Source organism: Stutzerimonas stutzeri (genome assembly GCF_024448935.1).
Taxonomy (GTDB): Bacteria; Pseudomonadota; Gammaproteobacteria; order Pseudomonadales; family Pseudomonadaceae; genus Stutzerimonas; species Stutzerimonas stutzeri_AO.
This window is the reverse complement of record NZ_JAMOIE010000001.1, coordinates 57,672-114,504: the sequence shown is the minus strand read 5'-3', so window position 1 is coordinate 114,504 and position 56,833 is coordinate 57,672. Positions and strand designations below refer to the sequence as shown.

Genomic DNA, 56,833 nt, shown 5'->3' with positions numbered 1-56,833 from the left:
TTTGATGGCCTTCGGCTCGCTGTCGGCTCGGACTCCCAGCAACCGCAATGCCTGCTCGTAGGCCCCACCGGGGTTGCTCGGCGCGCCCTGGCGGCGCCCCCCTTGCTGGTCCAGCGCCGCCACGGCCACCGAATCCCAGCCCATCCACTTGCCCCAGAGCATGATCAACTCATGCTCACGCGCATCGATCTGCCCCTGTGCCCTGGCCATACGCCAGCAGGCTTGCAGGAGCGCCTTCGCTTCATCCTGCCGCCCCCTTAATCTTTGCAAGGGCTCGCGTAGCCCGTCGCCACTGGATTTGCCGCGGTAAAAGGCATCGATCGCCATGCGTTGTTGAGGAGCGGTCAACTGGAGCCGGCGCATCTCACTGCGGGCGGCCTGGATGTGTGCCTCGCTGATACGCCCGCCGCTTTTCGCCAAGCGTCCGAGCAGGAAAAACAGCAAGTCATTGCCCTGCGTCAGCGGTTTGGCCCTTGCTAGCAGTTGCCGAACACTCGCCCAGGAGTCGAGCCCGAAGCGACGATCCAGCACCTGCCCGATCAGTGCACCCAACAGGGCGCCCGGAATGCTCGCCAGCAGCCAGCCTGCGAGTGCGCCTAGAAACGTGATTGGCCAGAACATTCAGCGCTGAGCCTCGAGGATGCGCTCGACTTCAGCCAGACGTTCATGCGTCCCAACGTCAATCCAGCGCCCGCGATAATGCTCACCGCTCAGCTTGCCCACAGCCATCGCCTGGCGCAGCAGAGGCGCAAGTTTGAACGCACCGGCACGGCACCCGGCAAACAATTGCGGGCTGAGTACGGCGATGCCGCTGTAGGTCAGCGTCGCGGTGTCTGCGTCGCCAATGCAGCCGTCGATCAAGCTGAAATCGCCTTTGAGGTTATGCGCCGGATTGTCCACCAGCACCAGATGCGCCAATCCTTTGAGTGGCCGCTTCAGCGCACCAAAGTCATAATCGGTCCAGATATCGCCATTGACCACGATAAAAGGCTCCGCCCCCAGCAGCGGCAAGGCACGATGAATCCCCCCGCCGGTCTCCAGTGGCTCGCCCTCGGCTGAGTACTGGATGCGAACGCCCAAACGCCGACCGTCACCGAGGTACGCCTCGATCTGTTCACCCAGCCAGGCATGATTGATCACCAGCTCGTCGATACCGGCCTCGGCCAGCGCCCGGATGTGGTACTCGATCAGCGGCACGCCGCGCGCGCGGACCAGCGGTTTGGGTGTGTGCAAGGTCAGGGGCCGGAGGCGCTCGCCCTTGCCCGCCGCCAGGATCATCGCCCTCATGATGCAACGGGCCCCTGCGGCAACCCTTGCAGCAGTCGCTTGAGATCGGCCAGTTCAGGGCGGCGCTCCAGCACGGTGTCGAGATAAGCGAAAAAGCGCGGCACGTCGCCCAGGTAGCGTGGCTTGCCGTCACGGTGACAGATTCGCGCAAAGATACCGATGACCTTGAGGTGGCGCTGCAGGCCCAGCAGATCGCTGGCGCGATGGAACTCGGCGAAGCTCTCCTGCACCGGCACCCCCCGCGCGCGCGCGCAATCCCAGTAACCCTGCAGCCAGCCAAGCACCCGCTCTTCCGGCCAACTGAGAAAGGCATCCTTGAACAGCGAGGTGATGTCATAGGTGACCGGGCCGATCACGGCGTCCTGAAAATCCAGTACGCCGGGGTTCGGCTCGCTGAGCATCAGATTGCGTGGCATATAGTCGCGATGCACCAGCACTGTTGGCTGGGCCAGCGCCGAGTCGATCAGCACACGGCAGGCTTGATCCCACAGCTGCTGCTCATCCGCCGTAAAGCTGTGGCCCAGATGCCGTTGCACATACCACTCAGGAAACAGCTGCAGCTCGCGGCGCAGCAGGGCTTCGTCATAGGAAGGCAGCGCTGCTTGGCTGGCGTTGGCCTGGAACCTCAGCAGCGTCGAAATGGCGTCAGCGAAGAGCGCATCAGCATTATCGCCGTCGATCACGTCCAGGTAGGTCTGCCGACCGAGATCGCTGAGCAGCAAGAAGCCCCGCTCGAGGTCGGCCGCGAGGATTTCCGGCACATGCACGCCAGCCTCGGCCAGTATTGCCGCAATGTTCACGAACGGCTGGCAGTTCTCCTGGGGCGGTGGCGCGTCCATCAGGATAAAGCTGTGCTGCCCTGCCTCCCACCGAAAGTAACGACGGAAGCTGGCGTCACTGCTGGCAGCAACCAGCGACACCTCGGGCACGTCGCCCCAGCCGCGACGAGCGAAAAGCGCGTGCAGATGAGGCTCCAGCCAGGCGTTGAGGTCCAGCAGACGTTGATCATGTTGCGGCATATCAGGGGCTCTCCACGGCGCTAGCCGATAGGCAGGTCATGCTTTATTATCCAGCATCTTTTTCAGCCCATCGAGAGGCGTGCGGCCCAGCCAGGCCGATGGCTCGCCGCAAGCACGGACCAAAAAACAAGATGGCAGTCAAAAATCCCGCTCTTCGTAACACATTCCCTCTATTGGTAACCGGCGGTTTGCTCGCACTGCAACCTGTAGCGACGCCCATGGTTATCGCAGCCGAACAGTTTGCCTGCCAACCAGGCGCCGACGGGGGTTGGAATTGCGCAGCGGATGCCGCCAGCCCGGCCCTGCCACCGCGTCCGACTCATCGTGGCACGTCTACTGGCGAGACCACTAGCGCCAAGCCCAGCGCCAGCAAGGCCGAGCGCCAGGCGGCCACTACCAAACTGGTCACCGAAAGCAAGGGCCGCGCACTGGCCTCGCGCAGTGCCGATTACAGCCATCTGGACTGGGTGCCGCGCGATCGGCTGACCAATGCACAGCTGGCCGAGACAGGTCCGTACTGTGCCGGTAGCTATGTTGAACCAAACCGCCCCGGTCAGTTCGACGACACGCCGATGAGCGAGGCACCGACCTACGTATCGGCCAAAGCGACCCGTTACGAGCAACAGCAGGAAATCGCCACACTGGCCGGCGACGTGGTACTTCGCCGGGGCAGCATCCAGGCCGAAGCAGACGAGGCGAGCCTGTACCAGCTGGAGAACCGCGGCGAGCTGAAAGGCAATGTCCGGCTGCGCGACGGCGGCGCACTGATGGTCGGTGACCGCGCTGAACTGCTCCTCGACACAGGTGAAGCGCAGATCGAAAACGCCGAATATGTGGTTCATGAAGGTAAGGTCCGCGGCAGTGCGCTGTATGCCAAGCGTGCCGAGGACGCGATCATCCGCCTCAAGGACGGGACCTATACCCGTTGCGAGCCGGGCGATAACGACTGGTACCTGCAAGGCAACAACGTCACCCTCAACCCGGCCACCGGCTTTGGCTCGGCAACCAACGTCACGCTTCGGGTCGAGGGCGTGCCGGTGTTTTACACGCCCTATATCTCCTTCCCGATCGATGATCGTCGCCAGTCCGGCTTCCTCACGCCCAGCATCAGCAGCTCCAGCGATACCGGGCTGTCATTGGTCACCCCGTATTATTTCAACCTGGCGCCGAATTTCGACGCCACGCTCTACCCGAACTACATGACCGATCGCGGCCTGCTGATGGAAGGTGAGTTCCGTTACCTGACCCGCCGCAGCGAAGGCCAGTTCGGCGCCGCCTACCTGGATGACAGCAGCGACGACCGCAAGCTGCAGTCCGAGTATGAGGATCAGCGCTGGATGTACAGCTGGCAACACCGTACCGGCCTGGACACACGATGGCTGGCGGAAGTCGACTACACCGACATCAGCGATCCCTATTATTTCCAGGACCTGGACACCCAGCTGGACATCGATCAGCCGGATCATCTGGACCAGCGGGGCACCCTGACTTACCGCGCACCGTCCTACACGGCCCAGTTGAACGTACAGGCTTACGAGCGCGCAACCGTTGCCGATATCACACCCTACGAGCGCCTGCCGCAGCTGACATTGAACGGCGCATTACCGTTTCAGCCGGGTGGATTGCGGTTCGCTTACGACACCGAGTTCGTCAGCTTCCAGCGCAGCCTGCGCAGCGGCAACTTTATCAACGAAGATGGCAATCCTGAACGTTGGTATGACGATCGCTTGAGTGGCCTGACGCGCGCGGAAGGCGAGCGTCTCCACCTTGAGCCGGGCGTCAGCCTGCCGCTCGATTGGAGCTGGGGCTTCGTCCGGCCGTCGATTAAATACGCGTACACCAAGTACGACCTGACGCTGGACAATACCGGCCGCCGCCAGGTGAGCGACTTCAGCGACTCGCCTGACCGCAGCGTACCGATCTTGAGCGTCGACAGCGGCCTGTACTTCGACCGCGATACCCAGTGGTTCGGCAAGAGCTACCGTCAGACCCTCGAACCGCGGATGTTCTACCTGTACGTACCGGAAGAAGACCAGGATGACATTCCGGTGTTCGATACCGGTGAAAACACCTTCGGCTACTCCTCGCTGTGGCGTGACAACCGCTTCTCCGGCAGGGACCGTATAGGCGATGCCAACCAGCTCTCGCTGGGCGTGACCAGTCGCTGGATCGATCCGAGCGGGCTGGAGCGTCAGCGCTTGAGCGTTGGTCAGATCATCTACTTCCGCGACCGCGAAGTGCAGTTGCCGGGCCTCGAAAATCGCCCAGGCACAACCTCCGGCGTATCGCCATATGCCCTTGAGTACCTGTATCACTACAACCGCGACTGGCGCTTCACCTCGACGTTCAATTGGGACCCGGATCAGGGCCAAACGCAGTCAGGCAGCGCCATGTTCCACTATCAGCCAGCTGACAATCCGCGGAAGATCGTCAACTTCGGCTATCGCTATCGCAACGACACCGTGCGGTTCGACCAGGCCACCGGGCAGTGGACCTATGGCGGCGACTACGGCACGCCGGGTTCGCCTGAGTACATCGAGGATTACTACAAGATCAACCAGCACGACATCTCCACCATCTGGCCAATCCTGCCGCAGTGGAGCGTGATCGCACGCTGGCAGCACGACTACAGTCGCAATCGGACACTGGAGGCCTTTGGTGGCTTCGAGTACGACAGTTGCTGCTGGAAGCTGCGCCTGATCAATCGCTACTGGATCGACTACGACGAAACCAGTCTCAACCCATCGCAGAACGACGAGCCGGACAACGGCATCTTTCTGCAAATCGTCCTCAAGGGACTCGGCGGCGTCTTCGGCAGCTCGACCGAGACATTCCTCGACGAAGGCATACAAGGTTACCGTGAACGTGAAGATCAAGCTTTCTGATTGCCTGCGCCCCCTGCTGGCGGGCGCCCTATTGCTGGGCAGCGCGACTGCTGCCCTGTCCGCGGCGGCCGAGGTTCGACAGCTCGACCGTATCGTCGCGATCGTGGACAATGACGTGATCATGCAAAGCCAGCTGGACCAACGGGCCCGCGAAGTACAGCAGACCATCGAGAAACGCGGCGCGGAAATGCCGCCCGCGGACGTCATGCAACAACAGGTGCTGGAACGGCTGATCAGCGAAAATCTGCAGTTGCAGATCGGCGAACGTTCGGGCATCCGTATTTCCGATGAAGAGCTGAACCAGGCGATGAGCACCATCGCCCAGCGCAACAACATGACCCTGGACCAGTTCCGCGCGGCCCTTGAGCGCGACGGCCTGAGCCTCGACACCGCTCGTGAGCAGATTCGCCGCGAAATGGTCATCAGCCGGGTGCGCCAGCGCCGGATTGCAGAGCGTATTCAGGTATCGAACCAAGAGGTGGAAAACTTCCTGGCTTCAGACCTCGGCAAGTTGCAGCTATCCGAAGAATACCGGCTGGCCAATATCCTGATCCCGGTGCCGGAGTCGGCTGATTCGGCGACGATCCAGGCCGCTGAAAAAGCCGCGATGGACATCTATCAGCAACTTCAGCAAGGCGCCGACTTCGCAAAAATGGCCGTCTCACGCTCGGCCAGTGAAAACGCACTGGAAGGCGGCGATATGGGCTGGCGCAAGGCCGCCCAGCTGCCACCGCCATTCGATACCGAAGTCAGCAGCATGGCGGTCGGCGACATCACCCCACCGGTGCGTACCCCGCCGGGCTTCATCCTGCTAAAAGTGCTCGACAAGCGGGGCGGCGATACTCAGGTACGTGACGAGGTCCATGTTCGCCACATTCTGATCAAGCCGAGTCAAATCCGCAGCGAAGAAGAAAGTCGACGCCTGATCCAGCGACTGCATGACCGCATTCAGGCCGGCGAGCGCTTTGCCGATCTGGCGAAGAATTTTTCCGAGGACCCTGGCTCGGCACTGAACGGCGGTGATCTCAACTGGATCGACCCCGGCTCGCTGGTTCCGGAGTTCCGTGAAGTCATGGCCAATACGGCCAGTGGACAGCTGTCCGAACCCTTCAAAACGCCGTATGGCTGGCACATCCTGGAAGTGCTCGGGCGCCGCGCCACGGATGCCAGCGAAGAGTTCCGCGAGCAACAGGCCCTGTCTTTGCTACGCAACCGTAAGTACGAGGAAGAGCTGCAAAACTGGCTACGCCAGATTCGCGACGAAGCCTACGTCGAAATCAGGATCTGAGCTGCAAGCTGCAAGCTGCAAGCTGCAAGCTTGTTCAGCGTGGTGGCTGGCGCCGAAAGGCTGTCGAGCTTTTGCATCGTTCGTCGCCCTTGCTTGTCACTTGCAGCTTGAGGGTTGCCGCTTTTTTGCATGAGGTTGCCATGATTGCTTCCCGCCCATTCGCCGTCACCCCCGGCGAGCCCGCCGGTATCGGTCCCGACCTCTGTTTGCTGCTCGCACGCGATAGCCACCCTCACGCATTGGTCGCCATCGCCAGTGCCGAGCTGCTACGCACCCGTGCAGTTGAGCTTGGACTGGACATCAGCCTGATCGACGTTGCCCCGGGCAGCTGGCCGAACCAGCCGGCGCCCGCCAACAGCCTGTATATCTGGGACACGCCACTCGCTGCGCCCGCCATAAGCGGCCAGCTCAACCCGGCGAACGCCGACTATGTCCTGGCGACGCTGACACGTGCGGGTAACGGATGCCTTGATGGCAGTTTCGCCGGGATGATCACCGCGCCGGTACACAAGGGGGTCATCAACGAGGCGGGCATTCCATTCTCTGGACACACCGAGTTCCTCGCAGAGCTGACCGGGACCGAACAGGTCGTCATGATGCTCGCCACCGGCGGTCTGCGGGTCGCACTGGTGACCACGCATCTCCCTCTCAAGGACGTCGCCACCGCCATCACCGCCGAGCGGCTGCAGCGTGTGACGCGCATACTGCACAACGACCTGGTAACACGATTCGGCATTGCCCATCCCCGGATTCTGATCTGCGGGCTCAACCCCCATGCTGGCGAGGGCGGACATCTGGGCCGTGAAGAAATCGAAATCATCGAGCCAGCGCTGGAGACCCTGCGACGCGACGGGCTCGACCTGATCGGCCCGCTACCGGCGGACACAGTGTTCACGCCCAAACACCTGGAACACTGCGACGCGGTACTGGCGATGTACCACGATCAGGGCCTGCCGGTGCTCAAGTACAAGGGCTTTGGCGCAGCCGTCAACGTCACGCTGGGACTGCCGATCGTCCGCACCTCGGTCGACCACGGCACCGCCCTGGACCTTGCAGGCACTGGCCGAATCGACACCGGCAGCCTGCAAGTCGCGCTGGAAACGGCGTATCAGATGGCTGGCAGCTCGAACTAGTGCCGCAAGCCGAGAGGATGCCGACTCCAGGCGCACCTGTTAAGCTTCGCGTCTTTGCATTTTCGCTTTACGCTCTTGCTTGATGCTTGCGGCTTGAAGCTGGGAGCTGCCTTCATGTCCGACTACCAACACCGTGCGCGCAAGCGTTTCGGCCAGAATTTCCTTCACGACGCGGGCGTGATCCATCGCATCCTGCGCTCCATCCACGCCAAGCCGGGCGAGCGGATCGTCGAGATCGGTCCGGGCCAGGGCGCACTGACCGAGGGCCTGCTCGACAGCGGCGCGCACCTAGACGTGGTCGAGCTGGACCTGGACCTGATTCCGATCCTGCAACAGAAATTCGTCGACCGCGAAAACTTCGCCCTGAACCAGGGCGACGCGCTGAAATTCGACTTCGCCCAGTTAAGCTCGGAGCCAAACAGCCTGCGCATCGTTGGCAACCTGCCGTACAACATCTCCACGCCGCTGATCTTTCACCTGCTCGATTACGCCAGCCTGATCCGCGACATGCACTTTATGTTGCAGAAGGAAGTGGTCGAGCGCCTCGCCGCGGCGCCAGGTGGTGGCGACTGGGGGCGGCTGTCGATCATGGTGCAGTACCACTGCCGCGTCGAACATCTGTTCAACGTGGGACCTGGCGCGTTCAACCCGGCGCCAAAAGTCGACTCGGCCATCGTGCGCCTGGTCCCGCACGAGGTGTTGCCGCATCCTGCGCGCGATCACCGGCAGTTGGAGACCGTGGTTCGCCAGGCCTTCAGTCAGCGCCGCAAGACGCTGCGCAACACCCTCAAGGGGCTGCTGGACGCAGATGCCATCGCCGCCGCCGACGTCGATGGAAGCCTGCGCCCGGAACAGCTGGACCTCGCCGCGTTCGTAAGACTATCGGATCAATTATTTGCCCGCGGCTGAAAGCGACCTGCGCGAAGGAGCACACCATGCCTGAAGACCTCCGCTACCGGATCGACGTCAATGTCCGCCCGGCCTACCTCACCGACCAGTCACAGCCAGAACAAAACCGTTTTGCCTTTGCCTACACCGTAACCATCGAAAACAAGGGCCAGCTCACTGCGCAGTTGCTGTCACGCCACTGGATCATCACCGACGGGGACGGTCAGGTTCAGGAAGTGCGCGGCGAAGGCGTGGTGGGTGAACAGCCGGTACTAGCCCCCGGCCATCGCCATGTCTACACCAGCGCCACGCTGATGGCCTCACGCGTCGGCACGATGCAGGGCAGTTATCAAATGCTCGCCGAGGACGGGCACCGCTTCGATGCCATGATCGAGCCGTTTCGGCTGGCCGTACCTGGAGCCCTGCATTGACTACCTATGCTGTCGGCGACCTGCAAGGCTGCCTCGAACCCTTGCTCTGTCTTCTCAAGCAAGTCGACTTCAGCCCGTCACGCGACTGCCTGTGGCTGGTGGGCGACCTGGTCAACCGCGGCCCACAATCGCTCGAAGCATTGCGCTTCGCGCGCGACCTGGGCAGTTCGGGTGTCACCGTTCTGGGTAATCATGACCTGCACCTGCTGGCCGTCACCCACAAGGTCGAGCGGCTGAAGAAGTCCGACACGCTCCAGCCAATTCTCGATGCACCCGACCGAGCCGACCTGATCTTCTGGCTGCGTCAGCAGAAATTGATCCACCACGATGCCGAACGCCAGGCCACCATGGTCCATGCCGGCATTCCCCCGCAATGGACACTGAGCAAATCCCTGCGCCGTGCGGCCGAGGTCGAGCAGGCGCTTCGCGATGACGCCATGCTGCAACCCTTCCTCGACGGCATGTACGGTAACCAGCCGGCCAAGTGGAGCAAGGGGCTGCACGGCATCCCGAGGTTGCGGCTGATCACCAACTATTTCACCCGCATGCGCTTCTGCAAAGCTGACGGCACCCTAGACCTCGAAGCCAAAGAAGGCCTCGACTCAGCACCCGCCGGGTTCGCGCCCTGGTTCAGCCATCCCACTCGCAAAACCCGCGGCAAAAAGATCATTTTCGGCCACTGGGCCGCGCTGGAAGGCAACTGCGACGAGCCGAACGTATACGCGCTGGACACCGGCTGCGTATGGGGCAATTCCATGACACTGATGAATGTGGACAGCAACGAACTGTACAGTTGCGACTGTGAGGCCAAGCCATGACCGAGTTCAAACGTATTTCACCCGAGCAGGCGCAGTCGCTGCGCCGAGAAGGCGGCGTGATCGTCGACATCCGCGACCCGAACAGCTTCGCCAATGGCCACGTCACCGGCTCGACACATCTGGACAATCAATCCTTGCCAGACTTCATTGCAACCGCGGATCTCGACCAACCGCTGATAGTCGTCTGTTACCACGGCAACTCCAGCCAGAGCGCAGCCGCCTATCTGGTAGGCCAGGGTTTTTCAGAGGTCTACAGCCTTGACGGCGGCTTCGAGCTTTGGCGACAGGCGTTCCCGCAAGAGACTGAACAAGGCGATCGCGCCTAAAAACTCACTCCACCCCAGGCCGCAGCTAATGCGGCTTTGAGCCTCGCTTCCGACGAAACGCAGCGGCAATAACACTTCTCTATACTTGAACTTGCCGAATCCGAACTATCCTTCAGTTCAGGCCATCCAAACAGGTAGAAGCCGTGCAGCGGCTACCGGGCCTCAGTTTCGACCATTAGGTGTTCGGGGGGACTCCAAGGCCGACCAGTCGGCCGCACCTGAATGCCTGATGACAACACCGGCTCCGAGCATCGTCCGAGGTGAAGTCATGAGCATTTTCAGCCATTTCCAGCAACGATTCGAAGCAACCCGCCAGGAAGAATATTCGCTTCAGGAATATCTCGACCTGTGCAAGGAAGACCGGGGTACTTATGCAACTGCCGCCGAGCGCCTGTTGATGGCAATTGGCGAGCCCGAACTGATCGACACGTCCGCCGACTCGAGGCTTTCGCGGATTTTTTCCAACAAAGTCATCCGCCGGTACCCCGCCTTTGAAGACTTCCACGGGATGGAAGATTGTATCGATCAGATCGTGTCCTATTTCCGCCACGCCGCGCAGGGCCTGGAGGAAAAGAAACAGATCCTCTATTTGCTGGGCCCGGTGGGCGGCGGCAAGTCATCGCTCGCCGAGAAGCTCAAGCAACTGATGGAGCGAGTACCCTTCTATGCGATCAAGGGCTCGCCAGTGTTCGAGTCGCCCCTGGGGCTGTTCAACCCGGCTGAAGATGCGCAGATCCTCGAAGAGGATTACGGCATCCCCCGTCGCTACCTCAGCTCGATCATGTCGCCCTGGGCCACCAAGCGCCTGCAGGAGTTCGGCGGTGATATCAGCCAGTTCCGCGTGGTCAAGCTCTATCCCTCGATCCTCAATCAGATCGCGGTGGCCAAGACCGAGCCGGGCGATGAGAACAACCAGGACATCTCGGCGCTGGTGGGCAAGGTCGATATCCGCAAGCTTGAAGAATTTCCGCAGAACGACGCCGACGCCTACAGCTACTCAGGCGCGCTGTGCCGCGCCAACCAGGGCATGATGGAGTTCGTCGAGATGTTCAAGGCACCGATCAAGGTGCTGCACCCGCTGCTGACCGCCACTCAGGAAGGCAACTACAACAGCACCGAGGGCCTTGGCGCGATTCCGTATAACGGCATTTTGCTGGCTCATTCCAACGAGTCGGAATGGCACACCTTCCGCAACAACAAGAACAACGAAGCCTTCATCGACCGCATCTACATCGTCAAGGTGCCGTACTGCCTGCGTGTGACCGATGAAATCAAGATCTACGACAAATTGTTGGTCAATAGCTCGTTGTCGAAAGCTCATTGCGCGCCTGACACGCTGAAGATGCTGGCGCAGTTCTCGGTGCTGAGCCGCCTGAAGGAGCCGGAAAACTCCAACATCTATTCAAAGATGCGGGTCTATGATGGCGAGAACCTCAAGGACACTGACCCCAAGGCCAAGTCGATCCAGGAGTACCGCGATACGGCCGGCGTCGACGAAGGCATGAACGGGCTCTCCACCCGCTTCGCCTTCAAGATCCTGTCGAAGGTGTTCAACTTCGATCCGCACGAGATCGCCGCCAATCCGGTGCATCTGTTGTACGTACTGGAACAGCAGATCGAGCAGGAGCAATTCCCAGCCGAGGTACGCGAGCGGTATCTGCGCTTCATCAAGGAGTACCTGGCGCCGCGCTACGTCGAGTTCATCGGCAAGGAAATCCAGACCGCTTACCTCGAGTCCTACAGCGAGTATGGCCAGAACATCTTCGACCGCTACGTGCTCTATGCGGACTTCTGGATTCAGGACCAGGAATACCGGGATCCGGAAACCGGTGAGATTCTCAACCGCATGGCGCTCAACGAAGAGCTGGAAAAAATCGAGAAACCAGCCGGCATCAGCAACCCCAAGGACTTCCGCAACGAGATCGTCAACTTCGTGCTGCGTGCCCGCGCCAGCAACAACGGCAAGAACCCGTCCTGGCTCAGCTACGAGAAGCTGCGGGTGGTGATCGAGAAGAAGATGTTCTCCAACACCGAGGACCTGCTTCCGGTCATCAGCTTCAACGCCAAGGCCAGCAAGGAAGATCAGAAGAAGCACAACGACTTCGTCGTGCGCATGGTCGAGCGCGGCTACACCGAGAAGCAGGTTCGCCTGCTCTCGGAATGGTATCTGCGGGTCCGTAAATCGCAGTAACCCCAAAAGCCGCTCAAGGCTATTGGCCGTAGGCTGGACGGGAAAGCGGCTCGCTCGTCCAGCCTTCAGCCTCCAGCCTCAGCCCGGAGGGCTCGTATGAGTTACGTGATCGATCGCCGTCTGAACGGCAAAAACAAGAGCACCGTCAATCGCCAGCGCTTCTTGCAGCGATACCGGGGACACATCAAGAAAGCCGTGGAGGAGGCCGTTGGACGCCGCTCCATTACCGATATGGAGCACGGCGAACAGATCAGTATTCCCGGCCGGGACACCGATGAGCCGATCCTGCATCACGGTCGCGGCGGCCGGCAGACCATCGTGCATCCCGGCAACAAGGAGTTCGTTGCCGGTGAGCGCATTCCTCGCCCACAAGGCGGTGGCGGCGGCCAAGGGGCTGGCCAGGCCAGCAACAGCGGCGAAGGCATGGACGATTTCGTGTTCCAGATCACCCAGGAAGAATTCCTCGATTTCATGTTCGAGGATCTGGAATTGCCCAACCTGGTCAAACGCCACCTGAGCGGCACTGACACCTTCAAGACGGTCCGCGCCGGAATCAGCAACGAGGGCAATCCGTCTCGTATCAATATCGTTCGCACGTTGCGCTCGGCCCATGCGCGGCGCATCGCCCTGTCGGGCAGCAGCCGCGCCAAACTGCGCGAGGTCAAGGCTGAACTGGCACGCCTGAAGCTGGAGGAACCCGCCAACTTCACCGACATCCAGGCCGCCGAAGAGGAAATCGAACGGCTCAGCGCGCGCATTCACCGGGTGCCTTTTCTCGATACCTTCGACCTCAAGTACAACCTGCTGGTCAAGCACCCCAATCCCAGCTCCAAGGCCGTGATGTTCTGCCTGATGGACGTGTCCGGGTCGATGACTCAGGCCACCAAGGACATCGCCAAGCGCTTCTTCATCCTGCTGTACCTGTTCCTCAAGCGGAACTACGACAAGATCGAGGTGGTGTTCATCCGCCATCACACCAGCGCCAAGGAAGTCGACGAAGAAGAGTTCTTCTACTCGCGCGAAACGGGCGGCACCATCGTCTCCAGTGCCCTGAAAATGATGCAGGAGATCATGGCCGAGCGGTATCCGGCCAACGAGTGGAACATCTATGCGGCACAGGCCTCGGACGGCGACAACTGGAACGACGACTCTCCGGTTTGCCGGGACATTCTGATCAACCAGATCATGCCGTTCGTCCAGTATTTTTCCTACGTCGAAATCACCCCTCGCGAACACCAGGCACTGTGGTACGAATACAACCAGGTGGCCGAGGCCTTCGGCGACTCGTTCGCCCAGCAGCAGCTGGTGACTGCGGGAGACATTTATCCGGTGTTCCGCGAGCTCTTCCAGCGGCGCATGGCTAGCTGAGGTACGCAGCATGAAACGACAGCCCATTTCCACCGGCTCGGAATGGACCTTCGACCTGATCCGCGCCTACGACCGCGAGATCGGCCGCATCGCCGAGCGCTATGCGCTGGACACCTACCCCAACCAGATCGAGGTCATCACCGCCGAGCAGATGATGGATGCCTATGCCTCGGTAGGCATGCCGCTGGGCTACCACCACTGGTCCTACGGCAAGCATTTTCTCAGCACGGAGAAATCCTATACGCGCGGACAGATGGGCCTGGCCTACGAGATCGTGATCAATTCCGACCCCTGCATTGCTTACCTGATGGAAGAGAACACCATCACCATGCAGGCGCTGGTGATCGCCCACGCGAGCTATGGGCACAACAGCTTTTTCAAAGGCAACTACCTGTTCCGCACCTGGACCGACGCCAGCTCCATCATCGATTACCTGGTGTTTGCCAAGCAGTACATCATGCAGTGCGAGGAGCGCCACGGCATCGACGCGGTGGAGGACCTGCTCGATTCCTGCCACGCCCTGATGAACTACGGCGTCGACCGCTACAAGCGTCCCTACCCGATTTCCGCCGAGGAGGAACGGCGGCGGCAGAAAGACCGCGAAGAGCATCTGCAGAAGCAGATCAATGATCTGTGGCGGACCATTCCCAATTTCGGCGAAAAGGAAGACGCGCGTCAGCGCGACCAGCGCTTCCCCGCTGAACCACAGGAGAACATCCTTTACTTCATCGAGAAGCATGCGCCGCTGCTGGAGCCCTGGCAGCGTGAAGTGGTGAGAATCGTGCGCAAGATCGCACAGTATTTCTATCCGCAACGCCAGACGCAGGTCATGAACGAAGGCTGGGCGACCTTCTGGCACTACACGCTGCTCAACGACCTCTACGACGAAGGCCTGGTAACCGATGGCTTCATGATGGAGTTTCTCCAGTCACACACCAGCGTCATTTACCAGCCCGGCTTCGACAGCCCGTACTACAGCGGCATCAATCCCTACACCCTGGGCTTTGCGATGTACCAGGACATCCGCCGGATTTGCGAGCACCCCACCGAGGAAGACAAACACTGGTTCCCCGATATCGCCGGCAGCGACTGGCTCACCACGGTCAAGTTCGCGATGAACAACTTCAAGGACGAGAGTTTCATCCTGCAGTTCCTTTCACCCAAGGTCATCCGCGACCTCAAGCTGTTCAGCATCCTCGACGACGACCGCAAGGATGAACTGCTGGTCCCTGCCATCCATGATGAAAACGGCTATCACGCCATCCGCGAACTGCTTGCAGCCCAATACAACCTCGGTAACCGCGAACCCAATGTGCAGGTCTGGAGCGTCGATCGCCGCGGTGATCGCTCGCTGACCCTGCGCCACCAGCAGCACGACCGCAAACCCTTGGGCGGCTCCACCGATGAGGTCCTCAAGCACCTGCATCGGCTCTGGGGGTTCGACGTGCACCTGCAATCGATGCAGGATGACAAGCTGATCGCCACGCACCACATGCCACCGAGAGTCGAGGCGGATGTCGAGGCCAAGTACCCCGCTATGCACCTGGCGCTGCCGCCCATCTGACGGGTACACATCACTTCAGATCGAATCCCCGAGAGCAGTCGCAGCTTGCTGCATCGGGGCATTGGTTTATCCTCCGCCGCAATGGAGGACTGCATGCGAATCTATAAAGTCGGCGGAGCGGTACGTGACCGGTTGCTGGGGCGCCCTGTGACCGAGGTGGACTGGGTGGTCGTCGGCGCCAGTGCCGAAGAGATGCAGGCCAAGGGTTTTCGCCCGGTGGGCGCAGATTTCCCGGTGTTCCTCCATCCGGTCACGGGTGAGGAATACGCACTGGCCCGCACCGAGCGCAAGAGCGGTCGCGGTTACGGCGGGTTCACCTTCTATGCCAGCCCCGAAGTGACCCTCGAAGAAGACCTGATCCGCCGCGACCTGACCATCAACGCCATGGCCGAGGATGAGCAGGGCCAGCTGATCGATCCCTACGGCGGCCAGGCCGACCTCGCCGCCCGCCAGCTCAGGCACGTATCCCCCGCCTTCGCCGAAGATCCTTTAAGGGTGTTGCGCGTGGCGCGCTTTGCCGCGCGTTATGCCGAACTCGGCTTTAGCGTGGCGCCCGAAACCCAGGCGCTGATGCGTCAGCTCGCCGAATCAGGTGAGCTGCTGGCGTTGACACCGGAACGCAGCTGGAAGGAAATCGCCCGCGCGCTGATGGAGCCTCGCCCTGACGTGTTCATACAGGTCTTACGCGACTGCGGCGCCTTGAAGGAGCTGTTTCCGGAAATCGACCGGCTGTTCGACGAGACGTTACAGCTCAAGGATGGTACCCGGCCCGGCAAGCACACGCTGGAGGTGCTACACAGATGCGCCGCTCATGCTCAGCCCCTAACAGTGCGCTGGGCCTGTCTGCTGATGCCGCTGGGGCAGACAGCTGACCTCGATGCGCCGCGTACGGAAACGACCAGAACATCGCCAATCGACATCGTCAGCGCGCGTTACAAGGTGCCGCGGGACTGCCAGGAACTGGCCAGACTGGTCGGCGAATTCCACTCGCTCGGCCATCAGGCCATGTCACTGCCGGCGCAGACGTTGTTCGAGTTGCTGCAGCATTTCGACATCTACCGCCGCCCGGAACGCTTCGAGCAGTTCGTCGTCTGCTGCGCTATGGACGCGCAGAGCGGTCACCAGGGGCACGCCTATCCGCAGGCCGAATACCTGCGCGGAGCCGTCGAGCATGTCCGCGCGGTACAGGTGAAACCGCTCATTGAACAGGGTTACAAGGGCGCGGAGCTGGGCGAAGCACTCAAACGCGAACGACTGGAGGCTGTCCGCCAGTACCAACGCCTCCATCAAGGCAACGCCAGCTGATCAGCGCTTGCCGTGCTGCAGCGCGAGGAACCCGCGCTCGTCACAAGGCGAAGTCAGCGCGGGTGCGCGGCAGACACCAACGACGCTGGCGTCAACTCCTCGCCCTTCCACTGGAAACGCACGGGCCAAAGCTGCTGCTCGATGGCCGATTCCCGCCACAATTCAGCGAAGCAGCGCCCGGCCTCGGGATGCATCATGTCCGGTGCCAGCAAGGCCAGTGGCCAGAGCACGAAAGCGTTTTTCAGCGTCTCCGGCCGCGGCAGTTGCAAGCCATGAAAATTGCCCTGCAGATCGCCATACAACAACACATCGATATCCAGTGGCAGACCTTTGCGGTCCGGCGCGTAGCGACCGTTGTCCGCTTCGATGAACTTGAGCCGTCGGTCCAGCTCCATCAAGGGCAACTCGGTGCTACCGGAGACCACAAGGTTGTAGAAATGGTCACCCGTGTAGCCCACTGCAAGGCTTTCAAACACGGGTGAACAGCGCATGTCCCCGAGCAGCTTTTCCAGCGCATCGAGACCGGCAATCAGATTCCGTTCACGGCGATTATTGCTGCCGAGCCCCAGCAGTACGCGAGTCAGTGGCATCCGCGTTCGATCTCCACACCCAACGCCTTGGCGCGCGGGTTGACGCCCGGCTTGGTCACCCGTAGCCGCAACCAGGGAATGCCGAACTCACTCATCAGGGCAGCAGCCAGGCGTTCAGCAAAGGTTTCCACCAGCTCGAAGCGTGACGCTTGAGCGAAACGATCGATGGCGACAATCACTTCGGCATAGTCCAACGCTTTATCCAGTTCGTCGTTCTGGGCGGCGGGACGGATGTCCCAGCCGAGGGTCAGATCCAGCCGCAAGCATTGTCGAATGCCGCGTTCCCAATCATAGGCGCCGATCAGCGTAGCCACTTCCAGCCCTTCGATGAACACTGTATCCACGCAACGTTCTCCCTCGGCACGACAATTTCATGACTGCCCGTTAGACTCAGGAGCTCCTTGCCCCGGATGACTGCCATGTTCTGGCAATTAGCACTGCTCGCCTATCTGACCGGCTCGCTTTCGTTCGCCATTCTACTCAGTCGCCTGACCGGCGCACCCGATCCACGCGCCGGCGGTTCCGGCAATCCCGGCGCCACCAACATGCTGCGACTGGCCGGCAGAGGACTGGCCATCAGCACCCTGTTCGGTGACCTGCTCAAGGGTTTGCTGCCCGTGCTGCTCGCCGCAGCGCTAGGCCTGACCATCGAGCAACAGGCCTGGATCGGCCTCGCAGCGGTGCTGGGGCACGCATATCCCGTGTATTTCCGCTTCCGTGGCGGCAAAGGCGTAGCCACCGCTGCCGGCGCCCTGCTTGGCCTGCACCCACCAACCGCCTTGCTAGCTCTGGCTATCTGGCTGGTTGTGTTCAAACTGTCGCGCACCAGCTCCTTGGCTGCGCTGGCCGCAATGCCACTCTGCCTGCCTCTGCTCGCCTGGATGCAGCCTGAGGCGCTCCGGCCTATGACATCGCTGGCCGTACTTATCGTCTGGCGTCACCGAAACAACTTGCGCGACCTGTCCGCAGGCAAAGAGCGGCATTTCTAGACAGCTCACATTCAAACTGCCGGCAACGACTCCATCGGCCAGCGTGCCTGTACCGAAATCTCGGGGCCTTCCTGCTGACCAGCAAGCAAACGCTGGCAGCCGGCATAGGCGATCATCGCCCCGTTGTCGGTGCAGAAACGGGGCCGAGCATAGAACACCCGCCCCTTCAGCTCAGCAAGCATCGCTTCAAGACTCTGGCGCAGCGAAGTGTTGGCGCTCACGCCTCCGGCAATGACCAGGCTGTGCAGCCCCGTCTGCTTCAGCGCACGCCGGCATTTGATGGTCAGCGTATCGACCACGGCCTGCTGAAAAGCCAAGGCGATATCGCAGCGGGTCTGCTCACCGTCGTCGCCGGCGCTCTGACGTTGCTGCCAAGTCGTCAGCGTGGCTGTCTTGAGGCCGCTGAAACTGAAATCCAGCCCGGGCCGATCGGTCATTGGCCGGGGGAAAGTGAACCGACCCGGCGTGCCGCGCTCGGCAAGCGCTGCGATTTCCGGACCGCCCGGATAGCGCAGCCCCATCAGCTTGGCGGTCTTGTCGAAAGCCTCGCCAGCGGCATCGTCCACCGACTCGCCCAGCAGCTCATAGCGTCCAATGCCATCGACCCGAACCAATTGGGTATGCCCACCGGAAACCAGTAACGCGACGAAGGGAAACGCCGGCGGTTGCTCTTCGAGCATCGGCGCCAGCAGATGTCCTTCCATATGGTGCACACCGATTGCCGGCACACCCCAGGCAAGCGCCATCGCCTGTGCGCAAGAGGCGCCAACCAGTAGCGCGCCCACCAGGCCGGGGCCGGCCGTATACGCCACCGCGTCGATCTGGCTGGATTCGCGCCCGGCCTCTTCGAGCACCTGACGGATCAGCGGCAACATCCGCTTGACGTGATCACGCGAGGCCAGCTCCGGCACCACCCCGCCATACACGCGGTGCAGGTCGATCTGACTGAACAGCGCGTCGGCCAACAGGCCGCGCTCGCTGTCATACAGTGCAACACCGGTCTCGTCACATGAAGTTTCCAGCCCCAGCACCAGCATGGGCACGACCTTTCCTAAGGAGCGAATGAAGCCGCGCATATTAATCGCCGGGGCCAGCGACCGACCAGCGCTTTTCGATAAGGGGCTTTGCATTCCACGCGGCAAGGCGTTAACATCCGCAACCCTTAAAACCAGCGTGCTCGCGATAGTTGCCGACGCGCGTTGTAACCGGTAAACAAGTGAAGGTACGTCCTGGATGCCCAACGTTAAAGTTAAAGAGAACGAACCATTCGACGTAGCTCTGCGTCGCTTCAAGCGTTCTTGCGAAAAGGCCGGTGTTCTGGCCGAAGTCCGCAGCCGTGAGTTCTATGAAAAGCCTACTGCTGAGCGCAAGCGCAAAGCTGCTGCCGCAGTCAAGCGTCACGCCAAGAAAGTGCAGCGCGAACAGCGCCGCAGCGTTCGCCTGTACTGAGCCAGTACTGCTGACGCCGCATCAAGCCCGGCCACTGCCGGGCTTTGCATTGAAATAGACTCCGCTTCGCCAGCTGGCGAATGGTCGGAGTTTTTTCATTCCGGCCTGAACACCGCGAGCGTATTCTCATACCCTATGGCCGGCTTGATCCCGCAATCATTCATTGATGACCTGCTCAACCGCTCCGACATCGTCGAGGTGGTGAGTTCGCGCATCCAACTGAAAAAAGCGGGCAAGAACTACACCGCCTGCTGCCCGTTCCACAAGGAAAAGACCCCCTCATTCAGCGTCAGCCCGGACAAGCAGTTCTACTACTGCTTCGGCTGCGGCGCTGGCGGCAACGCGCTCGGCTTCATCATGGATCACGACAGCCTGGACTTCCCCCAGGCTGTCGAAGAGCTGGCCAAGCGCGCCGGCATGGACGTGCCGCGCGAAGAAAGCGGCCCGGGACGCAGGCCACGCCAGCCCGTGGACTCGCCGCTGTACCCCCTGCTCGAATCCGCCGCCGAGTACTACCGGCAGTCTCTCAAGGGGCACCCGGCGCGCAAGGCTGCAGTGGAATACCTGAAAGGCCGAGGTCTGTCCGGCATTATTGCCCGGGATTTCGGGCTCGGCTTCGCCCCGCCCGGCTGGGACAACCTGATGAAGCACCTGGGCGGCGATGCCCTTCAGCAGAAGGCCATGATCGACGCCGGACTGTTAATCGAAAACGTTGAAACCGGCCGGAGCTACGACCGCTTCCGCGATCGGGTAATGTTTCCGATCCGTGACAGCCGCGGGCGCGTCATTGCTTTCGGTGGACGCGTGCTGGGCGATGACAAGCCTAAATACTTGAATTCGCCGGAAACACCTGTCTTTCATAAAGGCCAGGAACTTTACGGGCTCTACGAGGCACGCAAGGCCAACCGCGACCTGGATGAAATCATGGTCGTTGAAGGCTACATGGACGTCATTGCACTGGCCCAGCAAGGGCTGCGCAATGCTGTAGCAACACTGGGCACAGCGACCAGTGACGAACACCTCAAGCGCCTGTTTCGTATCGTGCCCAGCGTGCTGTTCTGTTTCGATGGCGACGCAGCCGGTCGCAAGGCTGCCTGGCGCGCTCTGGAATCGGCGCTGCCAAACCTGCAGGATGGTCGCCGCGCACGTTTTCTGTTCCTGCCGGAAGGCGAAGATCCGGACAGCCTGGTGCGCAGCGAAGGTACCGATGCCTTCAGGGCCCGAATCCAGCAACAGGCGCAACCGTTGGCCGATTACTTCTTCCAGCAGCTTAGTGAAGAAGCAGACCCACGCTCACTGGAAGGCAAGGCCCACCTGGCGACTCTTGCAGCACCGCTCATCGAAAAAATCCCCGGCAACAACCTGCGCGCATTGATGCGCCAGCGCCTCGGGGAAATCACCGGCCTGCACGGCGAAGCGCTGCAGCAGATGAGCTCAGCATCGCCGAGCCCCGCGCTGGAATATGACGACAGCGTGTATTACGACACCGCGACGGGCCACGACGAAGGCGACCACTACGCACCGCCGGCCGCCACCCAGCCGAAGACCGGCGACAAGAAAGAGTGGAAAAAAGACTGGAAAAAGCCCGGCCAGCGTCCAGACTTCAAAAAGCCACGCGCACCGAGAACGCCCGCTTCAGTAGAACCACCGGCCCTGACCACACTGCGGACGCTTCTGCATCATCCTGAGCTTGCGCAGAAGGTCGAAGATGCCAGCCACTTTGCTGCGGAAGACGACACCTACGCCCAACTGCTTGTCGCCCTGCTGGGAACGCTGCAAAAGAACCCCAAACTGCGCAGCCTGCAATTGATCGCACGCTGGCATGGAACCGACCAAGGGCGCCTTTTGCGCGCACTTGCCGAGAAAGAATGGCTAATCTCGGCCGACAACCTTGAACAACAGTTTTTCGACACCATAACAAGCCTTGCTGCCAGACAACGAGAGCGCAGCCTTGAAACGCTGCTGCGCAAAGCTCGCCAGGGCGAACTCGGCGCAGAGGAGAAAGAGCAGCTGCGCAGCCTGCTAAATCGCAACTCAACACCCGCTATAGGGCTCCTCTAAAAACGTAGGCGAGATAGGCAAGACAAAGGAAAAAACAGGCGGGGACGCGGAGTTTAGCGGTCTAAATGAGCAGTCCGAGCCTGTTTTTAACGCAGCATTGCCATCGCAGATAGTTTTTAGAGGCGCCCTAAATCGACCTCAACTGGCGCGTGAGGTCCCTGCTCGGCTATAATGCTCAGCTTGTTTTCAGCCCGCCAGAACCGTCAGTGGATAGGGTTATATGTCCGGAAAAGCGCAACAGCAGTCCCGTCTCAAAGAATTGATCCAGCGTGGCCGTGAGCAGGGTTACCTGACTTACGCCGAGGTCAATGACCACCTACCGGAGGATATTTCCGATCCGGAACAGGTGGAAGACATCATTCGCATGATCAACGACATGGGTATCAATGTATTCGAGGTTGCCCCGGATGCCGATGCCCTGTTGCTGGCCGAAGCCGATACCGATGAAGCCGCAGCCGAAGAGGCCGCGGCGGCACTTGCCGCTGTCGAAACCGACATTGGCCGCACCACCGATCCCGTGCGCATGTACATGCGCGAAATGGGCACCGTCGAACTGCTGACCCGCGAAGGCGAGATTGAAATCGCCAAACGCATCGAGGAAGGCATTCGTGAGGTGATGAGTGCCATTGCCCATTTCCCGGGTACCGTCGACAGCATCCTCGCCGATTACGATCGCGTCACCACCGAAGGTGGACGTCTCTCCGACATTCTCAGCGGCTATATCGACCCTGACGATGACGGCGCGGCCGGCCCGCAGCAGGAAGTCGAGCCCGCCGCTCCGCAGGCAGCTGCAAAGCCGGCCGGTGACGGCAAGGACGACGAGAACGAAGACGATTCCGACAGCGAAGAAGAAGAAGGCGATGGCGGTCCGGATCCGGAAGTTGCTCGCGTTCGCTTCGGCGCCGTTGCCGAGCAACTGGACATCGCCAAGAAGGCCTTGAAGAAGCATGGCCGCGGTAGCCAGCAGGCGACCGATGCCCTGCAGGCACTCGCCACGCTGTTCATGCCGATCAAGCTCATCCCCAAGCAATACGATGCGCTGGTCGATCGCGTACGCAATGCTTTGAGCCAGGTCCGCGCCCAAGAACGCGCCATCATGCAGATTTGCGTGCGTGATGCATGTATGCCTCGCGCCGAATTCCTGCGTCAGTTTCCTAACAACGAAACAGACCTTGACTGGGCGGACAGACTGGCCAACGGCAAGAGCAAGTACGCCGAAGCCATTGCCGCACGCAAGGAAGACATCCAACGCTGCCAGCAGCAGCTGCTCGCGCTGGAAGAAGAATGCATACTGGCGATCGCCGACATCAAGGACATCAACCGTCGCATATCCATCGGTGAAGCCAAGGCTCGCCGGGCCAAGAAGGAGATGGTCGAGGCCAACCTGCGCCTGGTGATCTCCATCGCCAAGAAGTACACCAACCGCGGCCTGCAGTTCCTCGACCTGATTCAGGAAGGCAACATCGGCCTGATGAAAGCGGTGGACAAATTCGAATACCGCCGCGGCTACAAATTCTCGACCTACGCCACCTGGTGGATCCGCCAGGCGATCACCCGTTCCATCGCCGACCAGGCGCGGACCATCCGTATCCCGGTGCACATGATCGAGACGATCAACAAGCTCAACCGCATCTCCCGTCAGATGCTGCAGGAAATGGGCCGCGAGCCCACGCCTGAAGAGCTTGGCGAGCGCATGGAAATGCCCGAGGACAAGATCCGCAAGGTGCTGAAGATCGCCAAAGAGCCGATCTCCATGGAAACCCCGATCGGTGACGACGAAGACTCGCATCTGGGCGACTTCATCGAAGACTCCGCCATGCAATCGCCGATCGACGTGGCGACCGTGGAGAGCCTCAAGGAAGCCACCCGCGAAGTCCTCTCCGGCCTCACCGCACGGGAAGCCAAGGTATTGCGCATGCGCTTCGGCATCGACATGAACACCGATCACACCCTCGAGGAAGTCGGCAAACAGTTCGATGTCACCCGCGAGCGGATCCGCCAGATCGAAGCCAAGGCGCTGCGCAAGCTGCGCCACCCGACGAGAAGCGAGCACCTGCGCTCCTTCCTCGACGAGTAAAACCAAAACCCCCGGCCAACGCCGGGGGTTTTGCATTCAAGGCCAGACAAAACAACGATGTACGCTCGGCTTCGCTTGGCGCACGCGCCACACCCCCGGTATAATCCGCCGGCCTCTGAGGGCCTATAGCTCAGTTGGTTAGAGCAGAGGACTCATAATCCTTTGGTCCACGGTTCGAGTCCGTGTGGGCCCACCAATGAAAACAACGACTTAGGTCAGCTTCCGAGCTGACCTTTTTCGTTTTTGGCTGTTCTGCTCCCCGTACCGCTCCCCTTTCGCCACTCGACTGCCCAAAAGAAAAGCCCCGCACAGCATCACGCAGGCGGGGCTAGTGCTGTCACCGGCCAACCCCAAAGTAGGGTGCGGCGTCCAGAAGTACGGGCGAACCTGCCAGACGCCAGCCGTCTTGCCGATCAGCACTAGCGCTGTCAGGTCCGTGCGGGCGGACAGGTCCAGGCCAGCATATACGGGACCGTCGAAGGGTTCCGGCTCGGCATCGCAGGCCATCCACACGTCAGGCGATATGAACGGGCTGTCCAGGCTCACATGCTGATTCAGCAGCAGGTTCAGGGCGATGCTGCTCATGCTCGCCATACGGGCGGCTTGCTGCATCTGCTCGCGCAGATCGTCTTCGGAGCGGAACAGACCCAAGGCCGGATTGGCTGCTTTCCAGGCTTCAACGTCCAGCAGGTCGCAGCCCTTCGGAGCGGCGTACAGATGGCAGACGATGCGCAGGTCTTTCGACTGCTTTGCATCGTCGATCCACTGGCTCAGCAGATCGGCAGCGTTTGCGGCTTGGGTACTGATCGCGATCAGCAGCGGTGCAGCGTGCGCGCCTTGGCTGGTCGTGATGGCGTCCACGAAGTCGGACTGCGGACCTCGGATCTGGCCTATCTCGTCGAGAATGGCGAGCACCGGAGACAGGCCGTGTGCCGTTCTGCCGTCAGCAGCCAGGGCGCGGAACTCGGTATTCAGCGGCAGGCCCAGCAGGCGTTTGCCACTCGGCACAATGCGGACAATCTTCGACAGGGCAGGCGACTGCATGACCGTCTTTGACGCCAGGTTGAACACTAGCGATGCCTGGTCGCGGCTCATGGCGCCCGATACTAGCTGGCTGTTCTGCTTGGCTTCAGGTCCGATCAGGTGCGCCAGGATCAGGCCAGCGATAAGCCCGGATTTTCCGTTCTTTCTCGCTATCGAGCAGATGGCACGCCGGGTGCCCTTGGGGTTGTCGTATACGGCCCGGATGAACTGCTTTTGAAACTCGGCCAGCAGCAAGGGCTTGCCCACGTCGGCACCTTCCGGCGTGACGCAGTAGCGTTCGATAAAACTGATGATCATCTCAGCCCGGGTCATTGCATCGTCGCCAGGGTCGGGATCAGGTCGTCGTCGAGCTGAGCGCGGGCGTCTCGCTCCAGGGCCCGCAACACCGGCAAAACTGCGGTGATCGGCTCACTGGCCGACATCGAAGCGATCGTACAGGGCCGCGCCGGAAGCCGCGTCAGCCTGTCGGCACACGGCGTGTCATAGCCACAACATCACAAGGCGCGGGGTCAGGTCCTGGCCCAGCCCCACGGCCTGCATCTCGTCGACCTTGGCTTGAGCCTGGCTGGCACAGGCCGCCGGCCGCAGAATTGCGAATATCCTGTACATCTGTTTGCTCCTTGCAGCGCGGCGGGCGCGGCAGATGACGGCTCTTCCCCGCAGGCAGAGCGCTCGTTGAAGCGTCGGGATCGTGCCGTCCTGGCATTTTTCGTTATTGGATCGTCCCTGGGCGGCTTGGTCGCGGCTTTGCTGGATGCAGCGGTACACATATTTCAGCGAGTCAGTCGATGCGCTCGAACTTAAGGTCCCAGACGCCGTGGCCGAGGCGCTCACCGCGCCGTTCGAACTTGGTGGTCGGGCGCTCCTGCGGACGCTCAACGTACTGCCCGTTTACCGCCTGGTTACGGTAGCCAGGCGCGACGTTCATGATGTCGAGCATATGCTCGGCATAGGCCTCCCAGTCGGTCGCCATGTGCAACACGCCGCCGACCTTGAGTTTTTGCCGCACCAGTTCAGCGAATGCCGGCTGGACGATGCGCCGCTTGTGGTGGCGACTCTTGTGCCAGGGATCGGGAAAGAACAGCAGGACCCGGTCCAGGCTGGCATCGGGGACGCATTCACGCAGCACTTCGAGCGCATCGCAACTGTAAACCCGCACGTTCGTCAGATTTTGGGACAGGAGTCCGTTTAACAGGGCCCCTACGCCCGGCGAGTGCACTTCGACCGCAATGAAATCCTGTTCGGGAGCCGCCGCGGCCATTTCCAGGGTGGAGTGGCCCATGCCAAAACCGATCTCGAACGTGCGTGGCGCCTGCCGAGCAAAGACCTGATCGAAATCGCGCAACCCATCTGCCAGTTCCAGGCCGAACCGGGGCCAGCCCTGATCCAGACCCCGCTGCTGTCCTTCGGTCATGCGACCGGCACGCATCACAAAGCTTTTGATGGTGCGCATGCGCCGTTGGCCCTCGGCCGGGATTGGAGTGTCACTCATGAACGAACCTACAGATAACAAGGGACCGGCCGCGCGATCGAGCACGCGGCCAGAGACGGGAGGAGAAGGATTAGCGGATCAGGCCCTCCTGAGGGGAGGAGGCGCTGGCATAGAGTTTTTTCGGCATGCGGCCGGCCAGGTAGGCTAAGCGGCCGGCGTCGATCGCATACTTCATGGCCTCAGCCATCAGCACCGGGTTCCGCGCATGAGCGATGGCGCTGTTCATCAGCACCGCCTCACAACCCAGCTCCATGGCGATGGTTGCGTCGGATGCCGTGCCGACGCCTGCGTCCACAAGTACCGGCACCTTGGCCTCCTCGAGGATGATGCGCAGGTTGTATGGGTTGCAGATGCCCAAACCCGTGCCGATCAGACCGGCCAGCGGCATCACCGCAATGCAACCCATGTCGGCGAGCTGGCGGGCAATGATCGGATCGTCGCTGGTGTACACCATCACGTCGAAGCCATCCTTGACCAATATTTCAGCGGCCTTGAGGGTTTCAATGACGTTGGGGAACAGGGTTTTTTGGTCGGCCAACACTTCCAGCTTGACCAACCGGTGCCCATCGAGCAGTTCGCGGGCCAGGCGGCAGGTGCGCACGGCCTCTTCGGCGTCATAGCAGCCCGCGGTGTTCGGCAGGATCGTGTAGCGATCCGGCGAGATCACATCCAGCAGATTAGGCTCGCCCGGGTTCTGGCCGATGTTGGTACGGCGCACCGCAACGGTGACGATCTCCGCGCCAGAGGCCTCGATGGCCGCGCGGGTTTCCTCGAGATCCTTGTATTTACCGGTGCCCACCAGCAGGCGCGATTGATAGGTGCGGCCGGCAAGCGTGAAGGCTTTGTCGTGCGGAACTGGGCTCATGTGACCATCCTGTTCAGACCTAATGAAGCGAGAAGTACGCCGCTGCACGGGCGGCGTTCGGAAATTTGATCGGGTTCGTCAGCCGCCGCCAATGGCGTGCACGACTTCGATCTGATCGCCTTCGACCAGAACCGTCGCGGCATGCTGGCTGCGTGGCACGATGTCGCGGTTGAGTTCAACCGCTAGCCGGCGCCCGGTCAGCTGCAAGCGCTGCAGCAGATCAGCCACCGATTGACCGTCAGGGAGCTCGTAGCATTCACCGTTCAACTGGATATGCATAGTGATCGCCACCATTGCAGAAGGGCCAGCATTCTAGCCCGATCGACTCGGCCCACCAAGGCAAGCGCTGCCACCATTCATCTCCGCCCGGGCCGCTCGGTCAATCAGCCACGCAGGTTCCAGGCGGCCAGCATCAGACAGATCCAGCCGGCCAGGAATGCCGTGCCGCCAATCGGTGTGATGATGCCGAGCTTGCCGACACCGGTCAGGGTCAGCAGGTAGAGACTGCCGGAGAACAGCAGCACACCCAGCGTAAACAAGCTGCCTGCTGCGAACAGCAGACGGCTCGGCGCATGCAGCGCCAGCAAGGCGATGCCGAATAATGCCAGGGCGTGGATCAGTTGGTAGTGCACGCCGGTCTGAAACACAGCGAGAGAGTCGGCAGCCAGGCGACTTTTCAAGCCATGGGCTGCGAACGCGCCGAGGGCGACGCCGGTCAAGCCGAAGAATCCGGCAAGCAGAAGAAACGGACGAATCATTCGGGTGGCTTCCGGTCAGGGAGTGTTTGCACCGTTATAATGCCCGTTCTCCCCGGTTGCGACCACGCCCCATGCTTCGAGCCCTGTTCCGCCGACTGACCAAACTGTTGCTATGGCTGGCGGCACTGTCCGTGTTGCTGGTGCTGATACTGCGCTGGGTGCCGCCACCCTTCACCGCGCTGATGGTTGAACGCAAGATCGAATCCTGGACTGGTGGCGAAAGCATTGACCTGCAACGTAGCTGGCAGCCTTGGAACCAACTGCCGGACGACTTGAAGATGTCCGTCATCGCAGCCGAAGATCAGAACTTCGCCGATCATTGGGGCTTCGATATCGCCGCAATTCGAGCTGCATTCGCGCATAACGAACGCGGCGGCTCGCTGCGTGGCGCCAGCACGCTGAGCCAGCAGGTGGCGAAAAACCTGTTCCTCTGGTCGGGGCGTAGCTGGCTGCGCAAGGGTCTTGAAGTCTGGTTCACAGGCTGGATCGAGCTGCTGTGGCCGAAACAACGGATTCTGGAGGTCTACCTGAACAGTGTCGAATGGGGCAGTGGGATATTCGGCGCCGAAGCAGCTGCACAACATCACTTCGGGGTTGGCGCGCCCTATCTGTCTGTCAATCAGGCTAGCCAGCTGGCCGCTGTGCTGCCCAACCCTCGGCAGTGGGATGCTGGCCAACCCGGTCCGCACGTGGGCAGCCGCGCCGCCTGGATTCGAAAGCAGGCGAGGCAATTGGGCGGCAGCGATTACCTGAACAAGCTGCGGGCGAGCGATGCACGCTGAAGGCCAACCGCAACGATACGGCGACGGGTCGGCTGCAGCGCCTCAGCGCCCTTTCACGCGCAAGACCACCAGCCGGTACGCTCTGTCGGGGCGTTATGGCATTACGCCATCTCAGCGCGTAAGCTGCGATGACTATGTGGCGAATGACGGGCCACGACCCGCATGTACGGAAGGTCGCCAGACGGGCGCCCGAATCGCCACTCGTGACTAACGCACGGCAGACAGCATGAGCGAAACCAGTGCACCGTTCGGCAAGGTGCGGCAGTTCTTTCACTGGCGTAACAGCATCGCCTGGCTCGTATTGGCATTAGCGCTGTCGGTACAGCTTGCGCTTCTCGATCATCTGCAGATGAAAGAAGAGCGGGCCGCGCTCAAGCAGTTCGACTTGCTGGTGAGCACGACCATTGAAGCCATTGAGAAACGCATGACCGACCACGAGCAGATTCTGCTCGGAGCTGCCGGACTGTTCGACGCCGCCGGTGAGGTGTCGCGAGAACAGTGGCGCGAATACAACGAGCGACTGCAACTGGCCGAACGCTACCCGGGCATCCAAGGCGTCGGTTTTGCCAAGGCCCTATTGCCGTCGGAGCTCGAAGCGCATGTGCGCAACGTCCGGGCTGAAGGATATAGCGACTACGATGTCTACCCGCAAGAGGTGGACCGCTCGCTCTACACGCCGATCGTCTTCCTCGAGCCCTTCCGCGATCGCAACCTGGCCGCTTTCGGCTTTGACATGTTCTCCGAGCCGGTTCGCCGACAGGCCATGCTCAGCGCTGCCGAAACCGGAAAGACCCGGATTACCGGGAAAGTGACGTTACGCCAGGAAACCCACGGCAAGATACAAGCAGGCGTCCTCATGTACGTGCCGCTGTACCGTCCTGGGGAGCCGCTAACTACCGTGACACAACGCCTGCAAGCGCTAATGGGCTTCGTCTACAGTCCCTATCGGCTCGACGACCTGATGCGAGGCATTCTGGGCGCAGCTAATCCGAACCTCAGCTTGCGCATCTATGCAGGCGATACCGAGCAAACCGAGCAGCTTATCTTTGCCAGTCGTGATGCACCTATGACCGGGCAAGCCCAATACAGCAAGGTGGCGCAGCTGGGTCTTTATGGCCAGACATGGGCGCTGCGCCTGGAGAGCCGGCCCGCCTTCGAGCAGTTCTTTCACACCAACAAGAGGCTGATAGCGAGCCTTGGTACTGGCCTGAGCGCACTATTGTTCCTCCTGACGTTTTCATTGTCGCTCAGACGCCGCCGTGCCGAGGCGCTGGCCCAGCAGATGACCGAAGACATCCGGGAAAACAAACGTGCCCTTCAGCTCAGTGAAGAGCGCCTGAGCCTTGCGCTCAAAGGCAGCAATGACGGGTTGTGGGACATGAACCTGGATGCGGGAACCTTCTATGCATCGCCGCGCGCCTGGCACATGCTCGGCTACCGTCCCGGCGAGCTCAGTGCGGATCTCAACCTCTGGGAGCGACTCGTGGTGGCCGAGGACCTGCCTCAAGAGCGGACTCAGCTGGCCCGGACCGTGCTCTCCACGGTCGATCACTTCACCACCGAGCTACGCCTGCAGCATAAAAGCGGCAAAACCACGCCTGTGCTGATCCGCGGCTACATCCAGCGCGACCGCAACGGCCAGCCGCTGCGCATCAGCGGCACCAGCATGGACCTGACCGAACACAAGCGCATCGAACAGATGAAAGACGAGTTCGTCTCGACGGTAAGCCATGAGTTGCGCACCCCGCTGACATCCATCAGCGGCGCCCTGGGCCTGATCACCGGCGGCGCCCTGGGCGAGACACCTGCCGCCATCCAGCAGATGCTCGAAATCGCGCACCGCAACAGCTTGCGGTTGGGTTACCTGATCAATGACCTGTTGGACATGGAAAAAATCACCGTAGGCAAGATGACCTTCGACATGCGCGAGCACTCGCTGCGCCAACTGTTGGACGAGGCGCTGACCAGCAACCAGGCTTTCGCCGCGCATTTCGGGGTGAGCTGCATACTCCGCGACCCGGTCAATGTGCACGTATGGGTCGACGGGTTGCGCCTGCAGCAGGTGCTGACCAACTTTCTTTCGAACGCCATCAAGTACACGCCGAAAGGTGGTCAGGTCACGCTGCATTGCAGCCAGCCCAATGCCGGCCATGTCCGCATCAGCGTCAGCGATCAGGGGCCGGGCATCCCGCCAAGTTTCCAGAACCGTGTATTCGAGAAATTTGCCCAGGCGGATGCGTCCGACAGTCGCCAGAAAGGGGGCACCGGCCTGGGGCTCGCCATTACCAAAAAATTCATCGAACGGATGGGCGGTCGTGTCGGCTTTGATACAGCCGAGGGCCAAGGCACAACGTTCTGGTGTGAGCTGCCCATAGCCGAATCGGCCACCGCGGCACCCGACCAGGGCCAGCCTCGCCTGCTGGTGATCGAAGACGAACCGGACACCGGGCGGTTACTGTTGCTGATGCTACGCGATGCCGGCTATGCGGTTGACCGCGTGCAGAGTCTGCACGCGGCACGAGGCAAGCTTGCCAGTACCCGTTACGAGGCGATGACACTCGATTGGCATTTGCCCGACGGCAGCGGACGCGAGCTGATTGACGACGTCCGCAGCAACCCTGACACGCGAGATCTGCCGATCATCGTGATATCGGCCGCCAGCCATTTCGAGCAGAACGTTGAAGACACGCGCATCACCTGGCTACACAAACCCATCAGCGCGGCACAACTGCTGATCGCCCTCACTGACACCCTGGAGCACTCCAGGCATCGCCGCTGAGCTCGGCGATCATCCAGCTGCAGTCACCCTTTGCCGGCCAACGGCTAAAAAAAAGGCGCTGCAGTTGCAGCGCCTTTGGACTCTGGACTGGAACGGAAAGCTCAGGCTTCGCCCCTCAAGCCTGGATTGAACCCTTGAGCTTGTTCATCGCATTCTTTTCGAGCTGACGAATCCGCTCCGCAGAGACCCCATACCTGGCAGCGAGATCATGCAGAGTCGCCTTGGTATCACTCAGCCAACGCTGCTGAAGGATATCGCGGCTACGCTCATCCAGCGTGTCCAGCGCCTCGTGCAGATTCAAATTTGAATTATCGCTCCAGTCGGCATCTTCGAGCTGCCGCGCCGGATCGTAACGATGATCTTCGAGATAATGTGCGGGCGACTGGTAGGCGCTGTCATCATCCGCGTCGGCAGATGGATCGAAAGCCATGTCATGCCCGGTGAGACGGCTTTCCATCTCGCGGACTTCGCGGGCCTCAACGCCGAGGCTGTCGGCAACGCGCTCGACCTCGTCATTGTTCAGCCAGGCCAGACGCTTCTTCTGACTACGCAGATTGAAGAACAGCTTGCGTTGCGCTTTGGTCGTGGCGACTTTTACGATGCGCCAGTTGCGCAGGATGAACTCGTGGATTTCGGCCTTGATCCAGTGCACGGCAAAGGAAACCAGGCGCACACCCATTTCAGGATTGAAGCGCTTGACCGCCTTCATCAGGCCGACATTGCCCTCCTGGATCAGATCGGCCTGTGCCAGACCGTAGCCGGAATAGCTACGGGCGATATGCACAACGAAACGCAGGTGGGCCAGCACCATCTGACGGGCGGCCTCGAGATCCTGGTGGTAGAACAGACGTCCAGCCAGGTCGCGTTCCTGCTCGACCGTGAGCAGCGGAATGCTGTTGACCGTCTGCACATAGGCCTCGAGATTGCCTCCCGGGGCCAGGGCTTGAACAGGTTGGAGATTAGATGTCATGCAGGTCCTCCAAAAATGAAGCTGCAGCAGTTTAGCACTGCTTCGTGAGACTGCAAGCCTGTGAAAAAGTTTCCTTACAGCCATCGTAATTCATATGGATCAACAGGTTAGCGCGGTGACAGCTCGCTCAAATGCCTCGCAACGGCCAGCCAGGCGCCTATGTAACCCAGCAGCACGGCTCCGAGCACAAGTGACAGCCCATCATCGGCCGGTACGCCCGCCAAACCGAAATCGCTGCCATACAAGCCAGCCAATCCAGTGACCGCCTCGTTCAACCAGCCGAGGCCATAGGCAAGCAAGCCCCAGGCAATCAGGCCCGCTCCCAGCCCGTACAACGCCCCCATGTAGAGAAACGGACGCCGCACATAGCCGTCGGTTCCGCCGACCAGCTTGACCACTTCAATCTCGGTGCGGCGGTTTTCGATGTGCAGGCGGATGGTATTGCCAATCACCAGCAGCAGCGTGGCAATCAGCAACAGGCTAAGGCCGAACACGAACCGATCACCCAGGTTGAGGATGGCGGTCAACCGTTCGACCCATAACAGGTCCAACTGCGCCTGCTCGACCCCGGACAACTCAGACAAGCGTTGGCGCAGTGCCTCGAGGTTATCGCGATCAACTTCGTTGGGCGTCACCAGGATCACACCGGGCAACGGATTTTCCGGCAGCTCTCGCAAGGCCTCGCCAAGCCCCGACAGTTGTTGAAATTCCTCCAGCGCCTGCTCCCGGCTGATCCAGCTGGCTTCGGACACGTCCGGCATCGCCAGGATCTGCTCGCGAAGCGCTTGCCCCTGCGGCGCATCCACATCCAGCTGCATGAACAGCGAAATCTGGGCTGCCCGCTGCCAGGAGCCACCGAGCCGCTCGACATTGTCCAGCAACAGCGCCAGGCCCATCGGCAAGCTCAACGCGACCGCCATGACCAGACAGGTGAAGAAGCTACCGATCGGCTGCTTGATCAGCCTGCCGACACTGTCCACCACGCTGGCTCGGTGACTTTCCACCCAGGCATGAAACAGGGCTTGGAAGTCCGGCTCGTCGCTTCTGGGTTGCTCGGGCTTGTTGCGTACACCGCCCGCGCGTTCAGCCGGGTTCGGGTTCTGCTCGGGCGCGCTCATCGGGCGGCCTCCCCATCGCCGATCAATCGACCACGCTGCAATGTGAGCATGCGATGACGCATACGGGCGATCAGCGCCAGATCATGACTGGCAATCAGCACGGTGGTACCGAGACGGTTGATGTCTTCGAATACGCCCATGATTTCGGCTGCCAGCCGCGGATCGAGGTTGCCGGTCGGCTCGTCGGCCAGCAGCAACGCCGGGCGGTGCACCACGGCGCGGGCGATGCCGACGCGCTGCTGCTGGCCCGTAGAGAGATCGGAAGGGTATTGCAGTGCCTTGTCCTTGAGACTGACACGCTCCAGCGCAGTCATCACGCGCTGGCCGATTTCGCGCTTGTTCAAACCGAGGATTTGCAAGGGTAATGCAGCGTTGTCGAACACGGTGCGATCAAACAGCAGCTGATGGTTCTGAAATACCACACCGATCTGCCTGCGGAGAAAGGGAATCTGCGCGTTGCTGATTCGCGACAGGTCCTGGTTGGCCAACAGCAGCCTGCCACTGCTGGGCCTTTCCATCGCCAGCAGCAAGCGCAACAAGGTGCTCTTGCCCGCACCGGAGTGACCGGTGACGAAGAGGAACTCACCGCGCTTCACGTGAAAGGAAAGTTCGTGCAATCCGACGTGGCCGTTGGGATAGCGCTTGCCCACCAGTTCGAAACGAATCATGACGAGGCTCCGCCCGTCCCTTTCTCGGCAAACAAGGCATTGACGAAGGCATCCGCCTCGAAGGTCCGCAGATCATCGATGCCTTCACCGACGCCGATATAGCGGATCGGGGTGCCGAACTGCTTGGCCAGTGCAAAAATCACACCGCCCTTGGCGGTACCGTCGAGCTTGGTCAGCGCCAGGCCTGTCAGCTCGACCGACTGGTTGAACTGTTTGGTCTGGCTGATAGCGTTCTGACCGGTTCCGGCATCGAGCACCAGCAGCACTTCGTGCGGCGCAGTATCGTCGAGCTTGCCCATCACGCGACGTATCTTTTTCAGCTCCTCCATCAAATTGTCCTTGGTATGCAGGCGCCCGGCGGTGTCCGCGATGAGCACGTCAATGCCTCGGGCCTTGGCCGCCTGCACTGCATCGAAGATCACCGAAGCGGAATCCGCCCCCGTGTGCTGAGCAATCACCGCAACATTGTTGCGCTCACCCCAAATCTGCAGCTGCTCGACCGCTGCCGCACGGAAGGTATCGCCTGCGGCCAGCATGACTCTCTTGCCTTCCAGCTGCAGCTTCTTCGCCAACTTGCCAATGGTCGTGGTTTTGCCGACGCCGTTTACGCCTACCACCAGGATCACGAACGGCTGCTTGCTGCTGTCGATCAGCAACGGCTGCTCGACAGGCTTGAGCAGGCTGGCCAGCTCTTCCTGCAAAGCCTTGTACAACGCGCCGCTGTCGGCCAACTCCTTGCGCGAGACGCGGCGCGCCAGGTTGTGCATGATGGCGGTGGTGGCCTCTACCCCGACATCGGCGGTCAGCAGACGGGTTTCCAGTTCGTCGAGCAGGTCATCATCGATGGCCTTCTTGCCCAGAAACAGACTGGCCATGCCTTCGCCAATGCTGGCGCTGGTCTTCGACAAGCCTTGTTTGAGCCGGGCAAAGAAGCCCAACCTGGCGGGCGCTTCTTGTACGGCCGGCGCCGGTGCCGGCTCGAGGGCAATCTCAGCGAGAATCGGCGACTCGGGCACTTGCTCAGGATGAACAAGCTCCGGCGCAGGCGCAGGCTCTGCCTCCGGCTCGATCTGCAATTCGGCGTCCGGTTTAACGTGCGCAGTCTCGGGCTCCGTTTGGGTAGCCTCAGGCTCAGATCGCAAGGGCTCTTCGGCCGTCTGTACCCCGTCGGGCAAAGCAGTATCGGGCTCATCGGCGAACGGCTGGCTGTCTTCCAGCGGCTCGGCAGGCGGCGGCTCGGCCGCTGGGGTCTGCGGCTTCTTGCGAAACCAGCCAAACAAGCCTTTCTTCTCGCCAGCCTCAGCCGGCGCCTTCTTATCGTCGTTGGAACCAAACATGGAGAAGATTTTCTCAAGAGGGCGATACGCCGGCAGCCATGCCACCGGCCAGACGGGCGCTATCCTAGCACTGAGCATCGGCCTGCGCTAAGCGTGGCCATCCGCCCAGTCTTCTGCATTGGCAAAGCGAGCTTTTAATTGCCTTTGCCCTGACACGAGGGCACCAGTACCATGCCCCGCGTGCCCTCACCAGCCGGCGTCATCGCGGGCAGGATCGATTACTGAACGAGCATTTTCTCCTATGCCTTTGATGCTACGCCGCGCCGCAGCCCTGCTACTCGGCACTTGTTATATGCCATTGGTCATGGCTGCCGAAGCCCAACCCACCCATGAATTCTTCCTCAATAACGGTCTCAAGGTGATCGTGCGCGAAGACCATCGCGCGCCGATCGTCGTGTCCCAGCTCTGGTACAAGGTGGGCTCCAGCTATGAGTCGCCTGGTCAGACCGGATTGTCCCATGCGCTCGAGCACCTGATGTTCAAGGGCAGCCGCAAACTCGGCCCCGGCGAAGCCTCGCGCATCCTGCGCGAACTGGGCGCCGAGGAAAATGCGTTCACCGGCGATGATTACACCGCTTACTACCAGGTTCTGGCACGTGACCGGCTGGCCGTTGCCTTTGAGCTCGAGGCTGATCGCCTGGCGAGCCTCAAGCTGCCGCCTGAAGAATTCGAGCGCGAAATCGAAGTGATCATGGAAGAGCGCCGCCTGCGCACCGATGACAAGCCCAGCGCACTCGCCTTCGAGCGTTTCAAAGCCATGGCCTACCCCTCTAGCGGCTATCACATCCCGACCATAGGCTGGATGGCGGATCTCAAGCGGATGGACCGCGAGGAGCTGCGCACCTGGTACGAACGCTGGTACGCGCCCAACAACGCGACCCTGGTGGTGGTCGGCGATGTCACGCCGGACGAAGTTCGAACCCTGGCCGAGCGCTACTTCGGACCGATCGAAAAACAGGCGACCCCAACCACCAAGCGCCCACTGGAGCTGGACGAGCCCGGAGAGCGCCGGCTGCGCCTGCACGTGCAGACCCAAGTGCCCAGCCTGATCATGGGCTTCAACACGCCAAGCCTGGCCACCAGCGAGGAGCCGAGTCAGATCCATGCGCTGCGACTGATCAGCGCGTTGCTCGACGGCGGCTACAGCGCACGCTTGCCCCAACAGCTGGAGCGCGGCGAAGAACTGGTGACCAGCGCTTCGGCCTGGTACAACGCCTACGCCCGCGGCGACACACTGTTCGTCCTGAGCGCTGCGCCAAACATGCAGAAAGGCCGAACGCTGGACGAAGTCGAGGCGGGCCTATGGCAGCAGCTGGAACAGCTCAAGCAGAGCGCGCCTTCGACCGAGGAGCTGGAGCGGGTCCGCGCGCAGGTCATCTCCGGACTGGTCTATGAACGCGATTCCATCACCCAGCAGGCCACCACCATCGGCCAGCTGGAAACCGTCGGGCTCTCCTGGCGGCTGATGGACGAGGAGCTCAGCGCCCTGGAAGCCATTACCCCAGAGGACATTCAGGAAGCCGCCCGTACCTGTTTCACCCGCTCTCGCCTGAGCGTTGCCCATGTTCTACCCGAGGAGTCCAGCGATGAGTGAGCGTCACCTGTTGCGTCGCGGCCTGCTCGGCCTGGCGCTGTCCTCCTGCCTAGGCCTGGCCGCCTGCAGCGAAGAAGCCAGCGACGCCGCTGCATCGGTCCCGGTTCCCAGCGAGGAAACCGTCGCCACACCGTCCGAATCCGGACAGGCGATCGCCAAGGAGGCTGAAGCAGCTGAAGCAGCCAGCGCACAGCTGGAATCATTGGCCGAGATTGGAGACAAACCCCTGGCCCGCCGCGAGCTGGACATCCAGAGCTGGCAGACCGATGGCGGCGCCAAGGTGCTGTTCGTCGAGGCGCATCAGCTGCCCATGTTCGACCTGCGCCTGACCTTCGCCGCCGGCAGCAGCCAGGATGATGGCGCGCCCGGCCTGGCAATGCTGACCAACGCCATGCTCAACGAGGGCGTCGGGGGCAAGGATGTCACCGCTATCGCTGAAGGCTTCGAAGGCCTGGGCGCGAACTTCGGCAACGGTTCCTACCGCGACATGGCGGTCGCCAGCCTGCGCAGCCTCAGCGCGCCGGACAAGCGCGAGCCAGCGCTACAGCTGTTCAGCCAGGTCGTGGGCAAACCAACCTTTCCCGAAGACTCGTTGCAGCGAATCAAGAATCAGGTTCTGGCCGGCTTCGAATTCCAGAAGCAGAACCCGGGCAAGCTGGCCAGCCTCGAACTGTTCGAGCAGCTGTATGGCGATCATCCCTATGCCCACTCCAGCGAAGGCACGCCCGAGTCGATCCCAGGCATCAGCGTCGCGGAGCTGCGCGCGTTTCATCGAAAGGGTTACACAACCGGTAACGCCGTGATCGCACTGGTTGGCGATCTCAGCCGTGAGGAAGCCGAAACCATCGCCGCGCAGGTTTCCGCAGCGTTGCCCCAAGGCCCGGCCCTGCCGCCTCCGCCCTCGCCAAACGCGCCAACCGCCGGCACCCAGCACATCGAGTTTCGCTCCAACCAGACTCACCTGATGCTGGCGCAGTTGGGGATTGCGCGTGGCCATCCGGATTACGCCGCGCTGTATCTAGGTAACCAGATCCTCGGCGGCGGTGGCTTCGGCACCCGCCTGATGGAAGAAGTCCGCGAAAAGCGCGGCCTGACCTACGGTGTCTATTCAGGCTTCAGCCCGATGCAAGTGGCCGGCCCCTTCATGATCAACCTGCAGACCCGCGCCGAGCTGGCTGAAGGTACGCTGGAGCTGGTTCAGCGACTGGTTGCCGACTTCCTGCAGAACGGCCCAACCGAAGTTGAGCTCGAGCGCAGCAAGCGCGAAGTCGCCGGCAGCTTTCCGCTGTCCACGGCGAGCAACAGTGACATCGTCGGGCAGCTTGGAAGCATCGGGTTCTACGACCTGCCTCTGACCTACCTTGAAGACTTCATGCAACAGGTCCAGGCGTTGTCGGTCGAAGACGTCAAGGCTGCGATGAACAAGCATCTGAGCCCGGACGACTTCGTGATCGTCACCGTGGGCCCGCAGGTTGAGCAGAAGCCGCTGCCGCCGCCCAGCACGAAGCCCCTCGAACAACCCAGCAGCGTTCCGGAGCATTGATGGCCAATCCACCCGTCCGTCCCTCCGCCCATGGGGGCCAGGGCCAGCTGCGTATCATCGGCGGTGAATGGCGCAGCCGACGCTTCGGTTTTCCCGACGCCGATGGCCTGCGACCGACCCCCGATCGCGTCCGCGAAACATTGTTCAATTGGCTCGCGCCGTACCTCTCTGGCGCGCGGGTGCTCGATCCCTTCACCGGAAGCGGTGCGCTTTACCTTGAGGCCCTCTCGCGCGGCGCCAGCATGGCCCTCGCGCTGGATGTGAACGCCAATGCCATTGCCAACCTGCGCAAGCATCTGGATACGCTCAAGTGCGGCCAAGGCCAGTTGCTGCAAAGCGACGCCCTGCGCTATCTCGAAACCCAGAACCCGACCCCGTTCGACCTGGTGTTTCTGGACCCGCCGTTCAACAAGAACCTGCTGCAGCCCACCTGCGAGCTGCTCGAAAACCGGGGCTGGCTGGCCAAGCATGCCTGGGTCTATACCGAGAGCGAAGCTGCCCCCTCCAGTCTTGGCCTACCTGGCAACTGGCGCCTGCACCGTGAAAAGCAGGCGGGCAAAGTGAACTATGCGTTGTGGGAGCGCAGCGAATAGCAAGCTGCAAGCATAGCGTCGCGGGTGATTGTCGGCCGGGTATACGCGACGATCAGTGCTTTCGCCTGCACCATCAGGCGCTGGAGCCGCCTGTTCTGCCAATACCATAGAATTTTCCATGAACCGTTCGCCAACTCCGTTCCGCCCGGCCTGGTGGTTGCCCGGCGGCCATCTGCAAACGCTATGGAACCCGTTCTGCCGCCGCGCGCCTCTCCTGCAACGGCGCCGTGAGCGGCTGTGGCTCGCTGACGGCGATTTCATTGATCTCGACTGGCACGGTCCCCATGAAGCGGATGTGCCGCTGGTGCTGGTATTGCATGGCCTGACCGGCTCATCGAGCTCGCACTATGTAGTCGGACTGCAGCAACAGCTGGCGAACCGGAACTGGGCAAGCGTCGCGCTCAACTGGCGAGGCTGTTCGGGCGAGCCAAACCTGCTGCCGCGCGCCTATCACTCCGGTGTCAGCGATGATCTGAGCGAAGTCATCGCTCATCTGCAAGCCTCGCGGCCACTGGCCCCGCTGTATGCCGTGGGCTACTCGCTCGGTGGCAACGTGCTGCTCAAATACCTCGGCGAAACCGGCCAGGCAGCACCGCTGCAAAAAGCCGTGGCGGTGTCCGTGCCGTTTCGCCTGGACCAGTGTGCCGATCGTATCGGCCTCGGCTTCTCCCGCATCTACCAGGCGCATTTCATGAAGGCGATGGTCGCCTATGTGAAGGACAAGCAGCAGCGCTTCCAGCGCGAGGGCCTGCTCGACCATCTCGGTGCGCTGCAGAGCCTTGGACCACTGCATGGCATGCGCACCTTCTGGGATTTCGACGGCCGCTTCACTGCGCCGCTGCATGGCTACAGCGACGCCCAGGACTATTACCGCCGCGCCTCCAGCCGTTACTACCTGCCAGCTATCACGACGCCGACCCTGCTGATCCAGGCTGCCGACGATCCCTTCGTCTTCCGCCACAGCGTGCCCGAGCCCGAGGAGCTATCGGCAACCACAACGCTGGAACTGCACAGGACCGGCGGGCACGTCGGCTTCGTCGAAGGCTCGCCACGTCGGCCGCGCTACTACCTGGAGCGGCGGATACCGCAGTGGCTGGAGGAGCCATAGCAGACCAGCCAGGCTTCGCTTGTCCACAGCTCATCCCTGCAGGACCGGGGCGTGTAACTGCGCAAGCAAGCCCGAAACGGCCGGACGTGCCTCGTCTGTCACGAAGCCCTCCTCGAGCGCCAGCAGTTGAAAAATGCCCCGGCGCAGCATGTTGCGATCCATGCCCCTGTCCTCGGCTCCGCCCAACGTGCAGAGAAAAGGCACCCATGAGGTCATGATGATCCATGCGTTGACGGCCAGCGCCTCGACCTGAGCCGGCGTCATCCGGAGGATCCCGGCATCGGCAAAGCCTTGGTAGATGGTTTGCGCACTCAGCAAGTGGCGCTTGGCAAACAGCCTATAGCGTGCGGCAAGCTGGTCGTCGCCACTCAAGAGATGCTCAAGATCACGGTGCATGAAACGGTAATCCCACATTGCCGAAAGCAGCGATTCGAGGTAGCGGGTCTTATCCTCGATGGTCAGCGCCCGTCCTTCCGGCAGTTGTAGGAATCCATCGACATTTCGCTCATAGCGATCAAACAGCTCGGCGATGATCGCCTGCTTGTTACGAAAGTAGTAATAGAGGTTGCCCGGCGATATCTCCAGGTGTGCAGCGATGTGGTTGGTGGTCACGCTGCGCTCGCCTTGAGCATTGAACAGCTCCAGGCTGGCTTCGATGATGCGCTCGCGGGTGCTCGGTTTGGGTGACATGCAGAAAGCTACTTTCGTCGTGCTGAAGCCGGAACACAAAGGTAACCCGGCCAGCGTGGCTGCGCACGGGTTTGACACTTTAGAGTTTTTACTCTAGAAATCGTCGACCTGTCGCCTTTCCGGAGCGTTTCTAATGCTTGCCGACGCCGTGTATTCGCATCCCAGCCATTTCGAAGCCGAGCATTTGCAGGCGTTATTCGAGCGCCAGCGCAGGGCTTTCCAGGCCAATCCCAGCCCCAACGGCGAAGATCGCCTGCAATGGCTGGAGGCGCTGCACGATGTGCTGACCAATCATCAACAGCCTTTGATCGAGGCCATCAGCGAGGACTTCGGTAACCGCTCGGCAGACGAGACGCGGCTAGCCGAGATCATGCCCTGCCTGGATGGCATTCGACACGCCAAACGCCACCTGCCGCGCTGGATGAAGCCCTCCAGGCGTCGTGTGGGCATGGCTTTTCAGCCCGCCAGCGCCCGCGTCGTCTACCAGCCGCTCGGGGTGGTCGGCATCATCGTGCCGTGGAATTACCCGTTGTACCTGGCCATCGGCCCGCTGATCGGCGCGCTGGCTGCCGGCAACCGGGTGATGCTGAAGATGAGCGAGTCCACGCCGGCCACCGGTCAGTTGCTCAAGGATCTGCTCGCACAAATCTTTCCTGACGATCAGGTCGCGGTTGTCCTCGGCGAGGCAGACGTGGGTATCGCCTTTTCAAAGCTGCCTTTCGATCACCTGTTGTTCACCGGCAGCACCAGCGTTGGCCGGCACGTCATGCGAGCGGCCGCGGAAAACCTGACGCCGGTGACGCTCGAACTGGGCGGCAAGTCGCCCGCCATCGTCTCGACCGACGTACCGCTCGCCGATGCGGCCGAGCGGATCGCCTTTGGCAAGACGCTCAATGCCGGGCAGACCTGTGTCGCGCCGGATTACGTGCTGGTGCCCCGGCCGCGCATCGATGAATTCGTCGAGGCCTATCGAAAGGTGGTTCGGCGCTTTTATCCACAGCTGGCAGACAACCCGGACTACACCACCATCGTCAACCGGCGCCAGCACGCCCGGCTGCAGGGCTACCTGGACGACGCCCAGGCCAAGGGCGCGCGCCTGCTGCCGCTGTTCGAGCAAGGCCAGGAACGTCGAATGCCGCACTGCCTCCTGCTCGACGTCACCGATGAGATGCAGGTCATGCAGGACGAGATATTCGGACCGCTGCTGCCGGTGGTGCCTTATGACGACATCGCTCAGGCCCTCGCCTATGTCAACGCACGCCCCCGCCCGCTGGCGCTGTACTACTTCGGATATGACCGAGCCGAGCAGCGCCATGTGCTGCGCCACACCCATTCCGGCGGGGCCTGCCTCAACGACACGCTGCTGCATGTCGCCCAGGATGACCTGCCGTTCGGGGGCGTTGGTCCGTCGGGAATGGGCCACTACCATGGGCACGATGGATTCCTCACCTTCAGCAAGGCCAAAGGCGTCTTTATCAAGCAACGTTTCAATGCCGCCCGCATGATTTATCCCCCTTACGGCAAGGCGCTGCAGAAGCTGGTCTACAAACTCTTCATGCGTTGAAAAGCGCAGCCGGTGACAACAACAATGAACCATACCGAGCGACCGTTTTCCCGCCGCACCCTTCTCAGGGTCGGCCTGTTTGGCAGCGCGGCCCTGGCGGGCGCTGGCCTGATCGGCAGTTTGTCCGGCTGCAGTGCCGAGCAGTCTGCTGCTGGCTTCGTACAGTTGCGCGAAAGCGACTTGCCGGTGCTGCGTCGCCTGACGCCGATCATTCTGGAAGGCGCCGTCCCGGCATCGAGCATGCCCAGCGCCGTGCGGGGCACCCTGGCGAGCCTCGATGAGGGACTCGCCCACCTGCCACCTGCCGTGTCAAAACAGGTTTCGCAACTGTTCGATCTGCTGAGCCTGCCGCTCACCCGCGGCCCGCTGACCGGTGTCTGGGGCGGCTGGGAGCAGGCGCAGGACGGCGAGATTCAGGCGTTTCTGCAACGCTGGGAAAACAGCCCGATTGCATTATTGCGGCAGGGTCATGCCTCGCTTCAGCAGATGATTCTGATGGCCTGGTATGGCCGACCGGAATCCTGGCGCCACTGCGGCTATCCCGGCCCGCCGGTCGTCTGACGATGGACACACAGACCGCTCGCCCGACCTGAGGAACCGAAATGCCTGTCACCGACCCCTTTGCCGAAGGTATCGCCCGCGGCTGGAAAACCCATGACGGTTCGCGGATCGAGAAGGACATCACGCTCGACGCCGACATCGCCATCGTCGGCAGCGGCGCCGGTGGTGCCACCAGCGCCGAGTTCCTCAGCGCGGCCGGTTACAAGGTGCTGCTGATCGAAGAAGGCCCGTTGCGCAGCAGCCAAGACTTCGACATGCAGGAACCCGCCGCTTACGCCTCGCTCTACCAGGAGGCAATCGGTCGGACCAGCAAGGACGGTGCCATCACCATCCTGCAAGGCCGCGCCGTCGGCGGCTCGACGCTGGTGAATTGGACGTCGAGCTTCCGCACGCCTGCCGCCACACTGGAGCACTGGGCCCGCGAGCACGACGTCAAGAACCTCTCCGAGCAGAGCATGGCGTCCTGGTTCGAGCGCATGGAGCAGCGGCTGGGCATCGAGCCCTGGGCGCTCCCACCCAACGCCAACAATCAGGTGATCCGCGACGGCTGCGCAGCACTCGGCTACAGCTGGGCGGTGATCCCGCGCAACGTGCGAGGCTGTTTGAATCTGGGCTATTGCGGCATGGGCTGCCCGACCAATGCCAAGCAATCGATGCTGGTGACGACTATCCCGGCCACACTGGATGCCGGCGGCGAGCTGCTCTACCTGGCCCGCGCCGACCGTCTTGTCGTGAACAAGGGGCGCGTCACTGCACTGGAGTGCCTGGCCATGGATGCGTGCAGCGTTGCGCCAACAGGTCGCAAGATCAAGGTTCGTGCGCGCCATTACATCCTCGCCGGGGGCGGTATCAACACGCCCGCCATCCTGCTGCGCTCGGATGCGCCCGACCCGCACCAACGCGTCGGAAAACGCACCTTTCTGCATCTGGTGAATTTCTCCGCCGCGCAGTTTGAAAAGGTGATCAACCCATTCTACGGCGCGCCCCAATCAATCTATTCCGACCATTTCCAATGGGACGATGGCACCCGCGGGCGTATGTCCTACAAGCTTGAAGTACCGCCCATCCATCCGGCCCTGGCTGCGACGCTGCTTGGCCGCGCCGGCATCGACAACGCCAGGCGCATGGAGCAGCTGCCACATACCAACGCGATGATTGCGCTGATGCGCGACGGTTTTCACCCGGACAGCGCCGAAGGGCAGGTCCAGCTGCGCAGCGACGGCACGCCCACGCTCGACTACCGGATGACACCCTACACCTGGGATGGCATTCGCCGTGCCTACCACAGCATGGCGGAAATCCAGTTTGCCGCCGGCGCCAGAACGGTCCTGCCGCTGCACAGCGACGCCAGCCATGCGACCAGCCTCGGACAAGCGCGCCAGATGATCGACGGGCTGAATCTCGAGCTGTATCGCACCCGGCTCGGCAGTGCTCACGTGATGGGCGGTTGCGCCATGGGCGAAGACCCGCGTCAGGCGGTCACCGACAGCCTTGGCCGGCACCACCAGCTGGAAAACCTGTCGATCCACGACGGCTCGCTGTTTCCCACCAGCATCGGGGCCAATCCGCAGTTGTCCATCTACGGCCTCGTCGCGAAACTCTCGAGTCAATTGGCCGAACGATTGAAAAATGCGTGAACGGCTTCGTTGTGCTGACATTCGGCAGCCATCCGCTTTGATGCTTTACGCTGCCGGCGCCGAGCCGCTACCATCCACCCCCCACGCATGCGTCAGGACGCCGCAATGAATCGAGTGCTGTATCCGGGAACCTTCGACCCGATCACCATGGGCCACACCGACCTGGTCGAGCGCGCCTCGCGCCTGTTCGACGAATTCATCATTGCTGTCGCTGCCAGCCCGAACAAGCATCCATTGTTCCCGCTCGAACAGCGCGTCGCATTGGCCAAGGAAGTGACCTCGCATCTGCCGAACGTCAAGGTCATGGGTTTCTCCACGCTGCTGGCGCACTTCGTCACCGAGCAGAAGGCCAACGTGCTGCTGCGCGGCCTGCGGGCAGTTTCGGACTTCGAATATGAATTCCAGCTGGCCAACATGAACCGCCAGCTCGTCCCGGATGTGGAAAGCCTGTTTCTGACCCCGTCTGAAAAGTTCTCCTATATTTCCTCGACCCTGGTCCGCGAAATTGCACGTCTCGGCGGTGATGTCAGCAAATTCGTCCACCCCTCGGTGATGAAGGCGCTGAACGAGCGCTACGCCTCGCGCTGAAGCACCCAGCCTTCGCGCGGCGGATGATTACCGACAGAAGGGTGAGCACTGCCGCGTGCACCGGGCGAGTCGATGCGGCAAAATTGGCGCGTCGTTTTTACCTGTGCTGCGGTCGATGCTGCAGCTGGAGTTAGCTGGATGTCCCTGATCATCACCGATGACTGCATCAACTGCGACGTGTGCGAGCCCGAGTGCCCGAACAGCGCGATTTCCCAGGGTGAGGAAATCTACGTCATCGACCCCAACCTCTGCACCGAGTGCGTCGGCCATTACGACGAACCGCAGTGCCAGCAAGTCTGCCCGGTGGATTGCATCCCGCTCGATGAAAGCAACGTCGAGAGCAAGGATGAGTTGATGCAGAAGTACATGGTCATCACTGGCAAAGCCTGATCGACCTCGCCCTGAAGGTGAGGCCGCCCCCAAACAGACGCCCGTCGTTCCACGCCGCTGCACGGGCTGCCTAACCACCGTGCGTGAGGCTTCAAGTCGACCACGACTGCTGAGCTGTTGCTGACACAACGTGGCTGCCGGCTGCGCAGCACCTTAGAAACACACCAAGCCGAAAACGACACCGCCCCGCGCGCGATGAAGCGGTGGGGCCGTAGCGCGAATCGGATAAACCGCCGACCCGGCAAAGCTGAACCGCGGGATCAATCCTGGCGGTTGTAACCGACGCGGGTGCAACCAAGGCAGCGCGCAAAGGCCGCGGCGCCTGGCTCAACAACCAGCGCATGCCCCGTCTCCTTGATGCCGCCGCCCATGGCGCTGAACGGCAGGCTGACGACGAACAGGCCGGCTCCGACGACAGTGGCCGCGATCAGCAGCGGACGGGCGATCAGCAGATCGCCCACGATGGAAAAGGCTTTAGGGGCCTCGACGGTGTACATCGGATCGCCGCTGGCGTTCTGCTGTACCGATTGCGCCTGCACAGGCATCGTCAGCAGACCTGTGATCAGGGCCAAGACAACAACAGTGGAGCGAAACAGATTCATGGTGTGGTCCTTCAGCTGGGCGAAACGAGGCAGATGATTGTAGTGAGCGTCACTATAGCAGTGGCCGCCGGTTGTTGATCGTGAACACCGTCAATGCCTGCGCAGTGCATGGCTGATCGGCTATTCATCGCTGGCAGCGTCCGCAATAGACACTGGCACGCTGGCCGAGGCGGATTTCGCGCAGGGTCGAGCCACAGGCTTTGCAAAAATCCCCGCCCCGCCCGTAGACGAACAGCTCCTGCTGGAAGTAACCCGGCTTGCCGTCGCCACCGACGAAGTCGCGCAGCGTGGTGCCGCCGCGCTCGATGGCATAGGCCAGGATCCGCTTGATCTCGACGGCCAGCTTCAGGTAGCGCGCCCGCGACACCGCGCCGGCCGCTCGCCGCGGATCGATTCCGGCAGCGAACAGCGCCTCGCTTGCATAGATATTGCCGACGCCGACCACCACCGCGTTATCCATGATGAACGGCTTGATCGCCATGCTGCGCCCACGCGACATCTGATACAGACGCTCTCCGTCGAACGCATCGCCTAGCGGCTCCGGGCCCAGGCTGGCGAGCAGCACGTGACTCAGCGGATCATCGCTCCAGAGCAGCGCACCGAAGCGGCGGGGGTCGGTGTAGCGCAGCGCCATGCCGGAGTCCAGCACGATGTCGACGTGCTCGTGCTTGCCCACCGCAAGATCAGCCGGCACCAGCCGCAGGCTGCCGGACATGCCCAGGTGCGCGATCAAAGTGCCGACTTCAGCCTTGATCAGCAGGTATTTGGCGCGTCGTTCGACCGCCTCGATCCGCTGACCGGACAGCCGTACGTCCAGATCCTCCGGAATCGGCCAGCGCAACCGTCGCTCGCGCACGATGACCCGACTGACACGTCGGCCGACAAGATGCGCAGCGATGCCGCGACGGGTGGTTTCGACTTCTGGGAGTTCGGGCATACGGGCAAATCGAGAAGGAACGGCAGGCGACCTTAGCAGTTAATGCAGGGCCCGGTCAGCCGACACCCAGCTCACGGATGATGTCGTGCTGGCATTCGAAATCGTATTCGGAGAGGCCAACGTATTCGAGCACCAGCTGCGCCGCGGCATCCCATTCATGGTCATCCGGCTGATCGCCCAGTATGCGATGGCAGGCACAGATGTGCTCAGCCATCTTCAGGATCGCCAGCAATGTCTTGACCTGGGGATCGCTCCACTCGTCGTTGAACAGCGCCAGGGCGTTGTGGTGGTTGGCGATGGCCTCGCAAAGATGTTGCGGCAGCTTCCACGAGCGTGCGACGAAATACCCAACTACGGAATGATTGGTGTTGAGCACCCGGTTTTCGACATCGGTGATGCGCGTTTCGGCACCGACACTGGCGTAGGCCTCCTCCAGCACCGTCATATAGCCAGGAAAGCGGGTCAGCATCAGCGGGATGCCACAGTCATGGAACAGTCCGAGGGTATAGGCCTCGTCAGGCGCCGGATGACCGATGCGCTTGGCCAACGCCAGACAGGTGCTGGCCACATCCTGCGCCGAATCCCAGAACCGGTTGAGCGTGACGATCGCCGCATCGGTCAGCTCGCCGCGGATCGATTGCGCATTGATCAGGTTGATCACTGAACGGCAACCCAGCAGGTTGACGGCCTGCTGGATCGAGGCGATGCGGTTGGCGAGGCCGAAGAACGGTGAGTTGACCGTTTTCAGCAAGGCGCCGGACAAGCCCGGATCCTGGCTGATCAGCCGCGCGATGGCACGCAAGTCGGGATCAGGCATGACCTGCTCCATCTGCAGGTCGACCATGATCTGCGGCTGCGGCGGCACGCTGATCCCCTGCAGCACGCTGCGGATCTGCTCGTCGGTGAGTTCAATGGACATAGAAAGCGGCTCGACCTTGTCGATAGCACAAGGCCACCAAGGAAAGAGTGCGAACTTTGACCGAGATGGCGGTCGGATTTCAAGTAGATCAATCTGAAATTCGACGAGGAGGAAAACGAAATGGCCGATTCCCTGAAAGGCAAACGCGTCGCGATCCTGGTGACAGACGGTTTCGAGCAGGTCGAGCTGACCGGGCCAAAGGAGGCGCTGGAAAAAGCCGGCGCGACCGTGCACATCATTTCCGCAAAGAACGGGGAAGTGACCGGCTGGAACCACACCACGCCCGCCACCAAGTTCCACGTCGACCACACCTTCGACAGCATCCGCATGGAGGACTACGACGCCCTGCTGCTCCCAGGCGGCGTGGTCAACTCCGATACCATCCGCACGGATGAAATGGCTCAGGAGCTGGTACGTGACGCGGCACGCGACAACAAGACGATTGCCGTCATCTGCCACGGCGCCTGGTTGCTGGCCTCGGCCGATCTGGTCAAGGGCAAACGCATGACCAGCTGGCCCTCACTGGCCGACGACCTGAAGAACGCCGGCGCCGACTGGGTCGACGAGGAGGTCGTGGTCGACGGCCATCTGATCAGCAGCCGCAAGCCTGATGACATCCCGGCGTTCAACGAAGCACTGATCAAAGCCCTCGCGGCCTGACGGCCTGACGGCCTGACGGCCAGCTGCAAGCTGCAAGCTCCAAGCTCCAAGCGGCAAGCTCCAAGCTCCAAGCTCCAAGCTCCAAGCTCCAAGCTCCAAGCTCCAAGCGGCAAGCGGCAAGCGGCAAGCGGCAAGCCAAGCTCAGGATGCGTGCTTTTCCTTGCAGCTTGAGGCTTGAGGCTTGCCGCTCCTATACAATGCCCGCCCTTTTCCCGGAGCCCTCCCGATGACCCTGCCCAGCCTGCGCCTCAAAGCCAACGCCGACCGCCGCCTGCGCGCCGGCCATCTGTGGGTCTACAGCAACGAGGTGGATACCGCCGCCACGCCGCTGAGCGGTTTTGCCGCTGGTGATCAGGCCATCCTCGAAGCGGCGGGTGGCAAGCCGCTGGGCATTGTCGGCGTCTCGCCGAACAACCTGATCTGCGCGCGCCTGCTGTCACGTGACCTCAAGCACAGCCTGGACAAGTCGCTGCTGGTGCACCGCATCCAGGTTGCGCTGTCGCTGCGCGATCGCCTGTTCGACCAACCTTGCTATCGCCTGATCTACGGCGATTCGGATCTGCTGCCGGGCCTGGTGGTGGACCGTTTCCATGACCACCTGGTGGTGCAACTGGCCTCCGCCACCATGGAGCGCAACAAGGATGCCGTGCTCGAAGCCCTGATCCAGGTGCTCAAGCCCCGCGGCGTGCTGTGGAAGAACGACTCCAGTGCCCGCGATGCCGAAGGGCTGGAGCGCTACGTCGATACCGCGTTCGGTGCAGTGCCGGAATGGGTGGCGCTGGAAGAGAACGGCGTCAAGTTCGAAGCACCGGTGTTGCAAGGCCAGAAGACCGGCTGGTTCTACGACCACCGGATGAACCGCGCACGTCTGGCGCCCTACGTCAAAGGCAAGCGTGTGCTCGACCTGTTCAGCTACATCGGCGGCTGGGGCGTACAGGCCGCGGCCTTTGGCGCCAGTGAAGTGTTCTGCGTCGACGCCTCGGCGTTTGCATTGGATGGTGTGGAGCGCAATGCGGCCCTCAATGGTGTTGCCGAGAAGATGACCTGCGTGGAAGGCGATGCCTTCGAAGCGATGAGGGAGCTGAAGAACGCCGAAGAGCGCTTCGACGTGGTCATCACCGACCCGCCCGCTTTCATCAAGCGCAAGAAGGACCTGAAGAACGGTGAAGCCGCCTACCGCCGCCTCAACGAAACCGCCATGCGCCTGCTCAACAAGGACGGCATCCTGGTCAGCGCCTCCTGCTCGATGCACCTGCCCGAGGACGACCTGCAGAACATCCTGCTGGGCAGCGCGCGTCATCTGGATCGCAACATTCAGCTGCTCGAGCGCGGCGGCCAGGGGCCGGATCATCCGGTGCATCCGGCAATTGCCGAAACCCGCTACATCAAGAGCATGATCTGCCGCGTCCTGCCCAATAGTTGAGCAGGCGCACCGGCGGGGTGCATTCAGCCCCGCCGGCGCTTCCGTGAGCCGTTTTATTTCGCCTAGCGTAACGCCGAGCCTCGACTGGGCTTGGATGCATGCTACGGCGCATTTCGTTTCTGGCCAGCTGCTCGGCTGGCGCAGTTATTGCTGCCTATGATTCGAACAATCGCCCACCGCACGAAATGGCGCAGGCTGAACGAACGGCCGGGCTACGAGCTCGGTCTGCTCGATAGGCCACAGGACGGGTTATGGATGATCAAGCTGGGGACCGACCGTTCCTGCAGTTTCGCAACGTAAAGAAAACCTACGACCATCGGAGCCTGGTGGTTCAGGACTTCAATCTGGATGTCGCCAAGGGCGAATTCGTCACCCTGCTCGGGCCGTCCGGTTCGGGCAAGACCACCTGCCTGATGATGCTGGCCGGCTTCGAGGACGTCACCAGCGGCGAGATCCTGATCAACGGGCGCCCGGTCAACAGCATTGCCCCCTACCGACGCAATATCGGCATGGTCTTCCAGCAATACGCGCTGTTCCCGCACATGACCATTGGCGAAAACCTTGCCTACCCGCTGAAGGTCCGCAAGCAGCCGCGCGACGAAATTCGCCGGCGGGTCGAGCAGTACCTGGCTCTGATCGAACTGCAGAGCTTCGGCGGTCGCTACCCGGCGCAGCTTTCCGGCGGCCAACGCCAGCGGGTGGCACTGGCCCGCGCGCTGATCTTCGAGCCGGACATCGTGCTGATGGACGAGCCGCTCGGCGCGCTGGACAAGAAGCTGCGCGAGCAGATGCAGTTCGAGATCAAGCGGCTGCACGACCAGCTCGGTTTCACGGTGATCTACGTCACCCACGACCAGACCGAAGCCCTGACCATGTCCGACCGCATCGCCGTGTTCAGCAAGGGTGTGGTGCAGCAGTGCGCACCGCCAAACGTGCTCTACGAACGACCGGCCAACCTCTTCGTCGCCGACTTCATCGGCGAAAGCAACAAGCTGCGCGGCACCATCGAGGCCGTCGAGGCGGACGGCGTTCGCGTGCGCCTGGACGATGGCGGCCTTGTCGGCGCGCTGAAAGCCGACTGCTGTGAGGTGGGCCAGCCGACAACGGTTTCCATCCGTCCGGAGAAGCTCACCTTCACCGAACATCTGGGCGACGTCGGCAACCGGATCCAGGCGCGCTTCGTCAGTCGGCATTACGTCGGGGAATACATCCGCTATCACTTCGAGACCGCCAATGGCACCGAACTGGTGGTGAAGAACATGAACGACTGTTCCGCGCCGCAGCTGGCGCCGCGACAGGAAATTGCCCTGGCCTGGCTACCGCAGGACAGCCAGGCCCTGGACGGGCAGGTAGCCCCTAAACCGCTGTAACACCACCGCACTCCCTTACTGCAACAGGCAACGGAGCACACACATGGCTAGATCAATGACTACCAGCGTTTCCGCATTCGCCCTGGGCGCCGCGCTGGCCGCGGCATCCCTGACCGCCAGCGCCCAGGAATCGCTGACGGTGGTGTCCTGGGGCGGCGCCTATGGCGCGGCGCAGCAGAAGCACGTCATCGACCCCTTCCAGAAGGACACCGGCGTCAGGGTGCTGTTCGAAGACTATTCCGGCGGCGTCGCCGAAATGAAGGCGCAGGTCGAGTCGGGCAACATCCAGTGGGACGTGGTCGATTTCGAAGTGATCGACCTGGAGCGCGCCTGCTCCGAGGGTCTGCTGGAAGAGGTGCCGCGCGACATCCTGCCACCGGGCGTCGACGGCACGCCGGCCGAGGAGGACTTCATTCCCGAGGCGCTGGCCAGCGAATGCGCCATCGGCAATATCGTCTGGTCGGTGGTGTTCGCCTATAACGAACGCACCATCGGCGACGCCAAGGCGGCATCGCTCGACGATTTCTTCGACACCTCGAAGATTCCCGGCAAGCGCGCGCTGCGCAAACGCCCACAGGTAAACATGGAATGGGCCCTGATGGCCGATGGTGTGGCGCCGGAGGACGTGTACGAGGTGCTCGCCACGCCGGAAGGCCAGCAGCAGGCCTTCGCCAAGCTGGACACCCTGAAGCAGGACATCGTCTGGTTCGAATCCTGGTCCCAGGCACCGCAGCTGCTCAACGACGGCGGCGCGGTGCTGGTGCAGTCCGCCAACGGCCGCTTCTATGACTCGATCCGCCAGGAGGGCAAGCCCTTCGTCATCGTCTGGGACGGCCACGTCTACGACCTTGATGCCTGGGCCGTGCTCAAGGGCACGAAGAAGAAGGACCTGGCCTTCAAGTTCATCGCCTACGCCACCGGTTCCAAGCCGCTGGCCGGCATGCCGGACGTCGCCTACGGCCCGACTCGCAAGTCGTCCATGCCGCTGGCGGACCAGACCGCTGCACCGCACCTGCCGACGGCGCACCTGGACAAGGGCATCCAGGCCGGCTCGGAGTTCTGGGCCGATTACGGTGAGTCCCTTGGCGAACGCTTCAATGAGTGGCTGTTGAAGTAACCGCCGCGCGCCCCGAGCTGCGGCGAAGGGGCGCCTTACCGGAGTATCGCCTTGACCGCCCTGACTCACGCCGAAACCGGCCAGGCCAGCGCCAGCCGGCGCAAGAAGCGCCTGCTTGCCTTCGCCTTCGTCGTACCGCTGCTGCTGTTCATCCTGCTCAGCTTCGTCGCCCCCATCGGCAGCATGCTCTGGCGCAGCGTCCATCACCCCACCGTGGCCGCGCTGATTCCCGCCACGCTGGAGCGGCTCGACCAGTGGGACGGCACCGGCATCCCGGAACAGGCCACCCTGGCGGTCTTCGCCGAAGAGCTGCATGGCCTGGCCAAGGAACGCCAGTCCGGCAAACTGGCCGAGGAGCTCAACCGCATGCAGGCAGGGCTGTCCAGCATGGTCAAGTCCACTGCACGCAGGGTCGGAAGGCTGGATCCCGAGGCGCTGCCGGAGCAGGGCGTCGCGACGTTACTCCAGGCGCACCGCGACTGGTCCGAGCCGCAAACCTGGGAAACCATCCGCCGCGCCGGCGAGGTCTACACCTACCACTACTACCTGACCGCGCTAGACCTGGAACTGGACGCCGAGCACGGCATCCAGTCCCGAGACACCGAGATCTACCGTCAACTGTATGCCAAGACGCTGAAGATGGCACTGACCATCACCCTGCTTTGTGCGCTGCTCGGCTACCCGCTGGCCTACTATCTGGCCAGCCTGCCGAGCAATCGCGCCAACCTGCTGCTGGTGCTGGTGCTGCTGCCGTTCTGGACATCGCTGCTGGTGCGCACTACGGCGTGGATTGCGCTGCTGCAGACCAACGGCGTGATCAACAGCTTCCTGCTAAGCATCGGCGCCATCGCCACACCCTTCGAAATGCTCTACACCGCGTTCGCCACCGTGCTGGCGATGACCCACATCCTGCTGCCGTTCATGATCCTGCCGCTGTACAGCGTGATGCGCGGTATCGATCCCAGCTACCTGCGCGCCGCTCTCTCCCTTGGTGCCCGACCGCTACCGGCCTTCGCCCGGATCTATTTCCCAATGACCCTTCCGGGGCTCAGTGCCGGCGCGCTGCTGGTGTTCATCATTTCCGTGGGTTACTACATCACCCCGGCGCTGGTGGGCGGCACCGACGGGCAGATGATCAGCAACATCATCGCCTTCCATATGCAGTCGTCGAACAACTGGGAGCTGGCCGCCGCGCTGGGCTCGCTGCTGCTGGCGCTGATCCTGCTGCTGTATTGGGTGTACGACCGCTTCGTCGGCGCCGGCAGCATCAAACTCGGATGAACTGCGCCCTATGAAAACGCCTTCCTACTACGGTTTCTGGCACCACCTGGGCAACTGGCTGCTGAAGACCAGTTCCTGGCTGGTGCTGCTGTTCCTGATCCTGCCGATCCTGGTGATCGTGCCGCTGTCGTTCAACAGCGAACCCTTCTTCAGTTTCACCGAAGGCATGCTGACCCTGCAGCCGGACGCCTGGTCGCTGCGCTGGTACGAACAGGTGTTCACCGACGCGCGCTGGCTGCTGGCGATCAAGAACAGCTTCATCATCGGCTTCTTCGCCACGCTGCTGGCCACGGTGCTCGGCACCTGCGCGGCGGTGGGCCTGGCGCGGGACGACATGCCGCTGCGCCGCATCATTACCGCGCTGCTGCTCTCACCGATGATCGTGCCGCTGATCATCACCGCAGCCGGCATGTTCTTCTTCTATTCGAACCTGAACCTGGCCGGCACCTATCTGGGCGTGATCATCGCCCACGCCGCGCTGGGCACGCCCTTCGTGATCATCACCGTCACTGCGACGCTGAGCGGCTTCGACTACTCGCTGGTGCGCGCCGCGCTGAACCTCGGCGCCTCGCCATTACGAGTGTTCTTCGATGTGATTTTGCCGCTGATCCGCCCCGGGGTGATTTCCGGCGCCCTGTTCGCCTTCATCACCTCCTTCGATGAAGTGGTGGTGGTGCTGTTCATGGCCGGTCCGCAGCAGCGCACCATTCCGCGCCAGATGTTTTCCGGCCTGCGCGAGCAGATCAACCCCAGCATCCTCGCCGTGGCGACCCTGCTGATTCTGCTGTCGATCATGTTGCTGGTGACGCTCGAGGTGCTGCGTCGCCGATCCCAGCGCCTGCGCGGCGTGGACATGCCCGACTAGGATTGGCTGCGCCCTGCGCGGAGTCTCCAGACGGGGGCCCTTTCGCCTGGGAGCCCGGGGGGATTAGAATCCCCCATCCTGCCCCACCTCCGGCGGACTCCCGAGCCGGCCGAAGCAGCGGCAACCCCGCCTGACCCTCCGGCCCCCACCCCGACAAACACCCAATCGGTTTGCCTTGGGCGTGCGGAGCGCTCACCATACGCACAACCTGACCAGCCTTAGCAGGACCGATTGCCATGCCCGATTACCGCTCGAAAACTTCCACGCACGGCCGCAACATGGCCGGTGCCCGCGCGTTGTGGCGTGCCACCGGCATGAAGGACGATGATTTCAAGAAGCCGATCATCGCCATCTCCAACTCCTTCACCCAGTTCGTGCCCGGCCACGTGCACCTGAAGGACCTGGGCCAGCTCGTCGCCCGCGAGATCGAAAAGGCCGGCGGCGTCGCCAAGGAATTCAACACCATCGCGGTCGACGACGGCATCGCCATGGGCCACGACGGCATGCTTTATTCCCTGCCATCGCGCGAGATCATCGCCGACTCGGTGGAATACATGGTCAACGCGCATTGCGCCGACGCCATCGTCTGCATCAGTAACTGCGACAAGATCACCCCCGGCATGCTGATGGCCGCCCTGCGCCTGAACATCCCGGTGGTGTTCGTCTCCGGCGGCCCGATGGAAGCCGGCAAGACCAAGCTCGCCAGCCACGGCCTGGACCTGGTTGACGCCATGGTCATCGCTGCCGATGAAAGCGCCTCCGACGAGAAGGTCGCCGAATACGAGCGCAGCGCCTGCCCGACCTGCGGCAGCTGCTCCGGCATGTTCACCGCAAACTCGATGAACTGTCTGGCCGAAGCCTTAGGGCTAGCCCTGCCGGGCAACGGCTCGACCCTGGCGACCCACAGCGACCGCGAGCAGCTGTTCCTGCGCGCCGGCCGTACCGTCGTCGAGCTGTGCCAGCGTTATTACGGTGAAGGCGACGAGTCGGTGCTGCCGCGCAACATCGCCAGCCGCCCTGCGTTCGAGAACGCAATGACCCTGGATATCGCCATGGGCGGCTCGACCAACACCATCCTGCACCTGCTGGCCGCGGCTCAGGAAGCCGAGGTCGATTTCGACCTGCGCGCCATCGACGCCCTGTCGCGCAAGGTGCCGCAGCTGTGCAAGGTCGCGCCGAACATCCAGAAGTACCACATGGAAGACGTGCACCGCGCCGGCGGGATCTTCTCCATCCTCGGCGAACTGGCCCGTGGCGGCCTGCTGCACACCGACGTGCCCACCGTGCACAGCCGGACGCTGGCAGAAGGCATCGCCAAATGGGACATCACCCAGACCCAGGACGAAGCGGTACACACCTTCTTCAAGGCCGGCCCGGCCGGTATCCCGACGCAGACGGCGTTCAGCCAGTCGACCCGCTGGGACACCCTCGACCTGGATCGCGCCGAAGGCTGCATCCGCAGCGTCGAGCATGCCTATTCCCAGGAAGGCGGCCTGGCCGTGCTCTACGGCAACATCGCCCTCGACGGCTGTGTGGTAAAAACGGCGGGCGTGGATGAATCCATCCACGTCTTCGAAGGCACCGCCAAGATCTTCGAAAGCCAGGACAGCGCCGTGAAGGGCATCCTCAATGACGAGGTGAAGGCCGGCGACATCGTCATCATTCGCTACGAAGGCCCGAAGGGCGGCCCGGGCATGCAGGAAATGCTCTACCCGACCTCGTACCTGAAGTCCAAAGGGCTGGGCAAGGACTGCGCCCTGCTCACCGACGGCCGCTTCTCCGGCGGCACCTCGGGCCTGTCCATCGGCCATGCCTCGCCGGAAGCGGCTGCGGGCGGTGCCATCGGCTTGGTGCGCGACGGCGACAAGGTGCTGATCGACATTCCCAACCGCAGCATCCAGCTGCAGGT

The 56,833-nt window shown here is 61.9% G+C and carries 53 protein-coding genes, 1 tRNA gene and 1 pseudogene (2 of these 55 only partly in view); 35 read left to right on the top strand and 20 right to left on the bottom strand.

Annotated elements, in window-relative coordinates; genetic code table 11:
- The 3 genes in view from NA637_RS00500 to NA637_RS00490 are tightly spaced (each overlapping or abutting the next) and all read right to left on the bottom strand, a layout consistent with a single transcriptional unit that may run on beyond the window.
- Positions 1–621, bottom strand: the 5' portion of a protein-coding gene (locus NA637_RS00500) for a DnaJ domain-containing protein (RefSeq protein ID WP_256070423.1). Its footprint begins 150 nt before the window's first position; the window shows 621 of its 771 coding nt (coding positions 1–621); it begins with the start codon at positions 619–621; its stop codon lies beyond the left edge, outside the window.
- Positions 622–1,287, bottom strand: coding sequence for an N-acetylmuramate alpha-1-phosphate uridylyltransferase MurU (gene murU, locus NA637_RS00495; RefSeq protein WP_256070421.1), 666 nt, complete (start codon positions 1,285–1,287; stop codon positions 622–624).
- Entirely contained in the window at positions 1,284–2,306 is a 1,023-nt protein-coding gene (locus NA637_RS00490; RefSeq protein ID WP_256070419.1) for an aminoglycoside phosphotransferase family protein, read from the bottom strand. Before NA637_RS00490 ends, murU begins: the two co-directional genes overlap by 4 nt.
- Before the next feature lie 131 nt (positions 2,307–2,437).
- On the opposite strand from NA637_RS00490, the gene NA637_RS00485 reads away from it, so the two are divergent.
- The 11 genes from NA637_RS00485 to NA637_RS00435 all read left to right on the top strand — a co-directional run bounded on the left by NA637_RS00485 (position 2,438) and on the right by NA637_RS00435 (position 16,503).
- Positions 2,438–5,191, top strand: a complete 2,754-nt coding sequence (locus NA637_RS00485; protein WP_256070417.1) for an LPS-assembly protein LptD — start codon at positions 2,438–2,440, stop codon at positions 5,189–5,191.
- A complete protein-coding gene (locus tag NA637_RS00480; protein WP_256070415.1) occupies positions 5,172–6,479 on the top strand; it encodes a peptidylprolyl isomerase in 1,308 nt (435 codons plus the stop codon). Before NA637_RS00485 ends, NA637_RS00480 begins: the two co-directional genes overlap by 20 nt.
- Before the next feature lie 140 nt (positions 6,480–6,619).
- The gene (gene pdxA, locus NA637_RS00475) at positions 6,620–7,612 is read left to right on the top strand and encodes a 4-hydroxythreonine-4-phosphate dehydrogenase PdxA (protein WP_256070413.1); all 993 of its coding nucleotides are present in this window, start codon (positions 6,620–6,622) and stop codon (positions 7,610–7,612) included.
- Positions 7,613–7,726: 114 nt separating this feature from the next.
- Positions 7,727–8,521, top strand: a complete 795-nt coding sequence (rsmA, locus tag NA637_RS00470; protein ID WP_256070412.1) for a 16S rRNA (adenine(1518)-N(6)/adenine(1519)-N(6))-dimethyltransferase RsmA — start codon at positions 7,727–7,729, stop codon at positions 8,519–8,521.
- 26 nt (positions 8,522–8,547) lie between these two features.
- Entirely contained in the window at positions 8,548–8,931 is a 384-nt protein-coding gene (apaG, locus tag NA637_RS00465; RefSeq protein ID WP_256070410.1) for a Co2+/Mg2+ efflux protein ApaG, read from the top strand.
- The gene (locus NA637_RS00460; RefSeq protein ID WP_256070409.1) at positions 8,928–9,749 is read left to right on the top strand and encodes a symmetrical bis(5'-nucleosyl)-tetraphosphatase; all 822 of its coding nucleotides are present in this window, start codon (positions 8,928–8,930) and stop codon (positions 9,747–9,749) included. Before apaG ends, NA637_RS00460 begins: the two co-directional genes overlap by 4 nt.
- Complete coding sequence (gene glpE, locus NA637_RS00455; RefSeq protein WP_256070407.1) at positions 9,746–10,075, top strand: thiosulfate sulfurtransferase GlpE; 330 nt, start codon at positions 9,746–9,748, stop codon at positions 10,073–10,075. The genes NA637_RS00460 and glpE overlap by 4 nt, the downstream gene beginning before the upstream one ends.
- 268 nt (positions 10,076–10,343) lie before the next feature.
- A complete protein-coding gene (locus NA637_RS00450; protein WP_256070405.1) occupies positions 10,344–12,266 on the top strand; it encodes a PrkA family serine protein kinase in 1,923 nt (640 codons plus the stop codon).
- A gap of 96 nt (positions 12,267–12,362) precedes the next feature.
- Positions 12,363–13,634, top strand: coding sequence for a YeaH/YhbH family protein (locus tag NA637_RS00445; RefSeq protein ID WP_256070404.1), 1,272 nt, complete (start codon positions 12,363–12,365; stop codon positions 13,632–13,634).
- A 10-nt stretch (positions 13,635–13,644) separates the two neighbouring features.
- Complete coding sequence (locus NA637_RS00440; RefSeq protein WP_256070402.1) at positions 13,645–15,198, top strand: SpoVR family protein; 1,554 nt, start codon at positions 13,645–13,647, stop codon at positions 15,196–15,198.
- Positions 15,199–15,291: 93 nt separating this feature from the next.
- Positions 15,292–16,503, top strand: a complete 1,212-nt coding sequence (locus NA637_RS00435) for a multifunctional CCA addition/repair protein (RefSeq protein ID WP_256070401.1) — start codon at positions 15,292–15,294, stop codon at positions 16,501–16,503.
- Between the two features lie 53 nt (positions 16,504–16,556).
- Here NA637_RS00435 and folK read toward each other — a convergent pair whose 3' ends face one another.
- The gene (gene folK, locus NA637_RS00430) at positions 16,557–17,093 is read right to left on the bottom strand and encodes a 2-amino-4-hydroxy-6-hydroxymethyldihydropteridine diphosphokinase (RefSeq protein ID WP_256070399.1); all 537 of its coding nucleotides are present in this window, start codon (positions 17,091–17,093) and stop codon (positions 16,557–16,559) included.
- Positions 17,084–17,437: a dihydroneopterin aldolase gene (gene folB / locus NA637_RS00425; RefSeq protein WP_256070398.1), complete on the bottom strand. Its 354-nt coding sequence runs from the start codon at positions 17,435–17,437 to the stop codon at positions 17,084–17,086. Before folB ends, folK begins: the two co-directional genes overlap by 10 nt.
- A gap of 75 nt (positions 17,438–17,512) precedes the next feature.
- Between folB and plsY the strand changes: the two genes are divergently transcribed.
- The gene (gene plsY / locus NA637_RS00420; protein WP_256070397.1) at positions 17,513–18,082 is read left to right on the top strand and encodes a glycerol-3-phosphate 1-O-acyltransferase PlsY; all 570 of its coding nucleotides are present in this window, start codon (positions 17,513–17,515) and stop codon (positions 18,080–18,082) included.
- Positions 18,083–18,093: 11 nt separating this feature from the next.
- On the opposite strand, the gene tsaD is transcribed toward plsY, so the two are convergent.
- Positions 18,094–19,119 (bottom strand): tRNA (adenosine(37)-N6)-threonylcarbamoyltransferase complex transferase subunit TsaD, encoded by a 1,026-nt coding sequence (gene tsaD / locus NA637_RS00415; RefSeq protein WP_256070452.1) that lies wholly within the window; start codon positions 19,117–19,119, stop codon positions 18,094–18,096.
- Positions 19,120–19,315: 196 nt separating this feature from the next.
- Between tsaD and rpsU the strand changes: the two genes are divergently transcribed.
- The 4 genes from rpsU (at position 19,316) to NA637_RS00395 (ending at position 23,865) form a co-directional block, all read left to right on the top strand.
- Positions 19,316–19,531: a 30S ribosomal protein S21 gene (gene rpsU / locus NA637_RS00410; RefSeq protein WP_003283508.1), complete on the top strand. Its 216-nt coding sequence runs from the start codon at positions 19,316–19,318 to the stop codon at positions 19,529–19,531.
- Positions 19,532–19,666: 135 nt separating this feature from the next.
- Positions 19,667–21,592, top strand: a complete 1,926-nt coding sequence (gene dnaG / locus NA637_RS00405; protein WP_256070396.1) for a DNA primase — start codon at positions 19,667–19,669, stop codon at positions 21,590–21,592.
- A gap of 220 nt (positions 21,593–21,812) precedes the next feature.
- On the top strand, positions 21,813–23,669 hold the full coding sequence (gene rpoD, locus NA637_RS00400) for an RNA polymerase sigma factor RpoD (protein ID WP_256070395.1): 1,857 nt from the start codon (positions 21,813–21,815) through the stop codon (positions 23,667–23,669).
- 119 nt (positions 23,670–23,788) lie between these two features.
- Positions 23,789–23,865: transfer RNA gene (locus NA637_RS00395), tRNA-Ile, on the top strand.
- 14 nt (positions 23,866–23,879) lie between these two features.
- Here NA637_RS00395 and NA637_RS00390 read toward each other — a convergent pair.
- Positions 23,880–25,025 carry a terminase large subunit domain-containing protein gene (locus tag NA637_RS00390; RefSeq protein WP_256070393.1) on the bottom strand — a complete coding sequence of 382 codons (1,146 nt, stop codon included), beginning with the start codon at positions 25,023–25,025 and terminating at the stop codon, positions 23,880–23,882.
- A 63-nt stretch (positions 25,026–25,088) separates the two neighbouring features.
- Here NA637_RS00390 and NA637_RS25595 point away from each other — a divergent pair.
- Positions 25,089–25,199 (top strand): annotated as a pseudogene (locus NA637_RS25595) (carbamate kinase); the annotation flags it as partial.
- On the opposite strand, the gene NA637_RS00385 reads toward NA637_RS25595, so the two are convergent.
- The 5 genes from NA637_RS00385 to NA637_RS00365 form a co-directional block, all read right to left on the bottom strand.
- The gene (locus NA637_RS00385) at positions 25,194–25,322 is read right to left on the bottom strand and encodes a hypothetical protein (RefSeq protein WP_256070392.1); all 129 of its coding nucleotides are present in this window, start codon (positions 25,320–25,322) and stop codon (positions 25,194–25,196) included. The pseudogene NA637_RS25595 and the gene NA637_RS00385 sit on opposite strands and share 6 nt — an antisense overlap.
- Positions 25,323–25,494: 172 nt before the next feature.
- A complete protein-coding gene (gene trmB, locus NA637_RS00380) occupies positions 25,495–26,205 on the bottom strand; it encodes a tRNA (guanosine(46)-N7)-methyltransferase TrmB (protein ID WP_272888870.1) in 711 nt (236 codons plus the stop codon).
- A 70-nt stretch (positions 26,206–26,275) separates the two neighbouring features.
- Entirely contained in the window at positions 26,276–27,070 is a 795-nt protein-coding gene (locus NA637_RS00375; protein WP_256070391.1) for a thiazole synthase, read from the bottom strand.
- Positions 27,071–27,148: 78 nt separating this feature from the next.
- Positions 27,149–27,349 (bottom strand): sulfur carrier protein ThiS, encoded by a 201-nt coding sequence (thiS, locus tag NA637_RS00370; protein WP_256070390.1) that lies wholly within the window; start codon positions 27,347–27,349, stop codon positions 27,149–27,151.
- A 104-nt stretch (positions 27,350–27,453) separates the two neighbouring features.
- A complete protein-coding gene (locus tag NA637_RS00365) occupies positions 27,454–27,828 on the bottom strand; it encodes a DUF423 domain-containing protein (protein ID WP_256070389.1) in 375 nt (124 codons plus the stop codon).
- 71 nt (positions 27,829–27,899) lie between these two features.
- On the opposite strand from NA637_RS00365, the gene mtgA reads away from it, so the two are divergent.
- Both mtgA and NA637_RS00355 read left to right on the top strand, forming a co-directional pair.
- Positions 27,900–28,610: a monofunctional biosynthetic peptidoglycan transglycosylase gene (mtgA, locus tag NA637_RS00360; protein WP_256070388.1), complete on the top strand. Its 711-nt coding sequence runs from the start codon at positions 27,900–27,902 to the stop codon at positions 28,608–28,610.
- Between the two features lie 226 nt (positions 28,611–28,836).
- Entirely contained in the window at positions 28,837–31,389 is a 2,553-nt protein-coding gene (locus NA637_RS00355) for a hybrid sensor histidine kinase/response regulator (protein WP_256070387.1), read from the top strand.
- A 115-nt stretch (positions 31,390–31,504) separates the two neighbouring features.
- Here the strand turns inward: NA637_RS00355 and rpoH are convergent, their stop codons facing one another.
- The 4 genes from rpoH to ftsY form a co-directional block, all read right to left on the bottom strand.
- On the bottom strand, positions 31,505–32,359 hold the full coding sequence (gene rpoH / locus NA637_RS00350) for an RNA polymerase sigma factor RpoH (protein WP_256070386.1): 855 nt from the start codon (positions 32,357–32,359) through the stop codon (positions 31,505–31,507).
- A gap of 107 nt (positions 32,360–32,466) precedes the next feature.
- On the bottom strand, positions 32,467–33,477 hold the full coding sequence (gene ftsX / locus NA637_RS00345) for a permease-like cell division protein FtsX (RefSeq protein ID WP_256070385.1): 1,011 nt from the start codon (positions 33,475–33,477) through the stop codon (positions 32,467–32,469).
- A complete protein-coding gene (gene ftsE / locus NA637_RS00340; protein WP_256070384.1) occupies positions 33,474–34,145 on the bottom strand; it encodes a cell division ATP-binding protein FtsE in 672 nt (223 codons plus the stop codon). Before ftsE ends, ftsX begins: the two co-directional genes overlap by 4 nt.
- Positions 34,142–35,482 (bottom strand): signal recognition particle-docking protein FtsY, encoded by a 1,341-nt coding sequence (gene ftsY, locus NA637_RS00335; protein ID WP_256070383.1) that lies wholly within the window; start codon positions 35,480–35,482, stop codon positions 34,142–34,144. Before ftsY ends, ftsE begins: the two co-directional genes overlap by 4 nt.
- A 241-nt stretch (positions 35,483–35,723) precedes the next feature.
- On the opposite strand from ftsY, the gene NA637_RS00330 reads away from it, so the two are divergent.
- The 4 genes from NA637_RS00330 to NA637_RS00315 all read left to right on the top strand — a co-directional run bounded on the left by NA637_RS00330 (position 35,724) and on the right by NA637_RS00315 (position 40,320).
- Complete coding sequence (locus NA637_RS00330) at positions 35,724–37,076, top strand: M16 family metallopeptidase (RefSeq protein WP_256070382.1); 1,353 nt, start codon at positions 35,724–35,726, stop codon at positions 37,074–37,076.
- The gene (locus NA637_RS00325) at positions 37,069–38,619 is read left to right on the top strand and encodes a M16 family metallopeptidase (protein ID WP_256070381.1); all 1,551 of its coding nucleotides are present in this window, start codon (positions 37,069–37,071) and stop codon (positions 38,617–38,619) included. Before NA637_RS00330 ends, NA637_RS00325 begins: the two co-directional genes overlap by 8 nt.
- Positions 38,619–39,212: a 16S rRNA (guanine(966)-N(2))-methyltransferase RsmD gene (gene rsmD / locus NA637_RS00320; RefSeq protein WP_256070380.1), complete on the top strand. Its 594-nt coding sequence runs from the start codon at positions 38,619–38,621 to the stop codon at positions 39,210–39,212. The genes NA637_RS00325 and rsmD overlap by 1 nt, the downstream gene beginning before the upstream one ends.
- Positions 39,213–39,330: 118 nt before the next feature.
- Positions 39,331–40,320 carry a hydrolase gene (locus NA637_RS00315; protein ID WP_256070379.1) on the top strand — a complete coding sequence of 330 codons (990 nt, stop codon included), beginning with the start codon at positions 39,331–39,333 and terminating at the stop codon, positions 40,318–40,320.
- A gap of 30 nt (positions 40,321–40,350) precedes the next feature.
- Here NA637_RS00315 and NA637_RS00310 read toward each other — a convergent pair whose 3' ends face one another.
- Positions 40,351–41,010 (bottom strand): TetR/AcrR family transcriptional regulator, encoded by a 660-nt coding sequence (locus NA637_RS00310; protein ID WP_256070378.1) that lies wholly within the window; start codon positions 41,008–41,010, stop codon positions 40,351–40,353.
- A gap of 133 nt (positions 41,011–41,143) precedes the next feature.
- Between NA637_RS00310 and NA637_RS00305 the strand changes: the two genes are divergently transcribed.
- From NA637_RS00305 to NA637_RS00285, 5 genes are all read left to right on the top strand, one after another.
- Positions 41,144–42,574, top strand: a complete 1,431-nt coding sequence (locus NA637_RS00305) for a coniferyl aldehyde dehydrogenase (RefSeq protein WP_256070377.1) — start codon at positions 41,144–41,146, stop codon at positions 42,572–42,574.
- A gap of 24 nt (positions 42,575–42,598) precedes the next feature.
- Positions 42,599–43,135, top strand: a complete 537-nt coding sequence (locus NA637_RS00300; protein WP_256070376.1) for a twin-arginine translocation pathway signal protein — start codon at positions 42,599–42,601, stop codon at positions 43,133–43,135.
- Between the two features lie 41 nt (positions 43,136–43,176).
- Positions 43,177–44,772, top strand: coding sequence for a GMC family oxidoreductase (locus tag NA637_RS00295; protein ID WP_256070375.1), 1,596 nt, complete (start codon positions 43,177–43,179; stop codon positions 44,770–44,772).
- A 105-nt stretch (positions 44,773–44,877) separates the two neighbouring features.
- Positions 44,878–45,360, top strand: a complete 483-nt coding sequence (gene coaD / locus NA637_RS00290) for a pantetheine-phosphate adenylyltransferase (protein ID WP_256070374.1) — start codon at positions 44,878–44,880, stop codon at positions 45,358–45,360.
- A 138-nt stretch (positions 45,361–45,498) separates the two neighbouring features.
- Positions 45,499–45,750, top strand: a complete 252-nt coding sequence (locus NA637_RS00285) for a YfhL family 4Fe-4S dicluster ferredoxin (RefSeq protein WP_256070373.1) — start codon at positions 45,499–45,501, stop codon at positions 45,748–45,750.
- Between the two features lie 260 nt (positions 45,751–46,010).
- Here NA637_RS00285 and NA637_RS00280 read toward each other — a convergent pair whose 3' ends face one another.
- From NA637_RS00280 to NA637_RS00270, 3 genes are all read right to left on the bottom strand, one after another.
- The gene (locus NA637_RS00280) at positions 46,011–46,352 is read right to left on the bottom strand and encodes a multidrug transporter (RefSeq protein ID WP_256070372.1); all 342 of its coding nucleotides are present in this window, start codon (positions 46,350–46,352) and stop codon (positions 46,011–46,013) included.
- Between the two features lie 124 nt (positions 46,353–46,476).
- Positions 46,477–47,289, bottom strand: coding sequence for a bifunctional DNA-formamidopyrimidine glycosylase/DNA-(apurinic or apyrimidinic site) lyase (gene mutM / locus NA637_RS00275; protein WP_256070371.1), 813 nt, complete (start codon positions 47,287–47,289; stop codon positions 46,477–46,479).
- Positions 47,290–47,344: 55 nt separating this feature from the next.
- Positions 47,345–48,208 carry an HDOD domain-containing protein gene (locus tag NA637_RS00270; RefSeq protein ID WP_256070370.1) on the bottom strand — a complete coding sequence of 288 codons (864 nt, stop codon included), beginning with the start codon at positions 48,206–48,208 and terminating at the stop codon, positions 47,345–47,347.
- A 120-nt stretch (positions 48,209–48,328) separates the two neighbouring features.
- Between NA637_RS00270 and NA637_RS00265 the strand changes: the two genes are divergently transcribed.
- From NA637_RS00265 to ilvD, 7 genes are all read left to right on the top strand, one after another.
- Positions 48,329–48,868 (top strand): type 1 glutamine amidotransferase domain-containing protein, encoded by a 540-nt coding sequence (locus NA637_RS00265; protein WP_256070369.1) that lies wholly within the window; start codon positions 48,329–48,331, stop codon positions 48,866–48,868.
- A gap of 226 nt (positions 48,869–49,094) precedes the next feature.
- Entirely contained in the window at positions 49,095–50,291 is a 1,197-nt protein-coding gene (locus tag NA637_RS00260; RefSeq protein ID WP_256070368.1) for a class I SAM-dependent rRNA methyltransferase, read from the top strand.
- A 251-nt stretch (positions 50,292–50,542) separates the two neighbouring features.
- The gene (locus NA637_RS00255) at positions 50,543–51,661 is read left to right on the top strand and encodes an ABC transporter ATP-binding protein (RefSeq protein ID WP_256070367.1); all 1,119 of its coding nucleotides are present in this window, start codon (positions 50,543–50,545) and stop codon (positions 51,659–51,661) included.
- Positions 51,662–51,704: 43 nt separating this feature from the next.
- Positions 51,705–52,778 carry an ABC transporter substrate-binding protein gene (locus NA637_RS00250; protein ID WP_256070366.1) on the top strand — a complete coding sequence of 358 codons (1,074 nt, stop codon included), beginning with the start codon at positions 51,705–51,707 and terminating at the stop codon, positions 52,776–52,778.
- 51 nt (positions 52,779–52,829) lie between these two features.
- Positions 52,830–54,059 (top strand): ABC transporter permease, encoded by a 1,230-nt coding sequence (locus NA637_RS00245; protein WP_256070365.1) that lies wholly within the window; start codon positions 52,830–52,832, stop codon positions 54,057–54,059.
- A 10-nt stretch (positions 54,060–54,069) separates the two neighbouring features.
- Positions 54,070–54,924, top strand: a complete 855-nt coding sequence (locus tag NA637_RS00240) for an ABC transporter permease (protein ID WP_256070364.1) — start codon at positions 54,070–54,072, stop codon at positions 54,922–54,924.
- A gap of 236 nt (positions 54,925–55,160) precedes the next feature.
- A protein-coding gene (gene ilvD, locus NA637_RS00235; RefSeq protein ID WP_256070363.1) for a dihydroxy-acid dehydratase crosses the window boundary here: on the top strand, positions 55,161–56,833 show its 5' portion. The gene runs 166 nt beyond the window's last position; the window shows 1,673 of its 1,839 coding nt (coding positions 1–1,673); the start codon lies at positions 55,161–55,163; its stop codon lies off the right edge, out of view.

Coding starts and splice junctions, on each gene's coding strand:
- murU (WP_256070421.1), bottom strand. CDS start 1,287: ATGAGGGCGATGATCCTGGCGGCGGGCAAGGGCGAGCGCCTCCGGCCC.
- NA637_RS00490 (WP_256070419.1), bottom strand. CDS start 2,306: ATGCCGCAACATGATCAACGTCTGCTGGACCTCAACGCCTGGCTGGAG.
- NA637_RS00485 (WP_256070417.1), top strand. CDS start 2,438: ATGGCAGTCAAAAATCCCGCTCTTCGTAACACATTCCCTCTATTGGTA.
- pdxA (WP_256070413.1), top strand. CDS start 6,620: ATGATTGCTTCCCGCCCATTCGCCGTCACCCCCGGCGAGCCCGCCGGT.
- rsmA (WP_256070412.1), top strand. CDS start 7,727: ATGTCCGACTACCAACACCGTGCGCGCAAGCGTTTCGGCCAGAATTTC.
- apaG (WP_256070410.1), top strand. CDS start 8,548: ATGCCTGAAGACCTCCGCTACCGGATCGACGTCAATGTCCGCCCGGCC.
- glpE (WP_256070407.1), top strand. CDS start 9,746: ATGACCGAGTTCAAACGTATTTCACCCGAGCAGGCGCAGTCGCTGCGC.
- NA637_RS00450 (WP_256070405.1), top strand. CDS start 10,344: ATGAGCATTTTCAGCCATTTCCAGCAACGATTCGAAGCAACCCGCCAG.
- NA637_RS00445 (WP_256070404.1), top strand. CDS start 12,363: ATGAGTTACGTGATCGATCGCCGTCTGAACGGCAAAAACAAGAGCACC.
- NA637_RS00440 (WP_256070402.1), top strand. CDS start 13,645: ATGAAACGACAGCCCATTTCCACCGGCTCGGAATGGACCTTCGACCTG.
- NA637_RS00435 (WP_256070401.1), top strand. CDS start 15,292: ATGCGAATCTATAAAGTCGGCGGAGCGGTACGTGACCGGTTGCTGGGG.
- folK (WP_256070399.1), bottom strand. CDS start 17,093: ATGCCACTGACTCGCGTACTGCTGGGGCTCGGCAGCAATAATCGCCGT.
- plsY (WP_256070397.1), top strand. CDS start 17,513: ATGTTCTGGCAATTAGCACTGCTCGCCTATCTGACCGGCTCGCTTTCG.
- tsaD (WP_256070452.1), bottom strand. CDS start 19,119: ATGCTGGTGCTGGGGCTGGAAACTTCATGTGACGAGACCGGTGTTGCA.
- rpsU (WP_003283508.1), top strand. CDS start 19,316: ATGCCCAACGTTAAAGTTAAAGAGAACGAACCATTCGACGTAGCTCTG.
- dnaG (WP_256070396.1), top strand. CDS start 19,667: ATGGCCGGCTTGATCCCGCAATCATTCATTGATGACCTGCTCAACCGC.
- rpoD (WP_256070395.1), top strand. CDS start 21,813: ATGTCCGGAAAAGCGCAACAGCAGTCCCGTCTCAAAGAATTGATCCAG.
- NA637_RS00390 (WP_256070393.1), bottom strand. CDS start 25,025: ATGACCCGGGCTGAGATGATCATCAGTTTTATCGAACGCTACTGCGTC.
- NA637_RS00385 (WP_256070392.1), bottom strand. CDS start 25,322: ATGTACAGGATATTCGCAATTCTGCGGCCGGCGGCCTGTGCCAGCCAG.
- trmB (WP_272888870.1), bottom strand. CDS start 26,205: ATGAGTGACACTCCAATCCCGGCCGAGGGCCAACGGCGCATGCGCACC.
- NA637_RS00375 (WP_256070391.1), bottom strand. CDS start 27,070: ATGAGCCCAGTTCCGCACGACAAAGCCTTCACGCTTGCCGGCCGCACC.
- thiS (WP_256070390.1), bottom strand. CDS start 27,349: ATGCATATCCAGTTGAACGGTGAATGCTACGAGCTCCCTGACGGTCAA.
- NA637_RS00365 (WP_256070389.1), bottom strand. CDS start 27,828: ATGATTCGTCCGTTTCTTCTGCTTGCCGGATTCTTCGGCTTGACCGGC.
- mtgA (WP_256070388.1), top strand. CDS start 27,900: ATGCTTCGAGCCCTGTTCCGCCGACTGACCAAACTGTTGCTATGGCTG.
- NA637_RS00355 (WP_256070387.1), top strand. CDS start 28,837: ATGAGCGAAACCAGTGCACCGTTCGGCAAGGTGCGGCAGTTCTTTCAC.
- rpoH (WP_256070386.1), bottom strand. CDS start 32,359: ATGACATCTAATCTCCAACCTGTTCAAGCCCTGGCCCCGGGAGGCAAT.
- ftsX (WP_256070385.1), bottom strand. CDS start 33,477: ATGAGCGCGCCCGAGCAGAACCCGAACCCGGCTGAACGCGCGGGCGGT.
- ftsE (WP_256070384.1), bottom strand. CDS start 34,145: ATGATTCGTTTCGAACTGGTGGGCAAGCGCTATCCCAACGGCCACGTC.
- ftsY (WP_256070383.1), bottom strand. CDS start 35,482: ATGTTTGGTTCCAACGACGATAAGAAGGCGCCGGCTGAGGCTGGCGAG.
- NA637_RS00330 (WP_256070382.1), top strand. CDS start 35,724: ATGCCTTTGATGCTACGCCGCGCCGCAGCCCTGCTACTCGGCACTTGT.
- NA637_RS00325 (WP_256070381.1), top strand. CDS start 37,069: ATGAGTGAGCGTCACCTGTTGCGTCGCGGCCTGCTCGGCCTGGCGCTG.
- rsmD (WP_256070380.1), top strand. CDS start 38,619: ATGGCCAATCCACCCGTCCGTCCCTCCGCCCATGGGGGCCAGGGCCAG.
- NA637_RS00315 (WP_256070379.1), top strand. CDS start 39,331: ATGAACCGTTCGCCAACTCCGTTCCGCCCGGCCTGGTGGTTGCCCGGC.
- NA637_RS00310 (WP_256070378.1), bottom strand. CDS start 41,010: ATGTCACCCAAACCGAGCACCCGCGAGCGCATCATCGAAGCCAGCCTG.
- NA637_RS00305 (WP_256070377.1), top strand. CDS start 41,144: ATGCTTGCCGACGCCGTGTATTCGCATCCCAGCCATTTCGAAGCCGAG.
- NA637_RS00300 (WP_256070376.1), top strand. CDS start 42,599: ATGAACCATACCGAGCGACCGTTTTCCCGCCGCACCCTTCTCAGGGTC.
- NA637_RS00295 (WP_256070375.1), top strand. CDS start 43,177: ATGCCTGTCACCGACCCCTTTGCCGAAGGTATCGCCCGCGGCTGGAAA.
- coaD (WP_256070374.1), top strand. CDS start 44,878: ATGAATCGAGTGCTGTATCCGGGAACCTTCGACCCGATCACCATGGGC.
- NA637_RS00285 (WP_256070373.1), top strand. CDS start 45,499: ATGTCCCTGATCATCACCGATGACTGCATCAACTGCGACGTGTGCGAG.
- NA637_RS00280 (WP_256070372.1), bottom strand. CDS start 46,352: ATGAATCTGTTTCGCTCCACTGTTGTTGTCTTGGCCCTGATCACAGGT.
- mutM (WP_256070371.1), bottom strand. CDS start 47,289: ATGCCCGAACTCCCAGAAGTCGAAACCACCCGTCGCGGCATCGCTGCG.
- NA637_RS00270 (WP_256070370.1), bottom strand. CDS start 48,208: ATGTCCATTGAACTCACCGACGAGCAGATCCGCAGCGTGCTGCAGGGG.
- NA637_RS00265 (WP_256070369.1), top strand. CDS start 48,329: ATGGCCGATTCCCTGAAAGGCAAACGCGTCGCGATCCTGGTGACAGAC.
- NA637_RS00260 (WP_256070368.1), top strand. CDS start 49,095: ATGACCCTGCCCAGCCTGCGCCTCAAAGCCAACGCCGACCGCCGCCTG.
- NA637_RS00255 (WP_256070367.1), top strand. CDS start 50,543: ATGGATGATCAAGCTGGGGACCGACCGTTCCTGCAGTTTCGCAACGTA.
- NA637_RS00250 (WP_256070366.1), top strand. CDS start 51,705: ATGGCTAGATCAATGACTACCAGCGTTTCCGCATTCGCCCTGGGCGCC.
- NA637_RS00240 (WP_256070364.1), top strand. CDS start 54,070: ATGAAAACGCCTTCCTACTACGGTTTCTGGCACCACCTGGGCAACTGG.